This window comes from Streptomyces sp. NPDC012474 (assembly GCF_042955185.1).
Taxonomy (GTDB): Bacteria; Actinomycetota; Actinomycetes; order Streptomycetales; family Streptomycetaceae; genus Streptomyces; species Streptomyces cahuitamycinicus.
This window is the reverse complement of the sequence record NZ_JBIBEP010000016.1, coordinates 57,672-114,551: the sequence shown is the minus strand read 5'-3', so window position 1 is coordinate 114,551 and position 56,880 is coordinate 57,672. Positions and strand designations below refer to the sequence as shown.

Annotated in this window: 53 protein-coding genes and 1 riboswitch (2 of these 54 running past the window's edge); of the genes, 43 read left to right on the top strand and 10 right to left on the bottom strand. The window is 71.7% G+C overall.

The annotated features are described in order from the left end of the window. The 7 genes from aroC to nusB form a co-directional block, all read left to right on the top strand. On the top strand, window positions 1-1,120 hold the 3' portion of the coding sequence (gene aroC, locus ACFY9S_RS29685; RefSeq protein WP_391134135.1) for a chorismate synthase. It extends 65 nt beyond the left edge of the window; 1,120 of the gene's 1,185 nt are visible here — the last part of the coding sequence; its start codon lies beyond the left edge, outside the window; the stop codon is at window positions 1,118-1,120. Then, window positions 1,117-1,632 (top strand): shikimate kinase, encoded by a 516-nt coding sequence (locus ACFY9S_RS29680; protein ID WP_391134132.1) that lies wholly within the window; start codon window positions 1,117-1,119, stop codon window positions 1,630-1,632. The genes aroC and ACFY9S_RS29680 overlap by 4 nt, the downstream gene beginning before the upstream one ends. After that, a complete protein-coding gene (gene aroB / locus ACFY9S_RS29675) occupies window positions 1,629-2,720 on the top strand; it encodes a 3-dehydroquinate synthase (protein WP_391134129.1) in 1,092 nt (363 codons plus the stop codon). The genes ACFY9S_RS29680 and aroB overlap by 4 nt, the downstream gene beginning before the upstream one ends. A gap of 164 nt (window positions 2,721-2,884) precedes the next feature. Then, complete coding sequence (locus ACFY9S_RS29670; protein WP_391134126.1) at window positions 2,885-3,736, top strand: Pro-rich N-terminal domain-containing protein; 852 nt, start codon at window positions 2,885-2,887, stop codon at window positions 3,734-3,736. Between the two features lie 199 nt (window positions 3,737-3,935). Further along, complete coding sequence (locus ACFY9S_RS29665) at window positions 3,936-5,051, top strand: M24 family metallopeptidase (RefSeq protein WP_391134123.1); 1,116 nt, start codon at window positions 3,936-3,938, stop codon at window positions 5,049-5,051. Window positions 5,052-5,104: 53 nt separating this feature from the next. Next, window positions 5,105-5,671 (top strand): elongation factor P, encoded by a 567-nt coding sequence (gene efp, locus ACFY9S_RS29660; RefSeq protein ID WP_031138970.1) that lies wholly within the window; start codon window positions 5,105-5,107, stop codon window positions 5,669-5,671. 2 nt (window positions 5,672-5,673) lie between these two features. Further along, entirely contained in the window at window positions 5,674-6,108 is a 435-nt protein-coding gene (gene nusB, locus ACFY9S_RS29655) for a transcription antitermination factor NusB (protein ID WP_102910155.1), read from the top strand. A gap of 183 nt (window positions 6,109-6,291) precedes the next feature. On the opposite strand, the gene bldD is transcribed toward nusB, so the two are convergent. After that, entirely contained in the window at window positions 6,292-6,795 is a 504-nt protein-coding gene (bldD, locus tag ACFY9S_RS29650) for a transcriptional regulator BldD (RefSeq protein WP_018570201.1), read from the bottom strand. 266 nt (window positions 6,796-7,061) lie between these two features. On the opposite strand from bldD, the gene pyrR reads away from it, so the two are divergent. From pyrR to ACFY9S_RS29580, 14 genes are all read left to right on the top strand, one after another. Beyond that, on the top strand, window positions 7,062-7,628 hold the full coding sequence (pyrR, locus tag ACFY9S_RS29645) for a bifunctional pyr operon transcriptional regulator/uracil phosphoribosyltransferase PyrR (protein ID WP_391134119.1): 567 nt from the start codon (window positions 7,062-7,064) through the stop codon (window positions 7,626-7,628). Window positions 7,629-7,731: 103 nt separating this feature from the next. Next, on the top strand, window positions 7,732-8,709 hold the full coding sequence (locus ACFY9S_RS29640) for an aspartate carbamoyltransferase catalytic subunit (protein ID WP_391134112.1): 978 nt from the start codon (window positions 7,732-7,734) through the stop codon (window positions 8,707-8,709). Between the two features lie 5 nt (window positions 8,710-8,714). After that, a complete protein-coding gene (locus ACFY9S_RS29635; RefSeq protein WP_391134109.1) occupies window positions 8,715-10,028 on the top strand; it encodes a dihydroorotase in 1,314 nt (437 codons plus the stop codon). Continuing rightward, on the top strand, window positions 10,025-10,594 hold the full coding sequence (locus ACFY9S_RS29630) for a hypothetical protein (protein ID WP_391134106.1): 570 nt from the start codon (window positions 10,025-10,027) through the stop codon (window positions 10,592-10,594). The genes ACFY9S_RS29635 and ACFY9S_RS29630 overlap by 4 nt, the downstream gene beginning before the upstream one ends. Further along, on the top strand, window positions 10,591-11,748 hold the full coding sequence (gene carA / locus ACFY9S_RS29625) for a glutamine-hydrolyzing carbamoyl-phosphate synthase small subunit (RefSeq protein ID WP_391134103.1): 1,158 nt from the start codon (window positions 10,591-10,593) through the stop codon (window positions 11,746-11,748). The genes ACFY9S_RS29630 and carA overlap by 4 nt, the downstream gene beginning before the upstream one ends. Further along, window positions 11,741-15,049: a carbamoyl-phosphate synthase large subunit gene (gene carB / locus ACFY9S_RS29620; RefSeq protein ID WP_391134100.1), complete on the top strand. Its 3,309-nt coding sequence runs from the start codon at window positions 11,741-11,743 to the stop codon at window positions 15,047-15,049. Before carA ends, carB begins: the two co-directional genes overlap by 8 nt. A 71-nt stretch (window positions 15,050-15,120) precedes the next feature. Next, window positions 15,121-16,227, top strand: coding sequence for a quinone-dependent dihydroorotate dehydrogenase (locus ACFY9S_RS29615; protein ID WP_391134097.1), 1,107 nt, complete (start codon window positions 15,121-15,123; stop codon window positions 16,225-16,227). Beyond that, the gene (pyrF, locus tag ACFY9S_RS29610) at window positions 16,224-17,069 is read left to right on the top strand and encodes an orotidine-5'-phosphate decarboxylase (RefSeq protein ID WP_391134094.1); all 846 of its coding nucleotides are present in this window, start codon (window positions 16,224-16,226) and stop codon (window positions 17,067-17,069) included. Before ACFY9S_RS29615 ends, pyrF begins: the two co-directional genes overlap by 4 nt. Window positions 17,070-17,346: 277 nt before the next feature. After that, window positions 17,347-17,670, top strand: coding sequence for an integration host factor (locus ACFY9S_RS29605; protein ID WP_003977346.1), 324 nt, complete (start codon window positions 17,347-17,349; stop codon window positions 17,668-17,670). A gap of 58 nt (window positions 17,671-17,728) precedes the next feature. Then, window positions 17,729-18,322 (top strand): guanylate kinase, encoded by a 594-nt coding sequence (gene gmk / locus ACFY9S_RS29600; RefSeq protein ID WP_102910146.1) that lies wholly within the window; start codon window positions 17,729-17,731, stop codon window positions 18,320-18,322. A gap of 68 nt (window positions 18,323-18,390) precedes the next feature. After that, window positions 18,391-18,663 carry a DNA-directed RNA polymerase subunit omega gene (gene rpoZ, locus ACFY9S_RS29595; RefSeq protein ID WP_003988945.1) on the top strand — a complete coding sequence of 91 codons (273 nt, stop codon included), beginning with the start codon at window positions 18,391-18,393 and terminating at the stop codon, window positions 18,661-18,663. Between the two features lie 114 nt (window positions 18,664-18,777). After that, a complete protein-coding gene (coaBC, locus tag ACFY9S_RS29590) occupies window positions 18,778-19,980 on the top strand; it encodes a bifunctional phosphopantothenoylcysteine decarboxylase/phosphopantothenate--cysteine ligase CoaBC (protein WP_102910145.1) in 1,203 nt (400 codons plus the stop codon). 237 nt (window positions 19,981-20,217) lie between these two features. Then, complete coding sequence (gene metK, locus ACFY9S_RS29585; RefSeq protein ID WP_102910144.1) at window positions 20,218-21,426, top strand: methionine adenosyltransferase; 1,209 nt, start codon at window positions 20,218-20,220, stop codon at window positions 21,424-21,426. A 119-nt stretch (window positions 21,427-21,545) separates the two neighbouring features. Further along, window positions 21,546-23,699: a primosomal protein N' gene (locus tag ACFY9S_RS29580; RefSeq protein WP_391134089.1), complete on the top strand. Its 2,154-nt coding sequence runs from the start codon at window positions 21,546-21,548 to the stop codon at window positions 23,697-23,699. A 364-nt stretch (window positions 23,700-24,063) separates the two neighbouring features. Here ACFY9S_RS29580 and ACFY9S_RS29575 read toward each other — a convergent pair whose 3' ends face one another. Next, the gene (locus ACFY9S_RS29575; protein ID WP_102914250.1) at window positions 24,064-24,615 is read right to left on the bottom strand and encodes a hypothetical protein; all 552 of its coding nucleotides are present in this window, start codon (window positions 24,613-24,615) and stop codon (window positions 24,064-24,066) included. Window positions 24,616-24,943: 328 nt separating this feature from the next. Here ACFY9S_RS29575 and fmt point away from each other — a divergent pair, with 328 nt between their 5' ends. Next, window positions 24,944-25,876, top strand: coding sequence for a methionyl-tRNA formyltransferase (gene fmt, locus ACFY9S_RS29570; protein WP_102913405.1), 933 nt, complete (start codon window positions 24,944-24,946; stop codon window positions 25,874-25,876). Between the two features lie 259 nt (window positions 25,877-26,135). Next, complete coding sequence (locus ACFY9S_RS29565) at window positions 26,136-27,563, top strand: transcription antitermination factor NusB (RefSeq protein WP_391134084.1); 1,428 nt, start codon at window positions 26,136-26,138, stop codon at window positions 27,561-27,563. Here ACFY9S_RS29565 and ACFY9S_RS29560 read toward each other — a convergent pair. Continuing rightward, window positions 27,544-29,685 (bottom strand): MMPL family transporter, encoded by a 2,142-nt coding sequence (locus tag ACFY9S_RS29560; RefSeq protein WP_391134081.1) that lies wholly within the window; start codon window positions 29,683-29,685, stop codon window positions 27,544-27,546. The two genes, ACFY9S_RS29565 and ACFY9S_RS29560, sit on opposite strands and share 20 nt — an antisense overlap. Window positions 29,686-29,825: 140 nt before the next feature. Between ACFY9S_RS29560 and rpe the strand changes: the two genes are divergently transcribed. The 7 genes from rpe to ACFY9S_RS29525 all read left to right on the top strand — a co-directional run bounded on the left by rpe (window position 29,826) and on the right by ACFY9S_RS29525 (window position 37,149). After that, window positions 29,826-30,512, top strand: coding sequence for a ribulose-phosphate 3-epimerase (gene rpe / locus ACFY9S_RS29555; RefSeq protein ID WP_391134079.1), 687 nt, complete (start codon window positions 29,826-29,828; stop codon window positions 30,510-30,512). A gap of 78 nt (window positions 30,513-30,590) precedes the next feature. After that, on the top strand, window positions 30,591-31,634 hold the full coding sequence (locus ACFY9S_RS29550) for a sugar-binding domain-containing protein (RefSeq protein WP_391134076.1): 1,044 nt from the start codon (window positions 30,591-30,593) through the stop codon (window positions 31,632-31,634). Between the two features lie 24 nt (window positions 31,635-31,658). After that, entirely contained in the window at window positions 31,659-32,012 is a 354-nt protein-coding gene (locus tag ACFY9S_RS29545; RefSeq protein ID WP_391134377.1) for a barstar family protein, read from the top strand. Between the two features lie 108 nt (window positions 32,013-32,120). Continuing rightward, entirely contained in the window at window positions 32,121-33,563 is a 1,443-nt protein-coding gene (locus tag ACFY9S_RS29540; RefSeq protein ID WP_391134073.1) for a GuaB1 family IMP dehydrogenase-related protein, read from the top strand. Between the two features lie 320 nt (window positions 33,564-33,883). Then, window positions 33,884-35,353 (top strand): amino acid transporter, encoded by a 1,470-nt coding sequence (locus ACFY9S_RS29535; RefSeq protein ID WP_391134070.1) that lies wholly within the window; start codon window positions 33,884-33,886, stop codon window positions 35,351-35,353. A 10-nt stretch (window positions 35,354-35,363) separates the two neighbouring features. Continuing rightward, window positions 35,364-35,816 (top strand): Lrp/AsnC family transcriptional regulator, encoded by a 453-nt coding sequence (locus tag ACFY9S_RS29530; protein WP_062925738.1) that lies wholly within the window; start codon window positions 35,364-35,366, stop codon window positions 35,814-35,816. Window positions 35,817-35,952: 136 nt separating this feature from the next. After that, window positions 35,953-37,149, top strand: a complete 1,197-nt coding sequence (locus ACFY9S_RS29525) for an MFS transporter (RefSeq protein WP_391134067.1) — start codon at window positions 35,953-35,955, stop codon at window positions 37,147-37,149. On the opposite strand, the gene ACFY9S_RS29520 is transcribed toward ACFY9S_RS29525, so the two are convergent. Then, window positions 37,118-37,654 (bottom strand): Repetin, encoded by a 537-nt coding sequence (locus ACFY9S_RS29520; protein ID WP_391134064.1) that lies wholly within the window; start codon window positions 37,652-37,654, stop codon window positions 37,118-37,120. The genes ACFY9S_RS29525 and ACFY9S_RS29520 overlap by 32 nt on opposite strands. Window positions 37,655-37,953: 299 nt before the next feature. Between ACFY9S_RS29520 and ACFY9S_RS29515 the strand changes: the two genes are divergently transcribed. Further along, window positions 37,954-38,742 carry a nitrilase-related carbon-nitrogen hydrolase gene (locus tag ACFY9S_RS29515; protein ID WP_391134061.1) on the top strand — a complete coding sequence of 263 codons (789 nt, stop codon included), beginning with the start codon at window positions 37,954-37,956 and terminating at the stop codon, window positions 38,740-38,742. 50 nt (window positions 38,743-38,792) lie between these two features. Beyond that, on the top strand, window positions 38,793-40,490 hold the full coding sequence (locus ACFY9S_RS29510; protein ID WP_391134059.1) for an FAD-dependent oxidoreductase: 1,698 nt from the start codon (window positions 38,793-38,795) through the stop codon (window positions 40,488-40,490). A gap of 42 nt (window positions 40,491-40,532) precedes the next feature. Here ACFY9S_RS29510 and ACFY9S_RS29505 read toward each other — a convergent pair whose 3' ends face one another. After that, the gene (locus ACFY9S_RS29505; protein WP_391134056.1) at window positions 40,533-41,246 is read right to left on the bottom strand and encodes a DUF5995 family protein; all 714 of its coding nucleotides are present in this window, start codon (window positions 41,244-41,246) and stop codon (window positions 40,533-40,535) included. Window positions 41,247-41,421: 175 nt separating this feature from the next. Here ACFY9S_RS29505 and ACFY9S_RS29500 point away from each other — a divergent pair, with 175 nt between their 5' ends. Then, window positions 41,422-42,561: a glycoside hydrolase family 6 protein gene (locus ACFY9S_RS29500; protein ID WP_391134375.1), complete on the top strand. Its 1,140-nt coding sequence runs from the start codon at window positions 41,422-41,424 to the stop codon at window positions 42,559-42,561. A gap of 3 nt (window positions 42,562-42,564) precedes the next feature. Here the strand turns inward: ACFY9S_RS29500 and ACFY9S_RS29495 are convergent, their stop codons facing one another. Both ACFY9S_RS29495 and ACFY9S_RS29490 read right to left on the bottom strand, forming a co-directional pair. Continuing rightward, entirely contained in the window at window positions 42,565-43,944 is a 1,380-nt protein-coding gene (locus tag ACFY9S_RS29495) for a solute carrier family 23 protein (RefSeq protein WP_391134053.1), read from the bottom strand. A 135-nt stretch (window positions 43,945-44,079) separates the two neighbouring features. Next, window positions 44,080-45,285 carry an MFS transporter gene (locus tag ACFY9S_RS29490; protein ID WP_391134050.1) on the bottom strand — a complete coding sequence of 402 codons (1,206 nt, stop codon included), beginning with the start codon at window positions 45,283-45,285 and terminating at the stop codon, window positions 44,080-44,082. A gap of 135 nt (window positions 45,286-45,420) precedes the next feature. Here ACFY9S_RS29490 and ACFY9S_RS29485 point away from each other — a divergent pair, with 135 nt between their 5' ends. Next, window positions 45,421-46,713, top strand: coding sequence for an ROK family protein (locus ACFY9S_RS29485; RefSeq protein WP_391134047.1), 1,293 nt, complete (start codon window positions 45,421-45,423; stop codon window positions 46,711-46,713). Window positions 46,714-46,824: 111 nt separating this feature from the next. Here ACFY9S_RS29485 and ACFY9S_RS29480 read toward each other — a convergent pair whose 3' ends face one another. Both ACFY9S_RS29480 and ACFY9S_RS29475 read right to left on the bottom strand, forming a co-directional pair. Beyond that, window positions 46,825-47,619, bottom strand: a complete 795-nt coding sequence (locus tag ACFY9S_RS29480) for an NAD(P)H-binding protein (RefSeq protein WP_391134044.1) — start codon at window positions 47,617-47,619, stop codon at window positions 46,825-46,827. 102 nt (window positions 47,620-47,721) lie between these two features. Beyond that, window positions 47,722-48,609, bottom strand: a complete 888-nt coding sequence (locus ACFY9S_RS29475; protein ID WP_391134042.1) for an RNA polymerase sigma-70 factor — start codon at window positions 48,607-48,609, stop codon at window positions 47,722-47,724. Between the two features lie 302 nt (window positions 48,610-48,911). Beyond that, a riboswitch (FMN riboswitch) is annotated at window positions 48,912-49,042 on the top strand. 144 nt (window positions 49,043-49,186) lie between these two features. On the opposite strand from ACFY9S_RS29475, the gene ACFY9S_RS29470 reads away from it, so the two are divergent. From ACFY9S_RS29470 to ACFY9S_RS29430, 9 genes are all read left to right on the top strand, one after another. Beyond that, window positions 49,187-49,795 (top strand): riboflavin synthase, encoded by a 609-nt coding sequence (locus ACFY9S_RS29470; RefSeq protein WP_391134039.1) that lies wholly within the window; start codon window positions 49,187-49,189, stop codon window positions 49,793-49,795. Beyond that, window positions 49,792-50,433, top strand: coding sequence for a nicotinamide mononucleotide transporter (locus ACFY9S_RS29465; RefSeq protein WP_391134036.1), 642 nt, complete (start codon window positions 49,792-49,794; stop codon window positions 50,431-50,433). The genes ACFY9S_RS29470 and ACFY9S_RS29465 overlap by 4 nt, the downstream gene beginning before the upstream one ends. Beyond that, window positions 50,430-51,719: a bifunctional 3,4-dihydroxy-2-butanone-4-phosphate synthase/GTP cyclohydrolase II gene (locus ACFY9S_RS29460; protein WP_391134033.1), complete on the top strand. Its 1,290-nt coding sequence runs from the start codon at window positions 50,430-50,432 to the stop codon at window positions 51,717-51,719. Before ACFY9S_RS29465 ends, ACFY9S_RS29460 begins: the two co-directional genes overlap by 4 nt. Window positions 51,720-51,739: 20 nt before the next feature. After that, window positions 51,740-52,225: a 6,7-dimethyl-8-ribityllumazine synthase gene (gene ribH / locus ACFY9S_RS29455; RefSeq protein ID WP_391134030.1), complete on the top strand. Its 486-nt coding sequence runs from the start codon at window positions 51,740-51,742 to the stop codon at window positions 52,223-52,225. Window positions 52,226-52,259: 34 nt separating this feature from the next. Further along, window positions 52,260-52,532, top strand: a complete 273-nt coding sequence (locus ACFY9S_RS29450; protein ID WP_003988914.1) for a phosphoribosyl-ATP diphosphatase — start codon at window positions 52,260-52,262, stop codon at window positions 52,530-52,532. Between the two features lie 50 nt (window positions 52,533-52,582). Further along, entirely contained in the window at window positions 52,583-53,431 is an 849-nt protein-coding gene (hisG, locus tag ACFY9S_RS29445) for an ATP phosphoribosyltransferase (RefSeq protein WP_391134026.1), read from the top strand. 14 nt (window positions 53,432-53,445) lie between these two features. Continuing rightward, the gene (locus tag ACFY9S_RS29440) at window positions 53,446-53,901 is read left to right on the top strand and encodes a PH domain-containing protein (RefSeq protein WP_391134023.1); all 456 of its coding nucleotides are present in this window, start codon (window positions 53,446-53,448) and stop codon (window positions 53,899-53,901) included. A 245-nt stretch (window positions 53,902-54,146) separates the two neighbouring features. Beyond that, a complete protein-coding gene (locus ACFY9S_RS29435) occupies window positions 54,147-55,481 on the top strand; it encodes a CNNM domain-containing protein (RefSeq protein WP_391134020.1) in 1,335 nt (444 codons plus the stop codon). Then, a complete protein-coding gene (locus tag ACFY9S_RS29430; RefSeq protein ID WP_391134017.1) occupies window positions 55,478-56,563 on the top strand; it encodes a CNNM domain-containing protein in 1,086 nt (361 codons plus the stop codon). Before ACFY9S_RS29435 ends, ACFY9S_RS29430 begins: the two co-directional genes overlap by 4 nt. Window positions 56,564-56,588: 25 nt before the next feature. On the opposite strand, the gene ACFY9S_RS29425 is transcribed toward ACFY9S_RS29430, so the two are convergent. Then, window positions 56,589-56,880, bottom strand: the end of a protein-coding gene (locus ACFY9S_RS29425; protein WP_391134014.1) for an AAA family ATPase. Its footprint extends 1,568 nt past the window's final position; 292 of the gene's 1,860 nt are visible here — the last part of the coding sequence; its start codon lies beyond the right edge, outside the window; the stop codon is at window positions 56,589-56,591.

Sequence of the window (56,880 nt, the reverse complement as noted above, 5' to 3'; positions counted from 1 at the left end):
GGGCCTTCCCGCCGGCGTGCCGATCACCACGGACCTGGTGGCGGACCATCTCGCGAGGCGGCGCCTGGGCTATGGACGCGGTGCCCGGATGAAGTTCGAGCGGGACGAGATCACCTTCCTCGGCGGCGTCCGGCACGGCCTCAGTCTCGGCTCCCCGGTCGCGATCATGGTGGGCAACACCGAGTGGCCGAAGTGGGAACAGGTCATGGCGGCCGACCCGGTCGACCCGGAGATCCTCGCCGGGCTGGCCCGCAACGCCCCGCTGACCCGGCCGCGCCCCGGCCACGCCGACCTCGCGGGCATGCAGAAGTACGGCTTCGACGAGGCCCGGCCGATCCTGGAGCGCGCCTCCGCGCGTGAGACCGCGGCTCGCGTGGCACTGGGCGCGGTGGCCCGGTCGTACCTCAAGGAGACGACCGGCGTCGAGATCGTCAGCCACGTCGTGGAGCTGGCCGCCGCCAAGGCGCCGCGCGGCGTCTACCCGACCCCGGCCGACGTCGAGAAGCTGGACGCCGACCCCGTGCGCTGCCTGGACGCCGACGCGTCGAAGGCGATGGTCGCCGAGATCGACCAGGCCCACAAGGACGGCGACACCCTCGGCGGCGTGGTCGAGATCCTGGCCTACGGCGTGCCCGTCGGCCTCGGTTCGCACGTGCACTGGGACCGCAAGCTGGACGCCCGGCTCGCCGGTGCGCTCATGGGCATCCAGGCGATCAAGGGCGTCGAGATCGGCGACGGCTTCGAGCTCGCGCGGGTGCCCGGCTCCAAGGCGCACGACGAGATCGTGAAGACCGACGAGGGCATCCGGCGCACCTCCGGCCGCTCCGGCGGCACCGAGGGCGGTCTGACCACTGGTGAGCTGCTGCGCGTCCGCGCCGCGATGAAGCCGATCGCGACCGTGCCGCGCGCCCTGCAGACCGTGGACGTCACCACCGGCGAGGCCACGCAGGCCCACCACCAGCGCTCCGACGTGTCCGCGGTCCCGGCCGCCGGCATCGTCGCCGAGGCCATGGTGGCCCTGGTGCTCGCGGACGCGGTGGCGGAGAAGTTCGGCGGCGACTCGGTGCCCGAGACCCGCCGCAACGTGACGTCGTACCTCGACAACCTCACCATCCGATGAGCGGCCCACTGGTCGTCCTGGTCGGCCCGATGGGCGTGGGCAAGTCCACCGTCGGGCAGCTGCTGGCCGCGCGGCTCGGCGTCTCCTACCGGGACACCGACGACGACATCGTCGCCGGGCAGGGCAGGTCCATCGCCGAGATCTTCGTCGACGAGGGCGAGTCCGCCTTCCGCGCGATCGAGAAGACGGCCGTGAGCCGGGCGCTCGCCGAGCACGACGGCGTCCTGGCCCTGGGCGGCGGCGCCATCCTCGACGCCGGCACGCGCGCGCTGCTCGCCGGACAGCGGGTGGCGTACCTGTCGATGGACGTCGAGGAGGCGGTCAAGCGCACCGGCCTCAACGCGGCCCGTCCGCTGCTCGCGGTCAACCCGCGCAAGCAGTGGCGCGAGCTGATGGAGGCACGCCGCCACCTGTACGAGGAGGTCGCCACGGCCGTCGTCGCCACCGACGGCCGTACGCCCGAAGAGGTCACCGAAGCAGCCCTGGACGCACTGGAGTTGAAGGAAGCATGAGCGAGGCAGTGACGCGGATCCAGGTCGGCGGCACCGCGGGGACCGACCCGTACGAGGTCCTGGTGGGCCGGCAGCTGCTGGGTGAACTCGGCGGGCTGATCGGCGACAAGGCCCAGCGGGTCGCGATCGTCCACCCCGAGGCGCTGGCCGAGACCGGTGACGCGCTGCGCGCCGACCTGGCCGGGCAGGGCTACGAAGCGGTCGCCGTCCAGGTGCCCAACGCGGAGGAGGCCAAGACCGCCGAGGTCGCCGCCTACTGCTGGAAGGCGCTGGGCCAGTCCGGCTTCACGCGCACGGACGTCATCGTCGGGGTCGGCGGCGGCGCGACCACGGACCTCGCCGGGTTCGTGGCCGCCACCTGGCTGCGCGGGGTGCGCTGGATCGCCGTCCCGACCACCGTCCTCGCCATGGTGGACGCGGCCGTCGGCGGCAAGACCGGCATCAACACCGCCGAGGGCAAGAACCTCGTCGGCGCCTTCCACCCGCCCGCCGGTGTGCTCTGCGACCTGGCCGCGCTGGACTCCCTGCCGGTCAACGACTACGTCTCCGGACTCGCGGAGGTCATCAAGGCCGGCTTCATCGCCGACCCGGTCATCCTGGACCTCATCGAGTCCGACCCCGAGTCCGCCCGCACCCCGGCCGGCCCGCACACCGCCGAGCTCATCGAGCGCTCCATCCGCGTCAAAGCTGACGTCGTCTCGTCGGACCTGAAGGAGTCGGGCCTGCGCGAGATCCTCAACTACGGTCACACGCTCGGCCACGCCATCGAGAAGAACGAGCGCTACAAGTGGCGTCACGGCGCCGCGGTCTCGGTCGGCATGCACTTCGCCGCCGAACTGGGCCGCCTGGCAGGCCGGCTGGACGACGCGACGGCCGACCGCCACCGCACGATCCTCGAAGCGGTCGGACTGCCCCTGCACTACCGGCACGACCAGTGGCCCAAGCTGCTGGAGACCATGAAGGTCGACAAGAAGTCCCGCGGCAACCTGCTGCGCTTCATCGTCCTCGACGGCCTGGCCAAGCCCACCGTCCTGGAGGGACCCGACCCGGCCGTGCTGCTCGCCGCGTACGGCGAAGTGGGGCAGTAAGTCCCCCGTCGCTCCTTCCGCCCGGAATCACCTTACGGAGCCGGGCACTTCGGGTCGCCCCCGGCCGTTCACACATCGACGACCGGGGGCGGTACCGTTCGGTAGCAAGCGGGTTCCGCCCCGCTGTCAGCGCCCATCGCCTGTACGAGACGGAGTGGCACCGGATGCAGCACGCAGTGGGTTCTCCGCTGCCGCCGCCCCATCAGCCGGGGCACGGACCGGCCACCGGCTGGTCGCCGGCCGCACAACACCCCGTTCCGCCGAACGCGGGCGCGCACCAGGGCCCCGTGCCCGCGCCCCCGCCGCCCCCGGCACCGGGATACCCGGCTCCCCCGCCCGGACCGGCCCCGGCCAGCGCCCCGCCGGCGCCGGAGACCACCGGCCATGTGCCGCTGCCGCCCGGCGGCCCGGTCGCCATGCCGACGGCCCCGCACGCCGCGTCGGCTCCCGACCCCGCCGGTACGACGCTCGCCGTGCTGCTCATCGGCCCCGCGGGCGCGGGCAAGACCAGCGTCGCCAAGTACTGGGCGGACCACCGCCGGGTCCCCACGGCCCACATCAGCCTCGACGACGTACGCGAGTGGGTCCGCTCCGGCTTCGCCGACCCCCAGTCCGGGTGGAACGACAACTCCGAGGCCCAGTACCGCCTGGCCCGCCGCACCTGTGGCTTCGCCGCCCGGAACTTCCTGGCCAACGGCATCTCGTGCATCCTCGACGACGCGGTCTTCCCCGACCGCCCGGTCGTCGGCCTCGGCGGCTGGAAGCGCCACGTCGGGCCGGGCCTGCTGCCCGTCGTCCTCCTGCCGGGCCTGGAGATCGTCCTGGAGCGCAACGCCGAGCGCTCCGGCAATCGCCGCCTCACCGACGACGAGGTCGCCCGCATCCACGGCCGCATGGCGGGCTGGTACGGCTCGGGCCTGCCGATCATCGACAACTCCCAGCTCGACATTCCGCAGACGGCCCAGGTCCTCAACGACGTCCTGTCCCGCTCCATCGCCAGCCCACCCCAGTGGTGAGCGCCCCACAGGGGCGCGGGGCCGTATCGATGTGCGGCTCCGCCGCGTGGGCGCGACAAGCCCACACATACGGACGGCGCACAACCCCGCGCGGCACGCCCTCTCCCGAACGGCACCCCGCCCACCCGGACACATCCGGCACCGCCCACTCAGACGCCCTCAACCGGCGCCAACCCGGCGGAGCTCATACGCTCGGGTCATGTCAGAGGTGTACGCGGCCCGCCGGACGCGTCTGAGGGAATACTGCAACGCGGGCGGCAGCGCGGCGGCGCTGGTCTCCCGCCCCGCCAATGTGCGCTATCTCGCGGGCGCCGCCCCGCACGGCGCCGTTCTGCTCCTGGGCAGGACCGAGGAGCAGGACCTCCTGGTCCGTGCCGGGCCCACGGCCGACCGCCCCACGCAGGAGCGCCCCGACGAAGCCCTGCGCGTAGAGACCCTGCCCGGAGCCGGGGGCGGTGACCCGGCCGTCGCGGCCGCCGGTCTCGCCGCGCGCCAGGGCGCGGACTCCCTGGCGGTGGAGGAGCACCACCTCACGGTGGCCCGGCACAGAGCCCTCGGCTCGGTCGCCCCCCTGCTGCGTCTCACCGGCCTCGGCAGCGCCGTCGAGCAGCTCAGGGTCGTCAAGGACGAGGAGGAGATCTCCTGTCTGCGCATCGGCGCCGAGATCGCCGACCAGGCCCTCGGTGAACTCCTGGAGTCGATCCTCGTGGGCCGCACCGAGCGCCACCTCGCCCTGGAACTGGAGCGGCGACTCGTGGATCACGGCGCGGACGGGCCGGCCTTCCCGACGTCGGTGGCCACCGGGCCGAACTCCGGCCGCCCCGGCCACCGGCCCACCGACCGCCGGGTCGAGGAGGGCGACTTCCTCTCCGTCTGCCTGGGCGCGACGTACCGCGGCTACCGCTGCGAGATCGGCCGCACGTTCGTCATCGGCACCGCTCCCGCGGACTGGCAGATCGAGCTGTACGACCTGGTCTTCGCGGCCCAGCGGGCCGGGCGTGAGAGCCTGGTACCCGGCGCCGCCTGCCGGGACGTCGACCGCGCGGCCCGCCAGGTCCTGGACTCCGCGGGGTACACGGAGGGCCTCACGGTCCAGACCGGACACGGTGTAGGGCTCGAAATCGACGAGGACCCTCAATTGAGTCCCGCGGCCATGGGTAAACTGGACGCTTGCGTGCCAGTCACCGTCGAACCGGGGGTCCACCTCCCGGGCCGGGGCGGTGTCCGGATCGATGACACGCTCGTCGTCCGCCCCGAGGCGGACGGCGGACCCGAGCTACTCACCATCACGACCAAGGAGCTGCTCGCCCTGTAGCCAGGCAGGTGCGTGCCCCGGGGTCGTACGTCAGTCCAGGAGATTCCGCAACCGTGGCTTCCACGAACGACCTCAAGAACGGCATGGTGCTCAAGCTCGAAGGCGGCCAGCTCTGGTCCGTCGTCGAGTTCCAGCACGTCAAGCCCGGCAAGGGCCCGGCCTTCGTGCGCACCAAGCTCAAGAACGTGCTCTCCGGCAAGGTCGTCGACAAGACCTTCAACGCCGGCGTCAAGGTCGAAACGGCCACCGTCGACAAGCGCGACATGCAGTTCTCCTACATGGACGGCGAGTACTTCGTCTTCATGGACATGGAGACCTACGACCAGCTGCACGTCGACCGCAAGGCCGTCGGTGACGCCGCCAACTTCCTGATCGAGGGCTTCACCGCCACCGTCGCGCAGCACGAGGGCGAGGTGCTCTTCGTCGAGCTGCCCGCCGCCGTCGAGCTCGTCATCCAGGAGACCGAGCCGGGCGTCCAGGGCGACCGCTCCACCGGCGGCACCAAGCCCGCCATCCTGGAGACCGGCCACCAGATCAACGTGCCCCTCTTCATCACCACCGGTGAGAAGATCAAGGTCGACACCCGCACCAGCGACTACCTCGGCCGGGTGAACAGCTAACCGTGGCTGCCCGCAACACGGCCCGTAAGCGCGCCTTCCAGATCCTCTTCGAGGGGGACCAGCGCGACGCCGAAGTGCTGACCGTCCTCGCGGACTGGGTCCGGCTCTCCCGGGCGGACACCCGGCAGCCCCCGGTCGGCGAGTACACGATGGAGCTGGTCGAGGGCTACGCGAAGCACGCGAAGCGCATCGACGAGCTGATCGCGCAGTACTCCGTCGGCTGGACGCTGGACCGGATGCCCGTTGTCGACCGCAACATCCTGCGGCTCGGCGCCTATGAGCTGATCTGGGTCGATGCGACGCCGGACGCCGTCGTCCTCGACGAGATGGTGCAGCTGGCGAAGGAGTTCTCCACGGACGAGTCGCCCTCGTTCGTGAACGGCCTGCTCGGCCGCCTGAAGGAACTCAAGCCCTCGCTCCGCCGCGACGAGGTCTGAGACAGACCACATGCCGGAGGGCCCGCAGCGTGACTGCTGCGGGCCCTCCGGCGTTCCCGTACCTCCAGAGGCCTCCAGGTACGGCCGTGCGCGGTGAGGCCCTGAGAACGCCGCCGGGGTGGCCGAGAACCATACGGTTTCGGCCACCCCGGCGGCACGTTTCTGCTGGGCCCGCAGGGCGGGTCAGGCCTCCTCGTGGGACGCCACCGCGCGGCGCGCGTCAGCGTCCAGGACGCCCCAGCTGATCAGCTGCTCCGTGAGGACGGACGGCGACTGGTCGTAGATGACGGCGAGTGTGCGCAGGTCGTCCTGGCGGATCGACAGCACCTTGCCGTTGTAGTCACCGCGCTGCGACTGGATCGTGGCCGCGTAGCGCTGCAGAGGGCCCGCCTTCTCGGCCGGCACCGTGGCCAGCCGCTCCAGGTCCAGGACCAGCTTCGGCGGCGGCTCGGCGGCCCCGCCCGGGGTCGTGCCCGGAAGCAGCTCCTGCACCGGAACGCCGTAGAAATCCGCCAGCTCGGCAAGGCGCTGTACGGTCACGGCACGGTCGCCGCGCTCGTACGAACCGACCACGACCGCCTTCCAGCGTCCCTGGGACTTCTCCTCGACACCGTGGAGGGAAAGGCCCTGCTGGGTGCGGATCGCCCGGAGCTTGGCCCCGAGCTGTTTGGCGTATTCGCTGGACATATAGCTCCCCGGCACTGTGTCGACGCGTCTGACGTGGGTGCCAGTCCGCGCGGCTGGTAACTCACTGTGAGGTTACGCAGCGTTACTCTGCCGCGTCAAGCCGAATGGTCCGTGCCGACTCTTCCGTGGTATCGGCGTTGCGTTAGGCCGAATGGGTGATCCGAGGGGGCCATCGGAGCGACAACGGGGACCTGCTACCGTGTATGGCGCAATCCCGACGTCCTTTAACGTCCGTCCCGTGAGGCGGAGAAGGAGGTCCGTTTCATATGGACACGCACGACACGCAGTCCGATGCCCGGCCCGTTCTCGAAGGGCCCGACATCGCGCGGGTACTGACCCGCATCGCCCACGAGATCGTCGAACGCGCCAAGGGCGCCGACGACGTGGTGCTCCTCGGCATTCCGACCCGGGGCGTCTTCCTCGCCCGGCGCATCGCGGACAAGCTGGAGCAGATCACCGAGCGCAAGGTCCCGTGCGGCTCGCTCGACATCACCATGTACCGCGACGACCTGCGCATGCACCCGCCGCGCGCACTCGCCCGCACCGAGATCCCCGGTGACGGCCTCGACGGCAAACTCGTCGTCCTCGTCGACGACGTGCTCTTCTCCGGCCGCACCATCCGCGCCGCCCTCGACGCGCTGAACGACCTCGGGCGCCCGCGCGCGGTGCAGCTCGCCGTCCTCGTCGACCGCGGTCACCGCGAACTGCCCATCCGCGCCGACTACGTCGGCAAGAACCTCCCCACGTCGTTGCGGGAGACGGTCAAGGTCCAGCTCGCCGAGGAGGACGGTCGCGACACCGTGCTGCTCGGCGCCAAGCCGGCCCCCCGGTAGCGCTCCAGGCCGTACGCCGCTGTCGTACGCCCGCTCAGTGCGCGCCCCGGCGCGCCCGCCTGCCCCGAATCTCCCGAATGAACTGCCTTACGGAGCCTGACAGATGCAGCGTCATCTCATCTCGGCCGCCGACCTCACCCGCGACGACGCAGTCCTGATCCTCGACACCGCCGAGGAGATGGCCCGGGTCGCCGACCGGCCGATCAAGAAGCTGCCGACCCTGCGCGGCCGCACGATCGTGAACCTCTTCTTCGAGGACTCCACCCGGACCCGGATCTCCTTCGAAGCCGCCGAGAAGCGGCTGTCCGCGGACGTCATCAACTTCTCCGCCAAGGGCTCCAGCGTCTCCAAGGGCGAGTCCCTGAAGGACACCGCCCAGACCCTGGAGGCCATGGGCGTCGACGCCGTCGTCATCCGGCACGGCGCCTCCGGGGCCCCGTACCGCCTGGCGAACTCGGGCTGGATCGACGCGGCCGTCGTGAACGCCGGCGACGGCACCCACCAGCACCCCACGCAGGCGCTGCTCGACGCCTTCACCATGCGCCGCCGCCTGATCGGCCCGGACGCCGGACTCGGCCAGGACCTCGAAGGCAAGCGCATCACGCTCGTCGGCGACGTCCTGCACAGCCGGGTCGCCCGCTCCAACGTCGACCTGCTGCACACCCTCGGCGCCGAGGTCACCCTCGTCGCGCCGCCCACGCTCGTGCCGGTCGGCATCGAGACCTGGCCCTGCGAGGTTTCCTACGACCTCGACAGCACGCTGCCCAAGTCCGACGCGGTGATGATGCTGCGCGTCCAGCGCGAGCGCATGAACGCCGCGTTCTTCCCGACCGAGCGCGAGTACTCCCGCCGCTACGGCCTCGACGGCGACCGCATGGCGCGGATGCCCGAGCACGCCATCGTGATGCACCCCGGCCCGATGGTCCGCGGCATGGAGATCACCGCCGAGGTCGCCGACTCCGACCGCTGCACCGTCGTCGAGCAGGTCGCAAACGGAGTGTCCATCCGGATGGCCGTCCTGTACCTGCTGCTCGGGGGCAACGAGCCCGCCGTCACCCACCCCCGTACCGAGGAGAAGTAAGACAGATGAGCAAGATCCTGATCCGTGGTGCGAAGGTGCTCGGCGGCGAGCCGCAGGACGTGCTGATCGACGGCGGGACGATCGCCGCCACCGCCCATCAGGGCGAAATCGACTGGAGTGGCAGCGGGCTGTCCGCCGAAGGGGCCGAGATCGTCGAGGCCGACGGCAAGGTGCTGCTGCCGGGCCTGGTCGACCTGCACACCCATCTGCGCGAGCCCGGCCGTGAGGACTCCGAGACCGTCCTCACCGGCACCCGGGCCGCCGCCTCCGGCGGCTACACCACCGTGTTCGCCATGGCCAACACCTTCCCGGTCGCCGACACCGCCGGTGTCGTCGAGCAGGTCTGGCGGCTCGGCAAGGAGCACGGCTACTGCGACGTCCAGCCCATCGGCGCCGTCACCGTCGGCCTGGACGGCAGGAAACTCGCCGAGCTGGGGGCCATGCACGAGTCGGCCGCCGGCGTCACCGTCTTCTCCGACGACGGCAAGTGCGTCCACGACGCCGTGATCATGCGCCGCGCCCTGGAGTACGTGAAGGCCTTCGGCGGCGTCGTCGCGCAGCACGCGCAGGAGCCGCGGCTGACCGAGGGCGCCGAGATGAACGAGGGCATCGTCTCCGCCCAGCTGGGGCTCGGTGGCTGGCCCGCGGTGGCCGAGGAATCGATCATCGCCCGGGATGTCCTGCTCGCCGACCACGTCGGCTCCCGTGTCCACATCTGCCACCTGTCGACCGCCGGGTCCGTCGAGATCGTCCGCTGGGCCAAGTCCCGCGGCATCCAGGTCACCGCCGAGGTCACCCCGCACCACCTGCTCCTCACCGACGAGCTGGTCCGCACGTACAACCCCGTCTACAAGGTGAACCCGCCGCTGCGCACCGAGCGGGACGTGATGGCCCTGCGCGAGGCGCTCGCCGACGGCACGATCGACATCGTCGCCACCGACCACGCCCCGCACCCCCACGAGGACAAGGACTGCGAGTGGGCCGCGGCCGCCATGGGCATGGTCGGCCTGGAGACCGCGCTGTCAGTGGTGCAGGAGACCATGGTCGACACGGGGCTGCTGGACTGGGCCGGCGTCGCCGACCGGATGTCCGTCAAGCCCGCGCAGATCGGACAGACCTCGGGCCAGGGGCGTCCCGTCTCGGCTGGTGAGCCCGCCAACCTCACCCTGGTCGACACGGCATACCGTGGGCTCGTGGAACCCGCGGGCTTCGCCTCGCGCAGCCGCAACACCCCCTACGAGGGCCGTGAGCTGCCGGGCCGTGTGACGCACACGTGGCTGCGGGGCAAGGCCACGCTCGTCGACGGGAAGCTCACGTGACACCTGTACTCCTGCTGGCCGCCGAGAAGGAATCGGCGCAAGTGACCGACTGGGCCGCCCGCATCGGCTGGGTCGTCGGCCTCGCCCTGTTCGTCGCGCTCGTCTACTGGCTGATGCGCGAGGGCTGGAAGTGGCGCGGCACCCTCCAGGGCGACCTGCCCGAGCTGCCCGTCACGCCGGACGACCCGGGACCCGCGAAGCTCACCCTGAGCGGCCGCTACCACGGCTCCACCACGGCCGGGCAGTGGCTCGACCGCATCGTCGCGCACGGCCTGGGCACCCGCAGCCGCGCCGAGCTCACCCTCACGGACGCCGGCCTCGACGTCGTACGCCCCGGTGCGAGCGACTTCTTCGTCCCGGCCGCACAGCTGCGCGAGGCCCGGCTCGACAAGGGCATCGCCGGCAAGGTCCTCACCGAGGGCGGCCTGCTCGTCGTCACCTGGTCGCACGGCGACCGGCTGATCGACTCCGGGTTCCGCTCCGACCACGCGGCCGAGCACAACGACTGGGTCGAAGCCCTCAACTCCATGATCGAAACGAACACCAGGGAAGGCGCCGAACGATGACCACCTCCACCAGGGGAGCCGCCAAAACTCCCGCCGTACTCGTCCTGGAGGACGGCCGGATCTTCCGCGGCCGTGCCTACGGGGCCGTGGGGGAGACCTTCGGCGAAGCGGTGTTCTCCACCGGCATGACCGGCTACCAGGAGACCCTCACCGACCCCTCGTACCACCGCCAGGTCGTGGTGATGACCGCGCCGCACGTCGGCAACACCGGCGTCAACGACGAGGACATGGAGTCCAAGCGCATCTGGGTCTCCGGCTACGTCGTGCGCGACCCCGCGCGCGTGCCGTCCAGCTGGCGCTCCCGGCGCACGCTGGACGAGGAGCTGGACGCGCAGGGCGTCGTCGGCATCAGCGGCATCGACACCCGCGCCCTCACACGCCACCTGCGCGAGCGCGGCGCCATGCGCGTCGGCATCTTCAGCGGCGGCGCGGTCCAGGACGATGCCGCGCTGCTGGCCCGCGTCCAGGAAGCCCCGCAGATGAAGGGCGCGAACCTCTCCGCGGAGGTCGCCACCACCGAGCCCTACGTCGTCCCGGCCATCGGCGAGAAGAAGTTCACCGTCGCCGCCGTCGACCTCGGCATCAAGGGCATGACCCCGCAGCGCATGGCCGAGCGCGGCATCGAGGTGCACGTGCTCCCGGCGACCGCGACCGTCGAGGACGTGTACGCGGTGAACCCGGACGGCGTGTTCTTCTCCAACGGACCGGGCGACCCGGCCACCGCCGACCACCCCGTCTCCGTGATGCGGGGCGTCCTGGAGCGCGGCACCCCCCTCTTCGGCATCTGCTTCGGCAACCAGATCCTGGGCCGCGCGCTCGGCTTCGGCACCTTCAAGCTGAAGTACGGCCACCGCGGCATCAACCAGCCGGTGCAGGACCGCACGACCGGCAAGGTCGAGGTCACCGCCCACAACCACGGCTTCGCCGTCGACGCCCCGCTCGACCGTGTCTCCGAGACCCCGTTCGGTCGCGCCGAGGTGTCCCACGTCTGCCTGAACGACAACGTGGTGGAGGGGCTCCAGCTCCTCGACCGCCCCGCCTTCAGCGTCCAGTACCACCCCGAAGCGGCAGCAGGCCCGCACGACGCCGCCTACCTGTTCGACCGCTTCACGTCTTTGATGAGCACAGTCCAGATGGAGGGCCAGCGTGCCTAAGCGCACCGATATCCAGTCCGTCCTGGTCATCGGCTCCGGCCCGATCGTCATCGGCCAGGCCGCCGAGTTCGACTACTCCGGCACCCAGGCGTGCCGCATCCTGCGCGCCGAGGGCCTGCGGGTCGTCCTGGTGAACTCCAACCCGGCGACGATCATGACCGACCCGGAGATCGCCGACGCCACCTACGTCGAGCCGATCACCCCCGAGTTCGTCGAGAAGATCATCGCCAAGGAGCGCCCCGACGCGCTGCTGCCCACCCTGGGCGGCCAGACGGCCCTCAACACCGCCATCTCCCTGCACGAGGCCGGCACGCTCGACAAGTACGGCGTCGAGCTCATCGGCGCCAACGTCGAGGCGATCAACAAGGGCGAGGACCGCGACCTCTTCAAGAACGTCGTCGAGGCCGTCCGTACGAAGATCGGGCACGGCGAGTCCGCCCGGTCCTACATCTGCCACTCCATGGACGACGTCCTCCAGGGTGTCGAGGAACTCGGCGGTTACCCGGTCGTCGTCCGTCCCTCCTTCACCATGGGCGGCGCCGGCTCCGGCTTCGCGCACGACGAGGAGGAGCTGCGCCGCATCGCCGGCCAGGGCCTGACGCTCTCCCCGACCACCGAGGTGCTCCTGGAGGAGTCCATCCTCGGCTGGAAGGAGTACGAGCTGGAGCTGATGCGCGACAAGCACGACAACGTCGTGGTCGTCTGCTCCATCGAGAACTTCGACCCCATGGGCGTGCACACCGGCGACTCGATCACGGTCGCGCCCGCGATGACCCTCACCGACCGCGAGTACCAGACCCTGCGCGACATCGGCATCGCCGTGATCCGCGAGGTCGGCGTCGACACCGGCGGCTGCAACATCCAGTTCGCGGTGAACCCCGAGGACGGCCGGGTCATCGTCATCGAGATGAACCCGCGCGTGTCCCGGTCCTCGGCGCTCGCCTCCAAGGCGACCGGCTTCCCGATCGCCAAGATCGCCGCCAAGCTCGCCGTCGGCTACACGCTGGACGAGATCCCGAACGACATCACCCAGGAGACCCCGGCCTCCTTCGAGCCGACGCTCGACTACGTCGTCGTGAAGGCCCCGCGTTTCGCCTTCGAGAAGTTCCCGAGCGCGGACTCCACCCTCACCACCACCATGAAGTCCGTCGGCGAGGCCATGGCCATCGGCCGCAACTTCACCGAGGCATTCCAGAAGGCGCTGCGCTCGCTGGAGAAGAAGGGCAGCCAGTTCACCTTCGTCGGCGATCCCGGCGACAAGCACGAGTTGCTGCGCGAGGCGGTGCGCCCCACCGACGGCCGGATCAACACCGTCATGCAGGCCATCCGCGCCGGCGCCACGCCCGAGGAGGTCTTCGAGTACACGAAGATCGACCCCTGGTTCGTCGACCAGCTCTTCCTGATCAAGGAGATCGCCGACGAGCTGGCCGAGGCCCCCGAGCTGACCACCGGCCTGCTCGCCGAGGCCAAGCGGCACGGCTTCTCCGACCAGCAGATCGGCGAGATCCGCGGCCTGCGCGAGGACGTCGTCCGCGAGGTCCGGCACGCGCTCGGCATCCGCCCGGTCTACAAGACGGTCGACACCTGCGCCGCCGAGTTCGCCGCGAAGACGCCGTACTTCTACTCGTCCTACGACGAGGAGACCGAGGTCGCGCCCCGCGAGAAGCCGGCCGTCATCATCCTGGGCTCCGGCCCGAACCGCATCGGCCAGGGCATCGAGTTCGACTACTCCTGCGTCCACGCCTCCTTCGCGCTGAGCGACGCGGGCTACGAGACGGTGATGGTCAACTGCAACCCGGAGACCGTCTCCACGGACTACGACACCTCCGACCGCCTGTACTTCGAGCCGCTGACGCTGGAAGACGTGCTGGAGATCGTCCACGCCGAGCAGCAGGCCGGCCCGGTCGCGGGCGTCATCGTCCAGCTCGGCGGCCAGACCCCGCTGGGCCTGTCGCAGGCGCTCAAGGACAACGGCGTGCCGATCGTCGGCACCTCCCCGGAGGCCATCCACGCCGCCGAGGACCGGGGCGCCTTCGGCCGGGTCCTCAAGGAGGCGGGCCTCCCGGCCCCCAAGCACGGCACCGCCACCACCTTCGCCGAGGCCAAGGCGATCGCCGACGAGATCGGCTACCCGGTCCTGGTGCGCCCCTCGTACGTCCTCGGCGGGCGTGGCATGGAGATCGTCTACGACGAGACCCGGCTGGATTCCTACATCGCCGAGTCGACCGAGATCAGCCCCTCCCGGCCGGTCCTGGTCGACCGGTTCCTCGACGACGCGATCGAGATCGACGTCGACGCCCTCTACGACGGCGAGGAGCTCTACCTCGGCGGCGTCATGGAGCACATCGAGGAGGCCGGCATCCACTCCGGCGACTCGGCGTGCGCCCTGCCCCCGATCACGCTCGGCGGCTTCGACATCAAGCGCCTGCGCGCCTCCACGGAGGGCATCGCCAAGGGCGTCGGGGTGCGCGGCCTGATCAACATCCAGTTCGCGCTCGCGGGCGACATCCTCTACGTCCTGGAGGCCAACCCGCGCGCGTCCCGGACCGTCCCCTTCACCTCGAAGGCGACGGCGGTGCCGCTCGCCAAGGCCGCCGCCCGGATCTCACTGGGCGCCACGATCGCCGAGCTGCGCGCCGAGGGTCTCCTCCCGGCGAACGGCGACGGCGGCGAGCTGCCGTTCGACGCGCCGATCTCCGTGAAGGAGGCCGTCATGCCGTGGTCGCGCTTCCGCGACATCCACGGCCGCGGCGTCGACACGGTCCTCGGCCCGGAGATGCGCTCCACCGGCGAGGTCATGGGCATCGACTCCGTATTCGGCACGGCGTACGCCAAGTCGCAGGCGGGCGCCTACGGCCCGCTGCCCACCAAGGGCCGCGCGTTCATCTCGGTCGCCAACCGCGACAAGCGCTCGATGATCTTCCCGGCCCGCGAGCTGGTCGCCCACGGCTTCGAGCTGCTCGCCACGTCCGGCACGGCCGAGGTCCTCAAGCGCAACGGCATCAACGCCACCATCGTGCGCAAGCAGTCCGAGGGCACCGGCCCGAACGGCGAGAAGACCATCGTCCAGCTCATCCACGACGGCGAGGTAGACCTCATCGTCAACACCCCGTACGGCACGGGCGGCCGCCTCGACGGCTACGACATCCGTACGGCGGCCGTGGCACGCTCCGTGCCCTGCCTGACGACGGTCCAGGCGCTCGCGGCGGCGGTCCAGGGCATCGACGCCCTCAACCGCGGCGACGTGAGCGTCCGATCGCTCCAGGAACACGCGGAACACCTGACCGCGGCCCGCGACTAGCAGCCGAAGAGGGGGACACCGGAAACGGTGTCCCCCTCTTCGTGAGGACGCCATGTCTTCGTGAGGACATCATGTACAAGAAATTCTTCCGACTCGTCTTCAAGAGGTTGGACCCGGAGCAGGCCCACCACCTGGCCTTCCGCTGGATCCGCCTGGCCGCCCGCGTGCCCGTGCTGCGCACCTTCCTCGCGGCCGCCCTCGCGCCCCGCCACAAGGAGCTGCGCACCGAGGCCCTCGGGCTGCGCATGCACGGCCCCTTCGGGCTCGCCGCCGGCTTCGACAAGAACGCCGTCGGCATCGACGGCATGGCCATGCTGGGCTTCGACCACGTCGAGATCGGCACGGTGACCGGCGAACCGCAGCCCGGCAACCCCAAACAGCGGCTGTTCCGTCTTGTCGAGGACCGCGCGCTGATCAACCGCATGGGCTTCAACAACGACGGCTCGCTCCGTGTCGCCGCCCGCCTGGCCTCCCGCACGCCCGTCTTCAAGCCGGTCGTCGGCGTCAACATCGGCAAGACCAAGGCCGTACCGGAGGAGGAGGCCGTCGCGGACTACGTGAAGTCCGCCGAGCGGCTCGCCCCGTACGCCGACTACCTGGTCGTCAACGTCTCCTCGCCGAACACGCCGGGTCTGCGCAACCTCCAGGCGACGGAGGCACTCCGCCCCCTGCTGAGCGCCGTCCGCGAGGCCGCCGACCGCGCCGTGTCCGCGCGACACGTCCCGCTCCTCGTCAAGATCGCGCCGGACCTCGCGGACGAGGACGTCGACGCCGTCGCCGACCTCGCCGTGGAGCTCGGCCTGGACGGGATCATCGCCACGAACACCACCATCGCGCGCGAGGGGCTCGGCCTGAAGTCCGACCCCACCCTGGTCAAGGAGACCGGCGGCCTGTCCGGGGCACCCCTGAAGGACCGCTCCCTGGAGGTCCTGCGCCGCCTCTACGCGCGCGTGGGCGACCGGATCACCCTGGTGGGCGTCGGCGGCATCGAGAACGCCGAGGACGCCTGGCAGCGCATCCTGGCCGGCGCCACCCTGATCCAGGGCTACAGCGCCTTCATCTACGAGGGGCCGTTCTACGCTCGCGACCTCCACAAGGGGCTCGCCGCGCGCCTGCGCACCAGCCCGTACGCCACGCTCGCCGACGCGGTGGGCGCCGACGTGAGGAAGACGGCATGAGTGGTCTCGAACCCTTCGGCGCGCGCCTGCGCCGGGCCATGGACGAACGCGGTCCGCTGTGCGTCGGCATCGACCCGCACGCCTCCCTGCTCGCCGAGTGGGGCCTGAACGACGACGTGGCCGGCCTGGAGCGGTTCAGCCGCACGGTCGTCGAGGCGGTGGCCGACCGGGTCGCCGTGCTCAAGCCGCAGAGCGCGTTCTTCGAGCGCTTCGGCTCGCGCGGCGTCGCCGTCCTGGAGAAGTCGGTGGCCGAGGCCCGGGCGGCGGGCGCGCTGGTCGTCATGGACGCCAAGCGTGGCGACATCGGCTCGACCATGGCCGCCTACGCCGAGTCCTTCCTGCACAAGGACGCTCCGCTGTTCTCCGACGCCCTGACGGTCTCGCCGTACCTCGGTTACGGATCGCTCGGCCCGGCCGTGGCGCTGGCCCGGGAGAACGGCGCGGGTCTGTTCGTGCTGGCGCTGACGTCCAATCCGGAGGGCGGCGAGGTCCAGCACGCCGTGCGCTCCGACGGCCGGAGCGTCGGAGCGACGATGCTCGCCCACCTGGCCGCCGAGAACACGGAGGAGGAGCCCCTGGGGTCGTTCGGCGCGGTCGTCGGCGCCACCCTCGGTGACCTGTCGACGTACGACCTGGACATCAACGGTCCGCTCCTGGCACCGGGCATCGGCGCCCAGGGCGCCACGCCGGCCGATCTTCCCGGCGTCTTCGGTGCGGCGGTGCGCAACGTCGTGCCGAACGTCAGCCGGGGGGTGCTACGCCACGGTCCCGGCGCGGTCGCTCTGCGTGACGCCGCGGAGCGCTTCGCGGAGGAGATCCGGCACGCCGTGACGCCGACGTGAGGCGGTCCAGACCTTACCGCGAGACCTCCGATGAGTGGTCAGCGGCCCGCTTGAGTCTGAATACATCCTCAAATCCGGGGCAGTATGTCCTAAATGTCCGTTCAGATGAAGGCTGACCAGGACTTTTCCGCTGTTCTCGCTGACTCTGGCGGACTTGCCCGCTAGTCTCCGACGAGAGAACGGGCAAGCGTGTGTTGCTCGTGGCTCCCCAGGTGTGGGGCGACTAGGTTCCTCACCGGTCCGTATCCGACAGTTCGACATCCGAGGTGACGTAGGCGTGGCTCTTCCGCCCCTTACCCCTGAACAGCGCGCAGCCGCGCTCGAAAAGGCCGCCGCGGCTCGCCGGGAGCGGGCCGAGGTCAAGAATCGACTCAAGCACTCCGGCGCCTCCCTTCACGAGGTCATCAAGCAGGGCCAGGAGAACGACGTCATCGGCAAGATGAAGGTCTCCGCCCTTCTGGAGTCGCTGCCCGGCGTGGGCAAGGTCCGCGCCAAGCAGATCATGGAGCGACTCGGCATCTCCGAGAGCCGCCGCGTGCGGGGTCTCGGTTCCAACCAGATCGCCTCCCTGGAGCGCGAGTTCGGCAGCACCGGCTCCTGAGCCGGGCGTTCCGGGGAAGCGAGTCCCGGGCACTCCGCGATTGCTGGATAATCGCTGCATGGCTGCAACACCCCGGGGGACGACCCCCGTACCCCCGGACGTACGTCCGCGGCTGACCGTGCTCTCCGGCCCTTCCGGGGTCGGCAAGAGCACGGTCGTCGCTCATATGCGCAAGGAACACCCCGAGGTCTGGCTCTCGGTGTCGGCGACGACCCGCAAGCCCCGCCCCGGCGAGCAGCACGGAGTCCACTATTTCTTCGTCTCCGACGATGAGATGGACAAGCTGATCGCCAACGGGGAACTGCTGGAGTGGGCCGAGTTCGCCGGCAATCGCTACGGCACGCCGCGTGCGGCCGTGCAGGAGCGCCTGGAGAACGGCGAGCCCGTCCTCCTGGAGATCGATCTGCAGGGCGCCCGCCTGGTCCGCCAGTCGATGCCCGAGGCCCAGCTAGTGTTCCTGGCTCCTCCCTCCTGGGAGGAGCTCGTGCGCAGACTGACCGGGCGGGGCACCGAACCACCCGAGGTGATCGAGCGCCGGCTCGCGGCGGCGAAGATCGAACTCGCGGCCGAGCCGGAGTTCGACACCACCCTGGTCAACACCTCCGTCGAGGACGTGGCGCGCGAGCTGCTAGCCTTGGTGGACGTCGTGTGACCATCGCTGATCGTTCCGGTCGGCTGATCAACCCGACAAATTCTTTCCCATCCATCGGAAGGTAGAGCGTGTCCTCTTCCATCTCCGCGCCCGAGGGCATCATCAACCCGCCGATCGACGAGCTCCTCGAGGCCACCGACTCGAAGTACAGCCTCGTGATCTACGCGGCCAAGCGTGCCCGCCAGATCAACGCGTACTACTCGCAGCTCGGCGAGGGTCTCCTCGAGTACGTGGGTCCTCTCGTCGACACCCACGTCCACGAGAAGCCGCTCTCGATCGCCCTCCGCGAGATCAACGCGGGGCTCCTGACGTCCGAGGCCGTCGAGGGCCCGGCGCAGTAAGTAGGATCTACAGCTCGACGCTGACTTGTCCACAGGCCCGGCAGGCCGACTGCCGGGCCTGTGGTGTGTCATGGAGTCGTACGGTGTGCCGGTTGCCGAGGTCCGGGGAGAGACGTGGACAAGCCGAAGGTCGTTCTGGGGGTCAGTGGCGGCATCGCCGCGTACAAGGCCTGTGAGCTGCTGCGGCGGCTGACGGAGTCGGGTCACGAGGTGCGTGTGGTGCCCACCGCCTCCGCGCTGCACTTCGTGGGTGCCGCCACGTGGTCCGCGCTCTCCGGCAACCCGGTCTCCACCGAGGTGTGGGACGACGTGCACGAGGTCCCGCACGTCCGCATCGGGCAGCACGCCGACCTGGTCGTCGTCGCCCCCGCCACCGCCGACACACTCGCCAGGGCGGCCCACGGCCTCGCCGACGACCTCCTCACCAACACGCTGCTCACCGCCCGCTGCCCGGTCGTCTTCGCCCCCGCCATGCACACGGAGATGTGGGAGCACCCGGCCACCCAGGAGAACGTGGCGACGCTGCGCCGCCGTGGCGCCCTCGTCATCGAGCCCGCCGTGGGCCGTCTGACGGGCGTCGACACCGGCAAGGGCCGGCTGCCCGACCCGGGCGAGATCTTCGAGGTCTGCCGTCGCGTCCTGGCCCGGGGCGTCACCGAGCCCGACCTCGTGGGCCGGCACGTCGTCGTCAGCGCCGGCGGCACCCGCGAGCCCCTGGACCCCGTCCGCTTCCTCGGCAACCGCTCCTCAGGCAAGCAGGGCTACGCCCTCGCCCGCACCGCCGCCGCCCGCGGCGCCCGTGTCACCCTGATCGCGGCCAACAGCACCCTGCCGGCCCCGGCGGGCGTGGACGTCGTCCCGGTCGGCACCGCCGTGCAGCTGCGCGAGGCGGTGCTGCGGGCCGCCCCGGAGGCCGACGCCGTGGTGATGGCGGCCGCGGTGGCGGACTTCCGCCCGGCGGCCTACGCGGCAGGGAAGATCAAGAAGAAGGACGGTCAGGAGCCGGAGCCGGTCACCCTGGTGCGGAATCCGGACATTCTCGCGGAGATCTCGGCCGACCGGGCCCGTCCCGGACAGGTGGTCGTCGGCTTCGCCGCGGAGACGGACGACGTGCTGGCCAACGGCCGCGCCAAACTCAAGCGCAAGGGCTGCGATCTCCTGGTCGTGAACGAGGTGGGGGAGCTCAAGACCTTCGGTTCCGAGGAGAACGAGGCGGTCGTGCTCGGCGCCGACGGCAGCGAGACCGCGGTGGCGCACGGGCCCAAGGAAGCCCTGGCCGAAACCGTGTGGGACCTCGTGGCCGAGCGCCTGAACTGATGGCTCAGTCGGCGCCTACCCCCGCGAAAGCGGGTGGATCGGGGCGTGGCGCCTCTGGCCAATGCCGCTCGGCATTGGGCAGAATGCCCGTGCCGCAGGTCACAGCACTCCCGAGTGGCGAGACAGGGGGACCGTGGCCGAAGCGTGACCCGTAAACTGTTCCACGGACGGCGCCGGGTGCAGCCCCCGCCGTCCGCCAACGATCAGCCAGCAGCCGCTGCAACCTCAGGGAGCGTTGTGTCCCGTCGTCTGTTCACCTCGGAGTCTGTGACCGAGGGTCACCCCGACAAGATCGCTGACCAGATCAGCGACACCATTCTCGACGCGCTTCTGCGCGAGGACCCGTCATCCCGGGTCGCCGTCGAGACCCTGATCACGACCGGCCTGGTGCACGTGGCCGGCGAGGTCACGACCAAGACGTACGCGGACATCGCGACGCTGGTCCGGAGCAAGATCCTCGAAATCGGCTACGACTCCTCCAAGAAGGGCTTCGACGGCGCCTCCTGCGGCGTGTCGGTGTCGATCGGCGCGCAGTCCCCGGACATCGCCCAGGGCGTGGACACGGCGTACGAGAACCGTGTCGAGGGTGACGACGACGAGCTCGACAAGCAGGGCGCGGGCGACCAGGGCCTGATGTTCGGCTACGCGACGGACGAGACGCCGACGCTGATGCCGCTGCCGATCTTCCTGGCGCACCGTCTGTCGAAGCGTCTGTCCGACGTGCGCAAGAACGGCACGATCCCCTACCTGCGCCCGGACGGCAAGACGCAGGTCACCATCGAGTACGACGGTGACAAGGCGGTCCGCCTGGACACCGTGGTGGTCTCCTCCCAGCACGCCTCCGACATCGACCTGGACTCGCTCCTGGCTCCGGACATCAAGGAGTTCGTCGTCGAGCCGGAGCTCAAGGCGCTGCTGGACGAGGGCATCAAGCTCGACACGGAGAACTACCGCCTCCTGGTCAACCCGACCGGCCGTTTCGAGATCGGCGGCCCGATGGGTGACGCCGGCCTGACCGGCCGCAAGATCATCATCGACACCTACGGCGGCATGGCCCGGCACGGCGGTGGCGCGTTCTCCGGCAAGGACCCGTCCAAGGTCGACCGTTCCGCGGCGTACGCGATGCGCTGGGTCGCGAAGAACGTCGTGGCCGCGGGCCTCGCCACCCGGTGCGAGGTCCAGGTCGCGTACGCGATCGGCAAGGCCGAGCCGGTCGGCCTGTTCGTCGAGACCTTCGGCACCGCCAAGATCGACACGGAGAAGATCGAGAAGGCGATCGACGAGGTCTTCGACCTCCGTCCGGCCGCCATCATCCGCGACCTCGACCTGCTCCGCCCGATCTACTCCCAGACCGCGGCGTACGGCCACTTCGGCCGCGAGCTGCCCGATTTCACCTGGGAGCGGACGGACCGCGTGGACGCGCTGCGCAAGGCCGCGGGGCTGTAGGTCCCGCCCCCCAGGGCACTGCGTGAGGCCCGGCCCCCCTCGGGGAGCCGGGCCTTGCCGTGTCCCCGGGGCCTCCCGCGGGGCGCCGGTTGTCAGTGGCGTTTGGTAAGAATGCAAGCGTGAGCAGCGAGAACGAACAGGCGGGCGGCGGGGCCGAGGGTGCGCCGCCCGAGCAGCTCGCGCTCATCCGGGACAGTGTGCGCAAGGCCAAGACGCCCCGGGCCAAGCCGCGGACCTGGCGGGGGGCGGCGCTCGCCAAGGAGCTCCCCGTCGCACGCGTCCTCGTCGACAAGGGCGTCCTCCATCTCGACCGGTACTTCGACTACGCCGTGCCCGAGGAGCTGGACGCGGACGCCCAGCCGGGCGTGCGGGTGCGGGTGCGGTTCGGGGCCGGACGCCATCGCGTGCGGGACGGTCGGCGCGAGGGCGGCGGGCTGATCGACGGGTTCCTCGTCGAGCGGCTGGCCGCGTCCGACTACGCCGGGCCGCTGGCAGCCCTCGCCCAGGTCGTGTCGCCCGAGCAGGTGCTGAGCGGGGAACTGCTGGGACTGGCCCGGGCGGTCGCCGACCGGTACGCGGGCAGCCTCGCCGACGTCCTGCAGCTCGCCGTGCCACCGCGCAACGCACGAGCCGAGCAGCGGCCCTCCCCCGAGCCGCTGCCACCACCCCCGGCGCCCGGGGCGGAATCCTGGCAGCGCTACGAGCGGGGAGCGGCCTTCCTGGGGGCGCTGGCCTCCGGCGGAGCGCCCCGGGCCGTGTGGAACGCGCTGCCCGGGCCGCAGTGGAGCGATGAGCTGGCCCGCGCCGTCGCCGCGACGCTGGCCTCCGGGCGCGGGGCGCTCGCCGTCCTGCCCGACGGACGCGCGGTCGCGCGGGTCGACGCAGCCCTGACCGCCCTGCTGGGGGAGGGGCGGCACGCGGTGCTCACCGCCGACGCCGGCCCCGAGAAGCGGTACGCGCAGTGGCTCGCCGTGCGGCGCGGTTCCGTACGGGCCGTGATCGGGACCCGGGCCGCGATGTTCGCGCCGGTCCAGGACCTCGGTCTGGTCGCCCTCTGGGACGACGGCGACGACAGCCACAGCGAGCAGCACGCCCCGCAGCCCCACGCCCGGGAAGTGCTCCTGTTGCGGGCCGCGCAGGACAAGTGCGCTTTCCTGCTGGGGAGCTGGGGCTGCACGGTGGAGGCCGCGCAACTCGTCGAGACCGGCTGGGCGCGGCCGCTCGTCGCCGGCAGGGACCAGGTGCGGGCGGCCGCCCCGCTCGTCCGGACCGTCGGGGACCAGGACCTCGCCCGCGACGAGGCCGCCCGGGCCGCCCGGCTGCCGACCCTCGCCTGGCAGGCCGTCAGGGAGGGCCTGCGGCACGGCCCGGTGCTGGTGCAGGTGCCCCGCAGGGGGTACGTGCCGCGCATGGCGTGTGCCGGCTGCCGGGCGCCCGCGCGGTGCCGGCACTGCTCCGGGCCGCTGGAGGCACCGGACGGCAGTGCGCTGAACTGCGGGTGGTGCGGACGTGGGGAAACCGGCTGGCACTGCCCAAACTGCGGTTCCTTCCGCCTGCGCGCCTCGGTCGTCGGGGCCCGGCGGACCGCCGAGGAACTCGGCCGGGCCTTCCCCGCCGTGCCGGTCCGCACCTCGGGGCGGGAACACGTACTCGACACGGTGGCGGGGGCGCCCGCGCTGGTCGTGAGCACGCCGGGGGCCGAGCCCGTCGCCGAGGGCGGGTACGCGGCGGCGCTGCTGCTGGACGGGTGGGCCATGCTCGGGCGGCCCGATCTGCGGGCCGGGGAGGACGCGTTGCGGCGGTGGATCGCGGCCTCGTCCCTCGTCCGGCCCCAGTCGGACGGCGGCACGGTGGTGGTCGTGGCCGAGCCGACGCTGCGGCCCGTGCAGGCACTCGTCCGGTGGGACCCCGTCGGTCACGCGGTGCGGGAGCTCGCCGAGCGCGCCGAGCTGGGTTTTCCGCCGGTGTCGCGGATGGCGGCCGTGTCGGGGCCTGCGGAGGCGGTGGCCGACTTCCTCCGCACGGCCGAACTGCCGCCCGAGGCAGAGGTGCTGGGGCCGGTTCCGCTGCCCGTCCCCGCCGCCGGGCGACCGCGGCGGACGGGGGCGCCACCGCCCGGTGAGCAGTGGGAGCGGGCGTTGCTGCGGGTGCCGCCGGGGAAGGGCGCCGCGCTGGCCTCCGCGCTCAAGACCGCGCAGGCCGCCCGGATGGCCCGGGGGAACGGAAGCGGGGTGGGTGTGTGGGTGCGGGTCGATCCGGCCGACATCGGGTGATGCGCGGGATGGGTGGTGGCGGGAGCGTCGGGGGACGCGAGGGGCGGCAGCGGGGGCGTTGGTGATGAGGGGCGGGCGGTGGCGGGCGCGTCGGGTGGTGTGGGGCCGGTGACGGGGGCGTTGGTGACCCGTTGCGGCGGTGGCGGTGGCGGGGGCGTTGGTGTTCCGCGTTGCGCACGCGTCGGCGGGTCGGGTGATGCGTGGCGGGCGGTATGGGGGCGCTGGTGATCCGCGGCGCCCGGCGGCGGGCGGCTCCGGCGATGCGGGGGCCGCGGTGGCGGGCGCGTCGGGGTTGCATCCGGTCATCGGCGGATACGCGACTGCCCTCCCGGGGCACTCCGGGAGGGCAGGACAGAGGGGTACGTCAGCCGTTGCGCGGGCCCGGGAAGGCCGTGGGCCTCGCCTCGTCGCGGAGAGCGGGGCTGCCGGCTGTCGGCTGGGTGGGCATGGAGCGGGCCGCGGGGACCGTCGGGACCGTGGGCAGGCCGGTCGTCACATTGACCGCTCGGCCGCCCGCCGGCGTCGGCTCCGGCGTGCGCTCCGGCTCGGGCGTGGCCGCGGGGGCCGTGGCACGGCGGGAGCCGTAACGACGGTGCACCGCCTGCTTGGTGACTCCGAGTGCGGAACCGACCGCGTCCCACGAGAAGCCGAGCGAGCGGTCGAAGTCCACGGCCGCTGTGACCAGGGTCTCGACACTGTCCCGCAGCTCCTGGGCGAGACGTACCGTCGGGGCGGGGGCGCGTCCGTAGACGACGAAGCCCGTGGAGGGGCCGGAGCGGCGCGGGCGGTAGACGTTGCCCAACTGGGCGGTGAGTGTGCGCAGTGCGTCCACCTGCCGGCGGACCCGCTCGATGTCCCGCACCAGCAAGTGCAGGCTGGCCCGAGCCTGGGCGTCGTGGGTTGCGTGGTCGGCCATGAACAAGCCTCTCGAACCGGCGTTGAAAGGAATGGGCCGCGATCGCGGCCCGTTGTGGTCAACTCTGTCTTGACCAACGCGGATCCGCTCCGCGGGTCACGGTGTGGGGGCGTGGGGGCAAATGCGTGCGCCCGTTTGCGCGGGGTGTGCGCCTCGGCCTTCGGCCGTCGGCTGTTGTCTCCTGCCCGTGCATCACCCGCAACTCCCCGTCGAGTGGCCCGGCTCTCCCCATGGGTGGCCAGGCGCCGTCGGCGGCTTTCCACGGCAGGGCTCATAGACTTGTGTGCTGCCCGCCGTCCACCCCTCTTCGAGAGGCCCCCACCACCCCATGAAGCTCGTCTTCGCCGGTACACCCGAGGTCGCCGTTCCCGCCCTGGACGCTCTGCTCGCCTCCGGACGGCACGAGGTGGCCGCCGTCGTCACGCGGCCCGACGCGCCGGCCGGGCGCGGACGCAGGCTCGTCGCCTCGCCCGTCGCCGAGCGGGCGGAGGAGGCCGGGATCGAGGTGCTGAAGCCCGCGAAGCCGAAGGACCCCGAGTTCCTGGAGCGGCTGCGGGAGATCGGACCGGACTGCTGCCCCGTCGTCGCCTACGGAGCGCTGCTGCCCCGGGTCGCGCTCGACATCCCCGCGCACGGCTGGGTCAATCTGCACTTCTCCCTGCTCCCGGCCTGGCGCGGTGCCGCGCCCGTGCAGCACGCCATCATGGCAGGGGACGAGATCACCGGGGCTTCGACGTTCCTGATCGAGGAGGGGCTGGACTCCGGGCCGGTGTACGGCACGGTGACCGAGGAGATCCGGGCCACCGACACCAGCGGGGACCTGCTGACGCGACTGGCGTTCGCGGGTGCCGGGCTGCTCGCGGCGACCATGGACGGCATCGAGGACGGCACGCTGAAGGCCGTACCGCAGCCGGCCGACGGGATCAGTCTCGCCCCGAAGGTCAACGTCGAGGACGCGCACCTCGACTGGAGCGCACCCGCGCTGCGCGTCGACCGGATGGTGCGGGGCTGCACCCCGGCCCCCGGCGCCTGGACCACCTTCCGCGGCGAGCGCCTCAAGCTCATCCAGGTCACGCCCGTGCCCGACCGGACGGACCTCGCCCCCGGGCAGATCGCGGCCGGGAAGAACAACGTCCACGTCGGAACCGGCTCGTACGGCGTCGAGCTGCTGTGGGTGCAGGCTCAGGGCAAGAAGCCGATGCGGGCGGCGGACTGGGCCCGCGGGGTGCGCATCGGCGAGGGCGAGCGGCTCGGGGGCTGAAGCCGCAAGCGGACCGGCGATGCGCCGCTGCGCGCGGCTGCCGGTCATGCCCCGCTTCCGGTGCCTCGGAGGCCGAAGCCGGAGCGGCGCTGACGACACGGGCGGCGCCTTGCTGTCGGTGGCGTCGCGTGTTCGGCGGCTTCGGGGCCGGCGGCAGCGCGTCCGTGACGTGGCCCGGCGCCCTGCTGCCGGTCACGCCCCGGTCCCGGCGGCGTAGGCTGGACGGCGCACTTCCTCTCACCCCCGGAGCACCTTTTTCGTGAGCGAACAGCCCCGCCGAGCCCGCACGTCGGGCAAGCCCTACCGCCGGCCCAAGAAGGACCCCGTCCGCATCCTCGCCTTCGAGGCCCTGAGGGCCGTGGACGAGCGGGACGCCTACGCCAACCTCGTTCTCCCGCCCCTGCTGCGCAAGGCGCGGGAGAAGGAAGGGCCCGAGACGTTCGACACCCGGGACGCGGCGCTCGCCACCGAGCTGGTGTACGGGACGCTGCGGCGGCAGGGGACGTACGACGCGGTCCTCACGGCCTGCGTGGACCGGCCGCTGCGGGAGGTCGACCCGCCGGTGCTGGACGTGCTGAGCCTGGGCGCGCATCAGCTGCTCGGGACGCGGATCCCGACGCACGCGGCCGTGTCCGCCACCGTGGAGCTCGCGCGGGTCGTGCTCGGCGACGGGCGGGCCAAGTTCGTCAACGCCGTTCTGCGCAAGGTCGCGCAGCACGATCTGGACGGCTGGCTGGACAAGGTCGCACCCCCTTACGACGAGGATCCCGAGGACCATCTCGCCGTCGTCCACTCGCACCCCAGGTGGGTCGTGTCCGCGCTGTGGGACTCCCTCGGCGGCGGGCGCGACGGCGTCGAGGAGCTGCTGCGCGCCGACAACGAGCGGCCCGAGGTGACGCTGGTGGCGCGGCCCGGACGGGCCACCACCGAGGAGCTGCTCCACGAGGACGCCGCCGTGCCGGGGCTCTGGTCGCCCTACGCCGTGCGGCTGGCCGAGGGCGGGGAACCGGGCGCCATCGCGGCCGTGCGGGACGGGCGAGCGGGAGTGCAGGACGAGGGCAGCCAGCTCGTGGCGATCGCCCTCGCGGGCGCGCCCCTGGACGGCCCCGACCGGCGCTGGCTGGACGGCTGCGCGGGGCCCGGCGGCAAGGCGGCGCTGCTCGGGGCGCTGGCCGCCGAGCGGGGCGCGCTGCTCGTCGCCTCCGAGAAGCAGACCCATCGCGCCGGGCTGGTGGCCAAGGCTCTGGACGGGAACCCCGGCCCGTATCAGGTGATCGCCGCCGACGGGACCCGTCCGGCGTGGCGGCCCGGCAGTTTCGACCGTGTGCTGGTCGACGTGCCGTGCACGGGCCTCGGTGCCCTGCGCCGCCGCCCGGAGGCACGCTGGCGGCGCCGCCCGGAGGACCTGGAGGGCTTCGCGCCGCTGCAGCGCGGGCTGCTGCGCACCGCCCTGGAGTCCGTGCGGGTCGGCGGAGTCGTGGGCTACGCGACCTGCTCGCCGCACCTCGCCGAGACCCGGGCCGTCGTCGCCGACGTGCTCAAGCAGCACCCGGACACCGACCTCATCGACGCCCGGCCGCTGCTGCCCGGCGTACCCGACCTCGGCGACGGGCCCGACGTACAGTTGTGGCCGCATGTGCACGGCACCGACGCGATGTACCTGGCGCTCATCCGCCGGACCGGCTGACCCCCGCCCCGGCGCTCTCCCGTGCCGCCGCACCGCCGTCCTCCCGGGCCAGCCGGTGCGGCCACCACACCTTCGGGCCGACGTCCAGGAACAGGGACGTCACGAGCACCGAGCGCACGATGAAGGTGTCGATGAGGACGCCGAGGGCGACCGCGAACCCGATCTCGGCGAAGGCGACCATCGGGAGGGTGCCGAGGGCGGCGAACGTGCCGGCCAGGACCAGGCCCGCCGAGGTGATGACCGCCCCGGTGGCGGCCAGGCCGGTGACCACGCCCGCTCTGGTGCCCTGGCGGGCCGCCTCCTCGCGGATGCGGGTGGTCAGGAAGATGTTGTAGTCGATGCCCAGGGCGACCAGGAACACGAACACGAACAGCGGGAAGTCGGTCGCCTCGCCCGCGTAGTCGAAGACGTACCGGAACGCGAGCGCGCTGATGCCGAGTGCCGCCGTGAACGACAGGATCACCGTGCCGATCAGCAGCAGCGGCGCGATCAGGGCGCGCAGCAGCACGCACAGGATCAGCAGGACGACCACCAGCACCAGCGGGATGATCAGCATGTTGTCGTGCGTGGTCGCCTTGTCCATGTCGAGCAGGGCCGCCGTACCGCCGCCCACCTGGGCGTCGGCGTCCGGCACCGCGTGCACGGCGTCCCGCACCCGCTCCACCGTCTGCTTGGCGGCCTCGCTGTCCGCCGGGGCGGTCATGGTGGCCTCGAAGAGGACCTTGCCCTCGAAGGCCGGTTTCGTGCCGGGCGGCAGACCGAGGGACTGGGGGACCACGCCCTCGGTCCCGGCGACCGCGCGGCCCACCTGCTGGGCCTGCGCCTGGTTGCTGACGACCACCAGCGGATCACCGCTGCCCGCCGGGAAGTAGCGTGCCGACACCTCCTGGCCGGTGATCGAGTCCGGCTTCCCGGTGAAGGCGTCCGCGTTGCCGATGCCCTCCGCGCGCAGCTGGATCAGGCCCAGGGAGCAGACCGCCAGGGCGAGTGCCGTGACGGCCCAGGTCATGCGCGGGCGGCGGGCGATACGGCGGCCCGCGCGTGCCCAGATGCCGCGCTCGGTCGGTTCGGGGGAGCCCAGGTGCGGGATCACCGGCCAGAAGATCCACCGGCCGAAGATCACCAGCAGCGCCGGGAACAGGCTCATCATCGCCAGCAGGGCGACGGCGACACCGATCGCGGCGACCGGGCCCAGGCCGCTGGTCGAGTTCATCTCGGCGGTCAGCAGCACCAGCATGCTCAGGACGACCGTCGCGCCCGAGGCGAGCACGGCCGGACCGGCGCGGTGCAGGGCAAGGGCCATCGCCTCGTGCCGGTCCTCGTGGCGGCGCAGCTCCTCCCGGTAGCGGGCGACCAGCAGCAGGGCGTAGTCCGTCCCGGCGCCGAAGACGAGCACCGTGAGGATGCCGGCGCTCTGGCCGTTGACCGTCAGGCCCGCGTGCTCGGCGAGCACGTAGATCAGCGCCTGGGAGGTGAACAGCGCGCAGACCACCGCGATCAGGGGGACCAGCAGCAGGGTCAGGCTGCGGTAGGTGATGAGCAGCATGACGATGACCACGGTCATCGCCGCGAACAGCAGCGTGGAGTCGATGCCCTCGAAGGCCTCCGAGAAGTCCGCCGAGGTGCCGCCCGGGCCGGTGATGTGCACGCTCAGCCCGTCCCCGCCGGTACCGACCTCGTCCCGGACGGACTCCACGGCGGGTGAGATCCGCTCCCAGCCCTCCTCGTCCATCATGATCGGCACGAAGACCTGCGCCGCCCGCGGATCGGTCTGCCGGTCGAACACCGGCCCCCGCGTCTGCTCACCGAGAATGCCGTGGTCCCGCAGCTGCTTCAGCTGCGCCACGTCCTCGGTGATCTCCGCACGGTCCTGCGCCGTCAGGCCGCTCTCCCGTGCGTAGACCACCACCGCCGGGATCTGCTCCGGCCGGAAGTCCTCGGAGATCTCCAGCACCTGCGTCGACTCCGCCGACCCCGGCAGCCACGACGCGGCGTCGTTGTCCTGCGCGTCGGTGAGCTTCATGGCGAACGGCGCGGCGATGAACAGCACGACCACCCACAGGCCCAGGACCAGCCACTTGGCCCGCCGCCCGCAGACGAGATGCGCGACCCCTTGCTTCATGCCGACCCCCTCCGCGGGAGCGCCCCCGAAGGGGCGCGGGGAACTGCGCGACCAGCCACAGACGGTCCGCACCCGACGAACCACCCTGGCCATCCGGGACCGATGCCCACAACCCCCGGAGGGCATGGCAGTCTTAGGACATGGCCGCGCAGATCAACCCCAGCATCCTTTCCGCAGATTTCGCCCGCCTCGCGGACGAGGCGAAGGCCGTGGAAGGAGCCGACTGGCTCCACGTCGACGTCATGGACAACCATTTCGTCCCGAACCTCACGCTCGGCGTGCCGGTCGTAGAGTCGCTCGCCCGTGCGACGGACACCCCGCTGGACTGTCATCTGATGATCGAGGCCCCCGATCGCTGGGCGCCTCAGTACGTGGAGGCGGGGGCGGGTTCCGTCACCTTCCACGTCGAGGCCGCCGCCGCCCCGGTCCGGCTCGCCCGCGAGATCCGGGCCAAGGGCGCGCGCGCCTCCATGGCGCTGAAGCCCGCGACCCCCATCGAGCCGTACGAGGACCTGCTCCCCGAGCTCGACATGCTGCTGATCATGACGGTCGAACCGGGCTTCGGGGGACAGGCCTTCCTCGACATCATGCTTCCGAAGATTCGCCGCACCCGCGAGTTGATCAGCAAGCACGGACTGGAGCTCTGGCTCCAGGTCGACGGGGGAGTTTCCGCTTCCACCATCGAGCGCTGCGCCGACGCCGGAGCCGATGTCTTCGTGGCCGGATCGGCGGTCTACGGGGCAAATGACCCGGCCGAGGCGGTACGTGCACTACGCAACCAGGCCGGTGCGGCCACGGCGAAGGCCTCCTGGGCCTGCGACCACTGAGCCACAGCGAAGTGAACGGCTCTCGTCAGGGCTGATCGACCGCGCCGGATCTGCAAGGATGAACGGCGAATCCAGAGTGTGAACAGCAGTGAGGAGAACGCCGTGTCGGGTATGTCGGCGGGCCGGTCAGCCATGCGGATGGGACCCGCTGAGCTGGTGCAGGCGGCGGCCATGGCCCGCCGCTTCTACCTCGAGGGGAAGTCCAAGATCCAGATCGCCGAGGAGTTCGGCGTCAGCCGCTTCAAGGTGGCCCGGGTCCTGGAGACCGCCCTCGAACGGGATCTCGTACGGATCGAGATCCGTGTGCCCGCCGAACTGGACGCCGATCGCTCGGACGCGCTCCGCGCCCGCTACGGCCTCAGGCACGCAGTCGTGGTGGAGTCCCCGGCCGAGGCCGAGGAGTCACCCGATCCCGAGAACCTGGGAGAGGTGGCCGCCGATCTGCTCGGCGAACTGGTCGACGAAGGTGATGTGCTGGGCCTGGCCTGGGGCCGCTCCACCATCCACATGGCGGCGGCGCTCGACCGGCTGCCGCCGTGCACGGTGGTGCAGCTGACGGGCGTGTACGACGCCGGGACCGCCGAGCGCGGCTCGGTGGAGGCGGTGCGCCGCGCCGCCCAGGTGTCCGGCGGCGACGCCCACCCCATCTACGCCCCGATGCTGTTGCCCGACGCGGCGACGGCCACGGCGCTGCGCAACCAGACGGGGATCGCCCGGGCCTTCGAGCACTTCGACAAGGTCACCGTCGCCTGTGTCTCCATCGGTTCCTGGGAGCGGGGCATCTCCACGGTGCACGACATGCTCAGTGACGAGGAGCGGGCGCACTACGCGTCCCTCGGCGTCGCCGCCGAGATGTCCGCGCACCTCTTCGACGCCGAGGGCCGCCGGGTCGGCCGGGACCTGGGCGAGCGGTGCATCACGGTGAAGGCCGACCAGCTCCGCCGGATCCCCGAGGTCGTCGCGATCGCGGGCGGGCAGCGCAAGGGGCCCGCGATCGACGCGGTGCTGCGCTCCGGGCTCGTCACCAGCCTGGTGACGGACACCTCGGCCGCGGACTACCTGCTGACGGCCGTTCCGCCGCCGCTTTCCGCGCTCAACAGGTCCGACCCGGACGGAGTCTGACACGTGGTCGGCGAGCCGCAGGGGCTGCCGGACGACCCGGCGGGCCGGATCGTGGTCGTCCTGGATCTCGGCGGGGTCACGGACGAGGCGGCCTTCATGGACCGCTGCGCCCGTGACCTGGCCCTGCCCGACTGGTTCGGCCGCAACTGGGACGCCCTCGCCGACGCCATGGCCGACCCCGCCCTCTGGCCCGCGGGAGCCGGCGAACGGGGCCTGCTGGTCGTCGTCCAGGGCTGGCGGAAGTACGCCGGGACGCGGCCCGAGGAGTGGCAGGTCGCCGAGGAGATCTTCGCCGAGGCGACGGACCGGGGCCCTGGACTGTTCGTGACCCTCGGCCTTGGAGAATCCTCCGAGAGCCCCCCTGACCAGCCTGGATGATCCGCTGGGGGTGATTCGGGCGTACGGCATGGGAGAATGAAGTACGTGCTCTTTCCCCCTGGCCGGCCGGTCCGGGGGTCACCTCTGATCGACTGGGATGTGCAGCACGTGCGTTTCCTCAATGACATCCAGCCCGGGTACGACCTGACGTACGACGACGTCTTCATGGTGCCGAGCCGCTCCTCGGTGGGCTCGCGGCAGGCCGTCGACCTCAGCTCCCCGGACGGCACCGGCACCACCATCCCGCTCGTCGTCGCCAACATGACCGCCATCGCCGGCCGCCGGATGGCCGAGACCGTGGCCCGCCGCGGCGGCCTCGTGGTGATACCGCAGGACATCCCGAACGACGTGGTCACCGACGTCGTCTCCTGGGTGAAGAGCCGGCATCTGGTGCTGGACACCCCGATCGTCCTGTCCCCGCACCAGACCGTCGCCGACGCGCTGGCCCTGCTGCCCAAGCGCGCGCACGACGCCGGCGTCGTCGTCGACGGGGACCACAAGCCGGTCGGCGTGGTCACCGACGCCGACCTGTCCGGCGTGGACCGCTTCACGCAGCTCGCCGAGGTCATGTCCCGGGACCTGCTGCTCATCGACGCGGACATGGACCCGGGCGAGGCCTTCACCACCCTCGACCACGCCAACCGCCGCTACGCCCCGGCCGTGAACAAGGACGGCACGCTCGCCGGCATCCTGACCCGCAAGGGCGCGTTGCGCGCCACCCTCTACACTCCGGCGACCGACGCTCAGGGGCGGCTGCGCATCGCGGCCGCCGTCGGCATCAACGGGGACGTCGCGGGCAAGGCGCAGGAACTGCTGGACGCGGGCGTCGACGCCCTCGTCATCGACACGGCGCACGGGCACCAGGAGTCGATGATCAGCGCCCTGAAGCTGGTGCGCGACCTCGACCCGCGGGTGCCGATCGTCGCGGGCAACGTGGTCGCCGCCGCGGGCGTGCGCGACCTGATCGAGGCCGGCGCGGACATCGTCAAGGTCGGTGTCGGCCCCGGCGCCATGTGCACCACGCGCATGATGACCGGCGTCGGCCGGCCGCAGTTCTCCGCCGTCCTGGAATGCGCCGCCGAGGCGAAGAAGTACGGCAAGCACGTCTGGGCCGACGGCGGTGTCCGCCACCCGCGTGACGTCGCCATGGCCCTCGCGGCCGGCGCGTCCAACGTGATGGTCGGCTCCTGGTTCGCGAGCACCTACGAGTCCCCGGGCGACCTGCAGCACGACGCCCAGGGCCGTGCCTACAAGGAGTCCTTCGGCATGGCCTCCGCCCGGGCCGTGCGCAACCGCACCTCGGAGGAGTCGGCGTACGACCGCGCCCGCAAGGCGCTGTTCGAGGAGGGCATCTCCACCTCCCGCATGTTCCTCGACCCGGCCCGCCCGGGCGTCGAGGACCTGATCGACTCGATCATCGCGGGCGTCCGCTCCTCCTGCACCTACGCCGGAGCGGGATCCCTGGAGGAGTTCGCCGACAAGGCCATCGTCGGCATCCAGAGCGCCGCCGGCTACGCGGAGGGCAAGCCCCTGCACGCCAGCTGGAGCTGACGGCCCCGACGCCCCTGCCACGGCCCTCGTCGACCCGCTCCGCGGGACGTTCGGGGGCCGTCTCCGCACGTGCCTGATCAGCGCCTCCGACGCTTGCGGTGCAACACTCGTCAGCCGCCCCGCAACGAACACTCATCCAGCCCACGGGAACGCAATGATCTTGCACGAATGCGCAAGGTTGCTGCATTTCGACAGCAACGTCGTTGCTCATAGGCTGTCGCCTCGTACGTGGCGTGGCGGGGACTCCGCTCGGTGGGTCCCTGCTCGAGGGCGCCCGTGGTCCCCGCCGCCCTGACCGGCAGCGAAAAGGAGCCAAGCGCGTGCTCGACCAAGGCGCACCCCCGCAGAATCCAGGCCAGACAGCCGCTCCGGCGCACCCAGGCATCGGTGCGCGCCTCATGCGCCGCAAGCCGGTGGAACGCCTGGTCGCGGAAGGGGGCCAGGGGGAGGGAGGGTCGCTGCGCCGCACCCTCGGCCTCTGGCAGCTCACCATGATCAGCATCGGTGCCACCCTCGGCACCGGCATCTTCGTCGTGCTCGGTGAGGCCGTCCCCAAGGCGGGCCCGGCCGTGACGCTCTCCTTCGTCATCGCCGGTCTCACGGCCCTCTTCTCGGCCCTGTCCTACGCCGAACTGGCCGGCTCCATCCCGGTCTCCGGCTCCTCGTACTCGTATGCATACGCAACGATGGGCGAGCTGATCGCCTGGATATGCGGCTGGTGCCTGGTTCTGGAGTACGGCGTGTCGGTCGCCGCCGTCGCGGTCGGCTGGGGCGAGTACCTCAACGAAATGCTCGATGGGACCGTCGGCGTCACCATCCCGGCCGCCCTGTCCGCCCCGCCCGGCGACGGAGGCGTGTTCAACCTGCCGGCACTGATCGTCGTGCTCCTGGCCATGGCGTTCCTGCTGGGCGGCGCCCGCGAGTCCGCCCGAGCGAACACCGTCATGGTCATCGTGAAGATCGCCGCGCTGGTGATGTTCTGCGCCATCGGCGTCCAGGGCTTCCGCTCCGGCAACTACGAGAACTTCATGCCGCTCGGCATGGCCGGGGTCAGCGCCGCGGGCGCCACCCTGTTCTTCTCCTACATCGGCTTCGACGCCGCCTCCACCGCCGGTGAGGAGGCCAAGAACGCCCAGCGCGACCTGCCCCGAGCGATCATGCTGTCGCTGGTCATCGTCACCGCGCTGTACGTCCTCGTCGCGGCCGTCGCGGTCGGGGCCAAGCCCTGGAAGGGATTCACCGACTCCGAGGCCGCGCTCGCCCAGATCATGCGCGAGGTCACCGGGCAGACCTTCTGGGGCACCCTGCTCGCGTTCTGCGCCGTCATCGCCATCGCGAGCGTGGTGCTGACCGTGCTGTACGGCCAGACCCGCATCCTGTTCGCCATGTCCCGCGACGGGCTCGTGCCGAAGGTGTTCGCCAAGGTCCACCCGAAGACGGGCGCCCCTCGCGCCAACACCCTGATCGTGTCGCTGTTCTGCGGTGTCCTGGCCGCCGCGGTTCCGCTCGGGCAGCTGGCCGACGCCACCAGCATCGGCACCCTGTTCGCCTTCGCGCTCGTCAACGTGGCCGTCGTGGTGCTGCGCCGGACCAAGCCGGACCTGCCCCGCACCTTCCGGGTGCCGCTCTCGCCGGTCCTGCCCGCGCTGGGCTTCGCCTTCTGCGTCTGGATGATGGGCAGCCTGTCGACCGTGACCTGGGTGGTCTTCGGTGTCTGGATGGCCGCCGGGCTCGTGTTCTACTTCGTGTACGGCTTCCGCCGTTCCCGACTCGCGCCATCCGAGAAGTGACCGACCCACTGTGCTGAACGATCTCGACGAACGCATCGTGCACGCCCTCGCCGAGGACGCCCGCCGCTCCTACGCCGACATCGGCGGGCTCGTCGGCCTGTCCGCGCCCGCTGTGAAACGGCGTGTGGACCGGCTGCGGGCCACCGGAGCCATCACCGGCTTCACCGTACGGGTGGACCCGGGTGCCCTCGGCTGGGAGACCGAGGGGTTCGTCGAGATCTACTGTCGCGGGAACACCTCCCCGGAGACCATCCAGCGGGGCCTGGAGCGCTACCAGGAGGTCGTGGCCGCGTCCACCGTCACCGGGGACGCGGACGCGATCGTCCAGGTCTTCGCCTCCGACATGCGCCACTTCGAACGGGTCCTGGAGCGGATCGCCGGGGAGCCGTTCGTCGAGCGGACCAAGTCCGTGCTCGTGCTCTCGCCGCTGCTGCGGCGCTTCTCGTCGGGTTCCCCCACGTAACCTTGTGGCCCGTTCCCCGCGACACCTCTAGCCTGAGTGTCATGACCTGGCGACATTGATCCACCAGCCGTGCCTCCCGAGGACCGCCTCGGACGCCGTACCTCCGGCATCCGATCCGTCCTTCCGGGAAGGCCTCATGACACTCTCACCCGCACGCGTGCCCGCCACCGGCGTCCGCCGTCTGACGACCACGCTGTACGGCTACGCGTTCCTCGATGACTTCGTCCTGCTCTACCCGGTGTACGCGCTGCTGTTCGCCGACACCGGCATGTCGCTCTGGCAGATCTCCTCACTGTTCGCCCTGTGGTCGATCACTTCCGTGGTGCTGGAGGTGCCCTCCGGTGCCTGGGCCGACGCCGTCTCGCGCCGGAGGCTGCTCTGGATCGGCCCGCTGCTCACCGCCGCGGGCTTCGCGCTGTGGGTGGCCGTCCCGTCGTACGGGGCCTTCGCGGCCGGTTTCGTCCTGTGGGGCGCCGGCGGCGCCCTCGGCTCCGGCGCGCTGGAAGCGCTGGTCTACGACGAACTGGACCGGCTCGGCGCCGTAGGCCGGTACGCGCGGGTCATGGGCCGGGCCCGGGCCGCGCGGCTGCTGGGCACCGTGGCTTCCATCGGCCTGGCGGGGCCCGTCTTCGCCCAGGGCGGCTACGCGGCCGTCGGGGCCGCGAGCTTCCTGGCCTGTGTGCTGACCGCCGTCACTGCGACCCGGTTCCCCGAGCACCGGGTGCCGGCGGACAACGCGGGCGACCCCTGGGCGACGACCCTGCGGACCGGACTCGCCGAGGTCCGCGGGAACCGTTCGGTGCGCGGTGCCCTGCTGCTGGTCCCGGCCGTGGGCGCGGTGTGGGGCGCGCTCGACGAGTACACCCCACTGCTGGTCCGCGACCTCGGCGTCGCCGAGGCGACGGTGCCCTACCTGATCATGCTGATCTGGGCCGGCGTCACCCTCGGCAGCCTCCTGGCCGGACCGGCCGAACGCCTCGGACCGAGCGGGCTCGCGGTGCTGCTCGCGGGGGCCGCCCTCGCCCTGGCCGTGGGAGCCGCGTCCCGCTCCCTGGCCGGTATCGCCCTCGTGAGCCTCGCCTTCGCCGGGTTCCAGCTGGCCGAGGTGCTCGCCGACGTCCGTCTCCAGCACCGCATCGACGAGTCCCGCCGGGCCACGCTGACCTCCGTGGCGAGCCTGGGCACCGAGCTGGCCACGGTCGCCACGTTCGGCGTGTACGCGGTGCTCGGCACGGACCTGTCGCACGGCACGGTCTTCGCGGTGCTGGCGGTTCCCTATCTGGTGACGGCCCTGGCGCTGGCTAGAGCTCGGGCTGCCACGGGACGACCGTGAAGTCACCCGTCCCCTTCTCGACCTTCTCGAAGGGGGCGGAGCTGACGCACCTGGGCAGCTCCTTCGTCTCGGCGGGGCTGCCCGTGGCGGCCCAGCTGTAGCCGAGCCGGTCGTGACGGCCGGAGTCGTGGACGGTGACGCCGACCCGCTTGCCCTTGGCGCCCGGCAGGTCGGACTCGGTGATGACGCCGGAGACGACGGCGACCTTGCCGCCGGTCAGCAAGCAGTCGACCTTGGCCTTCGCCCGGGCGCCCTTGCCGTTCAGATAGTGGCTGAACTCGAAGGTGCCGGTGGCCTTCGCCGGGTCGGCCTTGTCCTTCGCGGCCAGATGCGCGTCGAACGAGAACGTGATGTCGTCCCCGGCCGAGCGGTACAGCATGGCGGTGCCGGTGAGCGCTGCGGCCTCCCGCTTCCGGGGGGCGTCCGACGCGGTCGCGGCCGAGGCCACCCCGGCCGTGAGCAGCAGAGCGGAGGCGAGCACGACGATCTTCGTACGGCGCTTCATTTTGTTCCTTTCCGCAGGTCGTGTGGACAGCCCTTACTCTTCCGGCTCCGCGGGTGAAGAACATCGCGCTCGGGGCGGGACCCCACCTCCGCCGCACGGCGGGCAAGACCGTACGCGGCTGCGCTCCGGGGAGGAGCCGGCGTCCGACCCGAGGTGCGCAACGAATCGCCGCCCAGCCCCGGACGCACGCAACGAACCGTTCACCGGCGCGCAACGGCTCCTTCTTGTCCGCCCTGGTCAGCCGCCCGTACCGTCTACGTGGCCCCTCCAACCACCCTTTCGCCCGGTGAGGAACACCCATGCGCACCGCCCTGCTCCAGAGCTCCGGCCGGCCCGGCTCCACCGTCGAGAACCTCAAGGTGCTCGACGAGGCCGCGGGCCGGGCCGCCGCCGCGGGCGCGGGGCTGCTCGTGACGCCGGAGATGTTCCTGACCGGGTACGCGATCGGCGACGGCATCGGCCGCCTCGCCGAGCCCGCGGACGGCGAGTGCGCGGACGCGATCGCCGAGATCGCGACGGGACACGGCCTGGCGATCGCCTACGCGTACCCCGAGCGCGACGGCGACGCCGTGTTCAACTCCGCCCAGCTGATCTCCGCCGACGGCACCCGGCTCGCGAACTACCGCAAGACCCACCTCTTCGGCTGCTTCGAGCGCGACCACTTCACGCCCGGGAACCAGCCGGTCGTCCAGGCCGAGATCGACGGCCTCCGGGTCGGCATCCTGATCTGCTACGACGTGGAGTTCCCGGAGAACGTCCGCGCGCACGCCCTCGCCGGCACCGACCTGCTCGTCGTCCCCACCGCGCAGATGCACCCGTTCCAGTTCGTCGCCGAGTCGATGATCCCGGTGCGGGCCTTCGAGAACCAGATGTACGTCGCGTACGTCAACCGGGCCGGCCGGGAGGGCGAGTTCGAGTTCGTGGGGCTGTCCACGCTCGCCGGGCCCGACGGGATCGCCCGGACCCGGGCCGGACGCGGTGAGGACCTCGTCCTCGCCGACGTCGATCCCGCCTTCCTCGCCGCCTCGCGCGAGGCCAACCCGTATCTGCTCGACCGGCGGCCCGGCCTCTACGGGCCGCTCGTCTGACCATCCCCGCTGAACCGCCCGCTCGTACCCGTGCAAGGAGTCCGCACCCCATGACGTCCACCGTGCCCAACGCCGTCGAGCACGCAGACGCGCAAGCGCCGCCGATCACCATGTTCGGCCCGGACTTCCCGTACGCGTACGACGACTTCCTCGCCCACCCCGCGGGCCTCGGGCAGATACCCGCCACGGAGCACGGCACGGAGGTCGCGGTCATCGGCGGCGGCCTGTCCGGCATCGTCGCCGCGTACGAGCTGATGAAGATGGGCCTCAAGCCGGTCGTGTACGAGGCCGACCGGATCGGCGGCCGGCTGCGCACGGTGGGCTTCGACGGCTGCGACGAGTCCCTCACCGCCGAGATGGGCGCGATGCGCTTCCCGCCGTCCTCCACGGCCCTCCAGCACTACATCGACCTCGTCGGCCTTCAGACCCGGCCCTTCCCCAACCCCCTCGCCGAGGCGACCCCGTCGACCGTCGTCGACCTCAAGGGCGAGTCGCACTACGCCGAGACGATCGCCGACCTGCCCCAGGTCTACCGGGACGTCGCCGAGGCCTGGGGCCGGTGCCTGGAGGAGGGCGCCGACTTCTCCGACATGAACCGCGCCCTGCGCGAGCGGGACGTCCCGCGCATCCGCGAGATCTGGTCCAAGCTCGTCGAGAAGCTCGACAACCAGACCTTCTACGGCTTCCTCTGCGACTCCGAGGCGTTCAAGTCCTTCCGGCACCGCGAGATCTTCGGCCAGGTCGGCTTCGGCACGGGTGGCTGGGACACCGACTTCCCCAACTCCATCCTGGAGATCCTGCGCGTCGTCTACACCGAGGCCGACGACCACCACCGCGGCATCGTCGGCGGCTCCCAGCAACTGCCGCTGCGCCTGTGGGAGCGCGAGCCGCAGAAGATCGTCCACTGGGCCCAGGGCACCTCGCTCGCGAGCCTGCACGAGGGCGGCGAGCCCCGCCCGGCCGTGACCCGGCTGCACCGCACCGCCGGCAACCGCATCACGGTGACCGACGCACACGGCGACATCCGCACCTTCCAGGCGGCCGTCTTCACCGCCCAGTCCTGGATGCTGCTGTCGAAGATCGCCTGCGACGACTCGCTCTTCCCGATCGACCACTGGACGGCGATCGAGCGCACGCACTACATGGAGAGTTCCAAGCTCTTCGTCCCCGTGGACCGGCCGTTCTGGCTCGACAAGGACGAGGAGACGGGACGTGACGTCATGTCGATGACGCTCACCGACCGTATGACGCGCGGCACTTACCTGCTCGACGACGGCCCGGACAAGCCCGCCGTCATCTGCCTCTCCTACACCTGGTGCGACGACAGCCTGAAGTGGCTGCCGCTGTCCGCGAACGAGCGGATGGAGGTCATGCTGAAGTCGCTCGGCGAGATCTATCCCAAGGTCGACATTCGCAAGCACATCATCGGCAACCCGGTGACGGTCTCCTGGGAGAACGAGCCCTACTTCATGGGCGCGTTCAAGGCCAACCTCCCCGGCCACTACCGCTACCAGCGGCGCCTGTTCACGCACTTCATGCAGGACCGGCTGCCCGAGGACAAGCGTGGCATCTTCCTCGCCGGCGACGACATCTCCTGGACGGCCGGCTGGGCCGAGGGCGCCATCCAGACCGCCCTCAACGCGGTCTGGGGCGTCATGCACCACCTCGGCGGCACGACCGACCCGACCAACCCGGGCCCCGGCGACGTCTACGACGAGATCGCTCCCGTCGAACTGCCCGAGGACTGAGCCGGCCACGGACCAGCACCGCAGCGGCGGCCCGGCCACGGACTAGCCCCGCAGCGGCGGCCCGGTCAGGGGTGTGAGCAGCATGCGCCCGGCGAAACCCACCGCCGTGTCCAGGCGCTCCGTGAACTCGTCGGCGACGTCGGGGAGTTCACGCAGGACCCACAGGGCCCGGGCCGCCGTCCAGGCGGCGTCCCGGGCGCGGTCCAGGCTCCAGGAGCCGAGCAGGTGGGCCAGCGGGTCGGCGATCCGGAACAGGTCGGGGCCCGGCATCAGATCGTCGCGGATGCGCTCCTCCAGCGAGACGAGGAGATCGCCCACCATGTCGAACTCGTCCTCCAGGTCGACGGGTGCGCAGCCGAGCGTACGGCAGGTGTCCACGACGGCCAGCGCGAGATCGTGCCCGATGTGCGCGTTGATGCCCGCCAGCGCGAACTGCAACGGACGTACCCCGGGATGGCGGCGCAACTGGAACAGCGGCCGCCAACAGGCGGGCGGGCGCCGCTCGCCCGCCACCGCCTCGACCGCCGTGAGATACCGCTGTGCGAACCGTACGTCCAGCGTGATCGCCGCGTGGGCGTCCGTGAACCGCCCGGTGTCGACGTACCGGTCCACCGCCTCCGTCACGGCGAGGTAGACGCGGTTGAAGACAGCCACCCCGTCCCGCGGGTGCAGGGCCGCGTCGAGCGCGCGCATACGGGAGATGACGGAGTCGACCGGAGTGTCCACGGCTGGGGGGACTTGTTCGCATCGCGGCATGCGGGCAGAGTCGCAGCTCTAGGCTGGCGGGAGCACCGGCGGGCCCGGCGCTTCCCCGAAACGGGGGAACAGTGCCCGCCGCAGGGGGAGGGGGAACAGCAGCGTGTCAGGCTCGCGTGCCCAGCGCCTGGCCGCCCGCAGGGCTGGGCGCAGGCGTGCCGCCCGGCGCGGCGCGATGGTCGTGGCGGCCTCGGTCGTCGTCGTGGCCGGCGCGGTCGCAGGGGTCGTCGCGGCGTTCGATGACGGCGGACGGGCCTCCGACGAGGCCGGGCCCCCCGAGGTGTCGGCCTCGCCCCGGCTCGCGCCGCTGCCGGCGGTGCCGTCGTCGTCCGCACCGGCCACCACCGCGTCCGCCTCACCCCCACCCTCGCCGTCCCCGTCCGCGCGCCGGACGAAGACCCCGAGACCCTCGAAGCCCGCGAAGCAGCAGGAGCGCACCACCACCGTGGCCGGACGGCTCTACCGCCACCCCGGCTCCCAGGTCCTCGCGTGGGTCCGCTCCCACTCCGGGGACCCCCGGCACGGGGTCATCGCGTCCCGTATCGCCGAGCAGCCCGCGGCCGTCTGGTTCGCCGACTACTCCCCGCAGACCATCACCGCCCGGGTCGCCGCGGTGACCTCGGGCGGTGCCGCGCTGGGCCGGGTGCCCGTCGTCGTGCCGTACGCGATCCCCGGCCGGGACTGCGGCGGCCACTCCCAGGGCGGGGCGCCCGGCCTGGACGCCTACGACGCCTGGATCGACCGGTTCGCGGCCGGGCTGGGCTCGGGCGAGGTCATCGTCGTCCTGGAGCCCGACTCGGTCGCCCAGGCCGAGTGCCTCTCCGCCGGCCAACGCGCGGACCGCTTCGCCTCGCTGGCCCGGGCCGGCCGCGTCCTGAAGGCCGCCGACCCCCGGGCCCGGGTCTACTTCGACGCGGGACACTCGGGCTGGAACGCGCCCGGCAAGCAGGCGGCCTGGCTCAGGCAGGCCGGTGCCGCCTCGCCGGAGTCCTCCGACGGCATCTTCAGCAACGTCTCCAACTTCCACACCACCGCAGCAGAGGTCGCCCACGACCGGCGGGTCCTCGACGCGCTCGGCGGCCCGGCGAGCCTCGGCGCGGTCATCGACACCAGCCGCAACGGCAACGGCGCCCCGGCCGACGGCGAGTGGTGCGACCCGGCGGGCCGCAAGCTCGGCCGGACCCCGACCCTGAGCACCGGCGAGGCCCGGATCGACGCCTACCTGTGGGTGAAGCTGCCGGGGGAGTCGGACGGCTGCAAGGGCAGGCCGGGGACGTTCACGGCCTCGTACGCCTACGACCTGGCTTCGCCGTAGCGGCTAGGACTTGGCGTCGTCGTAGGAGGAGGTGCCCTCGTCCAGCAGCGGCGCCTGCGACTTCAAGTGGGCCGGGGCGAAGGCCCGCAGGGCGTGGTAGCCGGTGATGACGACCACCGTGCCGAGTGCGATGCCGCTCAGCGAGAACGTGTCCGTGAACTTCATGGATACGTTGCCGACGCCGATGATGATGCCCGCCGCCGCCGGCACCAGGTTCAGCGGATTGCGCAGATCCACCCCGGCGTTGAGCCAGATCTGGGCGCCGAGCAGCCCGATCATGCCGTACAGGATGACGGTGATGCCGCCGAGCACCCCGCCCGGGATCGCCGCCACGACCGCGCCGAACTTCGGGCATACGCCGAACAGCAGGGCGAAACCCGCGGCGGCCCAGTACGCGGCCGTCGAGTACACGCGGGTCGCGGCCATCACGCCGATGTTCTCGGAGTACGTGGTGTTCGGCGGGCCACCCACAGCGGTGGACAGCATCGAGCCGACGCCGTCGGCCGCGATCGCCGTGCCGAGTTTGTCGTCCAGGGAGTCGCCGGTCATCTCGCCGACCGCCTTCACGTGCCCGGCGTTCTCCGCGACCAGCGCGATGACGACCGGCAGGGCGACCAGGATCGCCGACCACTCGAAGGACGGGGCGTGCAGGGTGGGCAGCCCGATCCAGTCGGCCTGGCCCACGCCGGAGAGGTCCAGCCGCCAGTGGTCGGTGACCTTGCCGCTCGCGTCCACCGAGTGGATCCTGCCGAAGACCAGGTCGGACACCCAGGAGATGCCGTACCCGAAGACCAGCCCCAGGAAGATCGCGATCCGGGACCAGAAGCCGCGCAGGCAGACGACCGCCAGACCGGTGAACAGCATCACCGACAGGGCGGTCCACTGGTCCTGCGGCCAGTACGTCGAGGCCGTCACCGGCGCCAGGTTGAAGCCGATCAGCATCACCACCGCGCCCGTCACGATCGGCGGCATGGTGGCGTGGATGATCCGCGCCCCGAAGCGCCGCACGGCCAGCCCCACCAGGAACAGCGCGCCCCCGACGACGAACACCGCTCCGGTGACGGTCGCGCTGCTGCCGCCCTGGGCCCGGATGACCGCCGCCACGCCGACGAAGGAGAGTGAGCAGCCCAGGTAGCTGGGCACCCTGCCGCGGGTCGCGAGCAGGAACACGACGGTCGCGACGCCCGACATCATGATCGCGAGGTTCGGGTCCAGGCCCATCAGGACCGGGGCCACGAAGGACGCCCCGAACATCGCCACCACGTGCTGTGCGCCCAGTCCGGCCGTGCGGGGCCAGGAGAGCCGCTCGTCGGGGCGGACCACCGCGTCGGGCGCCGGGGTGCGTCCGTCGCCGTGCAGTTTCCAGCGGACGCCGAGATCCATGGTGCGGTTTCGCTTTCGTCGTGCGTGCGAGGGTCCGGACCATTGTCGGGGCGAGCCCACCGTGCTGATGACCGGGGCGGGTGTCGGCCCTGGACCAGGCCGCCGCGACCGCGCACCGCCGCCGTCGAGGTGCGTTCAGGGCCGCGGGTCGGGGACCGCCGCGGCCGGCCGGCCGGTCTTCGTCCGCTCGCCGGGGCGGAGCACGCCCGCGAACGCCACCAGGCCGCACGACAGCGCCGTCACCAGGCAGAACGACACCATCAGGCTGGTCGCCTGAGCCAGCATGCCGATCGCGCTCGGCGCGACCAGCCCCGAGGTGTAGGTGATGGTCGCGACGCCCGCGATGGCCAGGCTCGGGTTGGATCCGCTGCGGCCGGCCGCGGCGAAGCACAGCGGCACGACGACGGCGATGCCCAGGCCCATCAGCGCGAACCCGCTCATGGCCACCGCCGGATGGTCCGCCACGACGATCAGCAGCCCGCCCAGGACGGCGAACACGCCGCTCGTCCGCACGGTCCGCACGGCACCGAAGCGGTCCACGACCTTGTCGCCGGCCAGCCGTGCGACGGCCATGGTGAGCGTGAAGCCCGTCGTGCACGCCGCGGCGAGCCCGGCCGAGGTCTCCAGCTGCTCGCGCAGGTAGACCGCCGACCAGTCCAGGCTCGCGCCCTCCGCGAACACCGCGCAGAACCCGATCGCGCCGATGAGCAGCGCCGAGCGGGGCGGCAGCGCGAACCGCGGCGGCGCCTCCTCGTCCTCGGCGGGCTGCAGGTCGAGCACCCACTGGCAGGACAGCACTCCGACGACGGTGAGGACCGCGGCGGCCAGGACGTGGTGCAGCCGGGCGTCCGATCCGAGGTGCGCGGCGAGTGTGCCGGCCGCCGAGCCGACCAGGGCGCCCGCGCTCCACATGCCGTGCAGCCCGGACATGATCGACCGGCCGAGACGGTTCTCGACCTCGACCCCCAGCGCGTTCATCGCCACGTCCGCCATGCCCGCCGTCGCGCCGTACGTGAACAGGGCCAGACAGAGCGTCAGGAGGTTCGGGGCGAGGGACGGCAGGACCAGCGACAGCGTCCACAGGGCGATCAGCCCGCGCAGCGCGTTGCGGGCGCCGAAGCGGTGGCTGATGCTGCCGGCGAGGGGCATCGCCACGGAGGCGCCGAGCGCTGGGAAGGCGAGAGCGATTCCCAACTGGCCCGCGCTCACGCCCGCGTGGTCCTGGATCCACGGCACGCGGGTCGCGAACGAGCCGGTCACGGCGCCGTGCACGGCGAAGACGGCGGCCACGGCGTACCGGGACCGCTTCACCTCGCGCTGTTCGTCGACCACGTTGCCCATTCTGCGGTTCCCCTCCAGGTCTGCGCCGTGCTCGTGTCCGGTGCGGGCGTAAACTATCAGGAACCCTGCCTGATAATAAGAGGGTGTCCCTGCGGGCCACGGTCGACGGCTCCGCCCGTCTGGAAGGATCCCGGCATGCCCGCATCCCCGAGCACCGCCCGGGCCATCAACGACCGGCTCGCCCTGCGTCTGCTCCAGCAGGAAGGCCCGTTGACGGCAGGGCGGTTGAAGCAGCTGACCGGTCTGTCCCGGCCGACCGTCGCCGACCTCGTCGAACGCCTCACCGCCGCCGGTCTGATCGCGGTGGTCGGCGAGGCGGGGGAGCAGCGGCGCGGTCCCAACGCGAAGGTCTACGGCATCGTCGCCGACCGGGCGCACCTGGCCGCTCTCGACGTCCGCACCGAAGGCGTCGCCGTGGCCGTCGCGGACCTCGTGGGGCGGGTGCTGGCCGAGGCTTCGGTGCCGATCGGTGGGGACATCGGAACGGGCCCCGCCGTGGAGCAGGCGGTCACGCTGGTCGAGCGCGTGGCGAAGGAGGCCGGTGCCGACCGACTGCACACCGTGGGAATCGGGGCGCCCGGTCTGGTCGACCCGTCCAGCGGCGAACTCCGCGACTCCACCGGGCTGCCGCAGTGGCACCGACGGCTCGTCTCCACCCTCCAGGAGCGGCTGCCCGAGGCCCGTGTCAGCGTCGAGAACGAGACCAACCTCGCGGCGCTGGCCGAGCAGCGGGACGGGGTGGCCCGGGACCGGGACACGTTCGTCCTGCTGTGGCTGGGCCAGGGAACGGGGGCGGCCGTGGTCCTCGACGGCGCCCTCCGGCGCGGCGCCTCCGGCGGCACGGGAGAGATCGGCTTCCTCCCGGTCCCGGGCACGACCGCACTGCCGACCTCGACGGACTGCGAGGGCGGCTTCCATTCGCTGGCCTCCTCGGCGGCGGTCGTGGAACTCGCCGCCGAGTGCGGGGTGCCGGTGGAGCCGGGGCAGGAGGTGTCGCAGGCGGGGGTCGTGCGGGCGGCGGTCGGTGTGGTGCGGGGGGCGGTGGCCCAGGTGGGGGAGGAGGGAGCCGCGGCCGGTAAGGCGCTCGGATCCCCCGAGGAGCACCCGCCCGCCGCCCCTGTTCCCGCCGCCCGTTTCCTCGACGCCCTCGCCGATCGCCTGGCCGTCGGAGTCGCATCGGTGGTCGCGATCCTGGACCCCGGGTGCGTGGTGCTCGGGGGTGAGGTCGGTGAGGCCGGCGGCGAGGAACTCGCCGCACGCGTGCAGCACCGCATCGCCCGGATGACACCGCTGCCGACGGAGGTACGCACGACCGCCCTGGGCGGCGGCGCGGTCCTGCGCGGCGCGCTGCTGACGGCTCGGGACCGCGCCCAGGAGGAACTGTTCACGCCGGGGGAGCGGTTGCCGCAGCCGCCCCCGGGCTGGTAGGACGCGACGCCCCGGCTGTCACGCCCGCTGCCCGGGCCCATGGTCGCTGCTTCCCGCTCAGCCCGGCTGCCTGTGCCCCCTGGCCGCCGGCCCCCCGATCCGCCCCCGTGCCTACAGCCGGCCCTTCCCGCCCTCCCTGCCCCGCCCGCTGGCCGCCCGTGCCTGGCCGCTCCTGAACCGCCTCGCCACGTACTCCTCGAACGACCCGGTGCCCACGGCCTGCTCCGGTGTCAGATGCCCCCCGCTCCGGAAGCCCCGGTACGCCGCCCCCCACAGCGGCACGTTCACCACCGCCCGCCGTCGCCCGGACGCCTTCAAGTACGCGCGGGCCAGCGACTCGAACGTCCGCACCTCGGGCCCGCCCATGTCCTCGACCCGCCCCGCAGGCGCACCCGCCGCCAGCTCGGCCAGCCGGTCCGCGACCTCGGCGACCTCGACCGGCTGGTCCCGAAGGCCGGCCGGCAGGAACAGCACCGGCAGCTTCGACAGCCCCTGGAGCATCATGACCAGCAGGTCGTGGAACTGGGTCGCCCGCAGCACGGTCCAGCCGAGCCCCGACTCCTCGACGAGCCTCTCCACCGCGAGCTTGCTCTTGTAATAGCGGAACGGCACCCGGTCGACGCCGACGATGGAGACGTACACGAAGTGGGGTACACGCGCCCCGCGTGCCGCCCTGATCAGGTTCGCCGCCGCCTCCTCATCGCCCTTCTGCGACGACGCGCAGTGCACGATCGTGTCCACACCGGCGACCGCCGCGTCCAGCCCGGCACCGCCCTTCCGCAGGTCGACCGCGTACGGCTCACTGTGCCGGCTGAGTACCCGCACCTCGTGCCCGTCTGCGCGCAGCCGCTCGACGACGAGCCGGCCGAGCGTTCCGGTACCGCCGGTCACCAGGATCGTGGTCATGCTGTTCAGTCCCTTCGGACGCCCGGCGCTCCCGGACGGAGCGCCCCACGCCAGCTAGGACCGAACACCCCCCGCGGAATGTGACAGACGCGCCCGGCGGTCCTACGCCCGGGTGAGCTGCCGCCGTGCGAACGCCAGCTTCTCCGGGTTGACCACGGCCCGCACTCCCGTGACCAGCCCGTCGCGCACCTCGATCGCCGCCAGCCCCACCAGGGTGTCGCCGGCCCAGCTGGCCAGCCCGGTCGCTCCGTTGACCTCCACCGGCGTGAAGTCCAGGCCCGCCGCGAACTTCGGGCCCCCGCCCGCCAGGAAGTGGGCGATCCTCTGCCCGCCCTCGATCGGCCACCGGGCGGCGGTGACCTTGCCGCCGCCGTCGCTCCACCAGGTCGCCTCCGTCGCGAGCAGCTTCTCCAGCCCGGCCAGATCACCCTCGCGGGCTGCGGTGATGAACGACGTGACCAGCTCCTCCTGCTGCTCGGACGCGGGCTCGAACCGGGCCTGCGGCTCACCCACCCGCTGCGCGGCCCGCCGGTACAGCTGGCGGCAGTTCGCCTCGCTCAGATCCAGCACCCCCGCGATCTCCCGGTGCCCGTACCCGAACGCCTCCCGCAGCACGTACACCGCTCGCTCGGTCGGTGTCAGCCGCTCCAGCAGCACCAGCATCGCCATCGACACGGCGTCCCGCTGCTCGGCCGACTCCAGGGGCCCGAGCGTGCCGTCCCCGGTGACCACCGGCTCGGGCAGCCAGGTCCCGACGTACTGCTCGCGGCGGGCCCGCGCGGAGGTGAGCCGGTTCAGGCAGAGGTTCGTGACGACCTTGGCGAGCCAGGCCGCCGGCTGCTCGATCCCGGCCCGGTCGGCTCCGCTGAAGCGCAGATAGGCGTCCTGGACCGCGTCCTCGGCCTCGTCGGCGGAGCCCAGCAGCCGGTAAGCGAGCGAGAACATCCGGCGCCGGTGGATCTGGAACTCGTCGGCGGTCGTCGTGGTCATACGACTCACCCTGCCAGAACGCCGTGCGCACAGCGTGGCAAGGCCCGACGGCGGGCAAGGGCCGTCGTCACCGCCGCCGGGCCGGTCAGTGAGGAGGAGCCGACCTGGCGATGAGCCTAGAAAGGACTAGACCACACCGTCAATGGGTGTGTACCAATGCGGCACCTCAAGAGAGCAGCCCGGCGGGGGAGTTGGGGCGCGGTCGCGCTCGGGAAGGGGTGCGACACGGTCTGTGAGGCAGCCCACACATCTCGCCCCACTGAACCGCGATCAGGCATGGCACACTGGCCCTGTATCAGTAGCAGCGCACTCCGGGGTCGGTGAAAGTCCGAACCGGCGGTTACAGTCCGCGACCCGGTCGCCTCCAGCGGCCGGTTGACCAGGTGAAATTCCTGGACCGACGGTTAAAGTCCGGATGGGAGGCAGTGCGCGGCGAGCGGGCATTCGTGCGCGCCGCCGGGAAGTCCGTCCCCCGTGGCGGACTCCGTCCGGCGTCGTCCTCGGTGTCCCTGCTCGTACTTCTGTCGTCATCGACAGCCCCGGAGTCCGTGCCCGAAGAGGCAGGAGGACCCGGGAAGTGTTCACCGGAATCGTCGAAGAGCTGGGCGAGGTCACCGCCGTCGAGACCCTCGACGACGCCTGTCGCTTCCGCCTGCGGGGGCCGGTCGTCACCGAAGGCGCCAAGCACGGCGATTCGATCGCCGTGAACGGCGTCTGCCTCACGGTCGTCGACCACGAGGGCGACGAATTCACCGCCGACGTCATGGCCGAGACCCTGAACCGCTCCAGCCTCGGCGTCCTCGAAGCCGGCTCCCGGGTCAACCTCGAACGCCCCATGGCCGTAGGTGACCGCCTCGGCGGGCACATCGTGCAGGGGCATGTGGACGGCACCGGCGAGATCCTGGAGCGCAAGCCCTCGGAGCACTGGGAGATCGTGAAGATCTCCCTCCCCGCGGACCTCACCCGGTACGTGGTCGAGAAGGGCTCCATCACCGTCGACGGCATCAGCCTCACGGTCGTCGACGCCGGCCCCGACCACTTCACCGTCAGCCTCATCCCCACCACCCTCGACCTGACCACGCTCGGCCACAAGCAGCCCGGCGACCCGGTCAACCTCGAGGTGGACGTCATCGCCAAGTACGTCGAGCGGATGATGGGTGACCGCGCGCAGGGAGCGAGCCGGTGAACTCGCTGAACTCCGAGGCCTTCACCCTCTTCGGCCAGCACATCCTCTGGTCCGACATGGTCGGCAACCTCTTCGGCCTGGCCGCCCTCGCCCTCGGCTGGCGGCGCTCCATCTGGACCTGGCCCGTGCAGTTCCTGGCCGGACTGATCCTCTTCGGCGCCTTCTTCGGGCATCTGACCGGCAGCGCGGGCAAGCAGGCGGTCGTCGTGCTCGTCGCCGTCTACGGCTGGTGGCAGTGGCAGCGCGGCAAGGGGCAGGGGGACGACGGCCACATCGCCGTACGGTTCGCCACCTGGCGTGAGCGCGCGGTGATGGCCGCGGTGGCCGCCGCCGGCACGGTCGCGGTGGCGCTGCTCTTCACGGCGTACCCCAAGCTGTCCTGGGACCCCTGGCCGGACGCCTACATCTTCGTCGGTACCATCGTCGCCATGTACGCCCAGGCCCGCGGCATGGTCGAGTTCTGGTTCGCCTGGCTGCTCGTCGACGTCGTCGGCGTTCCCCTCAACTTCGCCAACGGCTACGCCTTCTCCGGCTTCGTCTACGTCATCTACGGCGCGCTCGTCCTGTGGGGCCTGCGCGACTGGTGGCTGCGCTCGCGTCAGGCCGCGCGGCCCACCCTGGAAGGAGCGCCGGCATGAACGCCGCAACCGCCCTGTACAGCACCGGCGACGTCGAGAACTTCGCACTCGACCCCGTCGAGCAGGCCATCGCCGACATCGCGGCCGGCCGCCCCGTCGTGGTCGTCGACGACGAGGACCGGGAGAACGAGGGCGACCTCGTCATCGCCGCCGAGAAGGCGACCCCCGAGATCGTCGCCTTCATGATGAGCGAGTGCCGCGGCCTGATCTGCGCCCCCATGGAGGGCGACGAACTGGACCGGCTGAGGCTCCCGCAGATGGTCGAGGACAACACCGAGTCGATGAAGACCGCGTTCACGGTCTCCGTCGACGCCTCGGCCGCGCACGGCGTGAGCACCGGCATCTCCGCCTCCGACCGGGCCACCACCCTCCGGCTGCTCGCCGACGGCGTGTCCGGACCCGGCGACTTCGTCCGCCCCGGCCACATCTTCCCGCTGCGTGCCCGGCCCGGCGGGGTCCTCGCCCGCAACGGCCACACCGAGGCCGCTGTCGACCTCGCCCGTCTCGCGGGCCTGCGCCCGGCCGGTGCGATCGTCGAGATCGCCGGCGAGGACGGCACCATGCTGCGCCTGCCCGAGCTGATCCCCTTCGCCCGCAAGCACGGCCTGACGATCATCTCCATCGAGGACCTGATCGCCTACCGCCGCAGCAGCGAACCCACCGTCCGCCGCGAGGCCAGGACCCAACTGCCCACCGCCCACGGCACCTTCACCGCCCACGGCTACCGCTCCACCGTCGACGGCGTCGAGCACGTCGCCCTGGTGCACGGCGAGATCGGCGACGGCCAGGACGTCCTCGTCCGCGTCCACTCCGAATGCCTCACCGGCGACGTCTTCGGATCGGCCCGCTGCGACTGCGGCCCCCAGCTCGACGCCTCCCTCGCCCGCATCCAGGAAGAGGGCCGGGGCGTCGTGGTCTACCTGCGCGGACACGAGGGCCGCGGCATCGGCCTGATGTCCAAGCTGCGCGCCTACGAACTCCAGGAGCGCGGCCGCGACACCCTGGACGCCAACCTCGAACTCGGCCTGCCCGCCGACGCCCGCGACTACGCGGCGGGGGCGCAGATCCTCGCCGACCTCGGCGTGCGCGGCGTCCGGCTGCTGACCAACAATCCCGACAAGACCGACGCGCTGGTCCGTCACGGCATCGTGGTCAAGGCCCGTGTGCCGATGCCCGTGAACGCCGGCGAGCACAACCTCCGCTACCTGCGCACCAAGCGGGACCGGATGGGCCACGACCTGCCCTGGCTGGACACGACCACCGTGCCGGCCTGCGGCAACCAGTAACAGAGCACAAGAGGAGCAACGTGAGCGGCAAGGGTGCACCGGAGCTGTCCGTACGCAATGTGGGTGACCTCCGGGTCGCCGTCGTCGCGGCACAGTGGCACGAGAAGGTGATGGACGGACTGGTGGACGGCGCCCTGCGCGCCCTGCACGACCTGGGCATCGACGAGCCGACCCTGCTCAGGGTCCCCGGCAGCTGGGAGCTCCCGGTCGTCGCCAAGGTCCTCGCGGGCCGCGGTTACGACGCGATCGTCGCCCTCGGCGTCGTCATCCGCGGTGGCACCCCCCACTTCGAGTACGTGTGCCAGGGCGTGGCCCAGGGCCTCACCCAGGTCTCCGTCGACACCGGCGTCCCCGTCGGCTTCGGAGTGCTCACCTGCGACACCGAGGAGCAGGCCCTGGACCGCGCCGGCATCGAGGGCTCGAACGAGGACAAGGGACACGAGGCGGTGACGGCGGCGGTGGCGACCGCGGCCACCCTCCGCTCAGTATCCGAACCCTGGCGCTGACGGAGGCCACCTGTGGCATAGGCTGAGCGTCACCATGTCCAAGAAGACGTTCGAGGAGCTCTTCACCGAGCTCCAGCACAAGGCCGCCCAGGGCGATCCCGCCACTTCCCGCACCGCAGAACTGGTCGAGAAGGGCGTCCACGCCATCGGCAAGAAGGTCGTCGAAGAGGCCGCCGAGGTGTGGATGGCCGCCGAGTACGAGGGCAAGGAAGCCGCCGCCGAGGAGATCTCGCAGCTGCTGTACCACGTCCAGGTGATGATGGTCGCCCGCGGCATCTCCCTCGACGACGTCTACGCCCACCTGTAAGCCACACCCGTTCCCGCACGACACCACACCACGCAAAGGAAGCCGACCTCATGCTGCGCATCGCCGTCCCCAACAAGGGTTCCCTGTCCGGCCCTGCGGCGGAGATGCTGCATGAGGCCGGCTACCAGCAGCGCCGGGAGTCCAAGGAACTGCGGATCGTCGACCCGGTGAACGAGGTCGAGTTCTTCTACCTCCGCCCCCGCGACATCGCGATCTACGTCGCCTCCGGACAGCTGGACATCGGCCTCACGGGCCGGGACCTGCTCATCGACTCCGGCGCCGAGGCCGAGGAGATCCTCCCCCTGGGCTTCGCCCGCTCCACCTTCCACTACGCCGCCAAGCCCGGCACCGTCAGCGGCCTGGCGGACCTGTCGGGCAAGACCGTCGCCACCTCCTACGAGGGCATCGTCGCGGCACACCTCGCCGAGCACGCCATCGACGCCTCCGTCGTCCACCTCGACGGCGCCGTCGAGACCGCCATCCAGCTCGGCGTCGCACAGGTCATCGCCGACGTCGTCGAGACCGGCACCTCGCTGCGCAACGCGGGCCTGGAGGTCGCCGGCGAGCCGATCATGAAGTCCGAGGCCGTGGTGATCCGCCGCACCGGCGCGGACGCCGACGACGTCAAGGTGCAGCAGTTCCTGCGCCGCCTCCAGGGCGTCCTGGTCGCCCGGACGTACGTGATGATGGACTACGACTGCCGCGTCGAGCAGCTGGAGAAGGCCGTCGCCCTCACGCCCGGCCTGGAGTCCCCGACCGTCTCCCCGCTGCACAACGAGGGCTGGGTCGCCGTCCGCGCCATGGTCCCGGCCAAGGAAGCCCAGCGGATCATGGACGACCTGTACGACATCGGCGCCCGGGCCATCCTGACCACGGCCATCCACGCCTGCCGTCTCTGAGGGGCGTGCGCGAGATGTCCGACCTGCCCACGCTGCCCGTCACCTTCCGGCCGGGCAGCACCCGAGTGGTGCTGCTCACCGCCGCCGTCGCCATCTTCGTGGTGATCACGGCGGTCGCGATGCTGCTGAAACAGCTCAGCCCCGGCGAACGCGTCAGCTTCGTCTTCACGGCCCTCCTGCTGGACGCCGTACTGCTGCTCCTGGCGCGTCCCAAGGTCGCCGTCGACGAGGACGGCGTCACTGTCGTCAATCTCACGAACAAGCGCCGGCTGGCATGGGCGGAGATCCTCCAGGTCACCCTCCGGCCGGGCGATCCCTGGGTGTTCCTCAACCTCAGCGACGGCACCAGCCTGCCTGCTCTGGGCATCCAGCCGGGCCTGGCCAGGCAGCGTGCCATCGCCGACGCCCGGGCGCTGCGGGCACTCGTCGAGGCCCGTTCCGCAGCGGGCCCCGAACGGCGTCAGGGCTGACTCGCGGCATCCTCCGGGCGGCGGCCACTGCCGCACCGGGCCGTGTCTTGATTAATCTGTTGGCGGAGGCGTGATGGATGCGCCTCCGCCTCTGTTGCCCGGACCGGTGCACAGAGGCCCCTGCTGACCAAGGAGTGACCCCCTCCGGCGATGGACGGATCGTCCTGCAGTACCTGCGCCGCCCCCTGCCGACATAGCGCGGACCTCGTCGCCGAGGTGCGCGACCGTGCGGTGGCGGCGGCACCATGACCACCCCCCTGCTGCTCCTGGCAGCCGCGTTCCTGCTGATTCTCGCCAACGGATTCTTCGTGGCGGCCGAGTTCGGACTCGTGACGGTCGAGCGGGCGGAGGCCGAGAAGGCCGCCGCCGATGGCGACCGGCGCGCCCACCGGGTCGTCGAATCGCTCAGGGAACTGTCCTTCCAGCTCTCCGGCACCCAGCTCGGCATCACCATCACCTCGCTCGTCGTCGGCATGCTCGCCGAACCGGCGCTCGCCGAGCTGCTGCACGGCCCGTTCACCTCGATCGGCATCCCCGACGGAGCCGTCTCCGGGGTCACGGTCGTCGTCGGCATGCTGCTGGCCTCCGCCGTGCAGATGGTGATCGGCGAGCTGCTGCCCAAGAACTGGGCGGTGTCCCGCCCGCTGCAGGTCGCGCGCTTCGTCGCAGGCCCGCAGCACGTCTTCGCCCGGCTGTTCCGCCCGGTCATCGCCGGTCTCAACGCCGTCGCCAACCGGCTCGTGCGCGCCATGGGCATCGAACCCACCGCGGAGCTGGCCTCCGCCCGCACCCCGGGCGAACTCGTCTCCCTGGCCCGCCACTCGGCCCTGGCCGGCGCCCTGGAGCAGGACACCGCCGACCTGTTCGTCAGGACCCTGTCACTGGGCGAGCTGACCGCGCAGCACGTGATGACGCCGCGCGTGAAGGTCAGCGCCCTGCAGGCCTCGGCCACCGCCGAGGACGTCGTCAACCTGACCCGGGCCACGGGCCTGTCCCGCTTCCCGGTCTACCGGGAGAAGATCGACGAGGTCGTCGGCATGGCCCACCTCAAGGACGCGCTCGCCGTGCCCGTCCAGGACCGGCTGCGCACCCCCGTCGGACACATCGCCCGCCCGGCGCTGCTCGTCCCCGAGACGCTGCCCGTACGGCCGCTCCTCGCCCGCCTGCGCAGCGAGCAGCCCATCGCGGTCGTCGTCGACGAGTACGGCGGCACCGCCGGTGTCGTCACGCTGGAGGACATCGTCGAGGAGATCGTCGGCGAGGTCCGCGACGAGCACGACGGGCACGACCTGCCCGAGCTGGCCGCGGCGCCGCCGGAGGACGGCAGGCCCGCCTGGGACGTCGACGGCAGCTGCCGGGTCGACGTCCTGCAGCGGATAGGCCTCGACGTGCCCGAAGGACCGTACGAGACCGTCGCCGGCCTCATCGCCGACCTGCTGGGCCGTATCCCGGCCGTCGGCGACAAGGCTGAGCTGCCCGGCTGGCGGCTGTCGGTGCGCCAGGTCGGCCACTACCGTGCGGAGCGGGTCCGGCTGGTGCGGACCGCCCCGGTGGTCTCCATGGCGGAGGCCGTCCGATGAGCGTGCTCCAGCTTCTCTTCGCCGCGCTGCTCGTGCTCGCCAACGGATTCTTCGTCGGCGCCGAGTTCGCGCTGGTCTCGGTACGCCGCAGCCAGATCGAACCGCTCGGCACCGCCCGCGCCCGGCAGGTCCTCTACGGTCTCGAGCGGTTGCCGCAGATGATGGCAGCGGCCCAGTTCGGCATCACGATCTGCTCGCTGACCCTCGGTGCGGTCGCCGAACCGACGGTCGCCCGCCTGCTGGAGCCGGTCTTCGAGTGGATCCACCTGCCGCACGGCATGATCCACCCGCTCACCTACGTCATCGCCCTCGCAGCGGTGGTCTTCTTCCACCTCGTCATCGGCGAGATGGTCCCGAAGAACCTGGCCATGGCGGCGCCGGAGAAGGCCGCGCTGTGGCTCAGCCCCGGCCTCGTCTGGTTCGCGCGCTTCTGCAAGCCGATCACCGCCGCCCTCGGCGCGGTCTCGCAGGGCATCCTGAGGCTCTTCCACGTCGAGCCCAGGGACGAGGTCGAGGCCGTCTTCACCAGCGAGCAGCTGAACCGGCTGGTGGAGGACGCCGGCCAGGCGGGCCTGCTCGATCCGGAGGAGGCCGAGAGCCTGGAGGACGCCCTGGAGCTGGGCTCCCGCCCGGTGACGGACGTCCTGCTCAAGCGGGAGTCCCTGGTCACGGTCAGCCCGTCGGTCACCCCCGGGCGCATCGTCGGGCTCACGGCCCGCACGGGATACTCCCGGTTCCCGGTCGCCGCGGACAACGGCGCGTTCATGGGCTACCTGCACGTCAAGGACGTCCTCGACCTGGAGAACTCGGACCGGGCCGTCCCGCAGCACCTGTGGCGTCCCATGACCACCCTGCGGTCCGAGCTGCCGCTCGACGACGCGCTGACGGTGATGCGGCGGGCGGCGACGCACCTGGCCCAGGTGGCCGACGGGTCCGGGAAGGTGCTCGGGCTGGTCGCCCTGGAGGACGTGCTGGAGCTGCTGGTGGGGGAGGTGCGGGACCCCGCGCATCGTCAGGTGCGCGAGGTGAGGCTGACCGAGCCCAGGAGCAGCGGGGCTTCGGAGGAGGTACTGGCCACCTAGAGGTACCGGCCCCGGGGCCGGTACCTCACAGTCCGGGCGGGTCCTGTGGCCCCCGCCCGGACAGCACCTCCCCGTAGGCCTGCATCAGATCCGGCAGCCGCAGCGTCGCCAGATCCTCCCGCCCCAGCACCCCGGGATACACCGACAGCCGCAGATCCCGGTAGGCGCAGCTCTTCTCGTACAACGTCCGCAGGAACCGCCCGTTCCCCAGCTCGTCGATCCACCCCTGGTCCACCACGTGCCCCGCGATGGACCGCAGCTCGTCGAGGGACTCGTCGTCCCACAGGTCGCCGTTCTCCGCGGCGAGCACCTTGCCG

Coding starts and splice junctions, on each gene's coding strand:
- ACFY9S_RS29680 (WP_391134132.1), top strand. CDS start 1,117: ATGAGCGGCCCACTGGTCGTCCTGGTCGGCCCGATGGGCGTGGGCAAG.
- aroB (WP_391134129.1), top strand. CDS start 1,629: ATGAGCGAGGCAGTGACGCGGATCCAGGTCGGCGGCACCGCGGGGACC.
- ACFY9S_RS29670 (WP_391134126.1), top strand. CDS start 2,885: ATGCAGCACGCAGTGGGTTCTCCGCTGCCGCCGCCCCATCAGCCGGGG.
- ACFY9S_RS29665 (WP_391134123.1), top strand. CDS start 3,936: ATGTCAGAGGTGTACGCGGCCCGCCGGACGCGTCTGAGGGAATACTGC.
- bldD (WP_018570201.1), bottom strand. CDS start 6,795: ATGTCCAGCGAATACGCCAAACAGCTCGGGGCCAAGCTCCGGGCGATC.
- pyrR (WP_391134119.1), top strand. CDS start 7,062: ATGGACACGCACGACACGCAGTCCGATGCCCGGCCCGTTCTCGAAGGG.
- ACFY9S_RS29640 (WP_391134112.1), top strand. CDS start 7,732: ATGCAGCGTCATCTCATCTCGGCCGCCGACCTCACCCGCGACGACGCA.
- ACFY9S_RS29635 (WP_391134109.1), top strand. CDS start 8,715: ATGAGCAAGATCCTGATCCGTGGTGCGAAGGTGCTCGGCGGCGAGCCG.
- carA (WP_391134103.1), top strand. CDS start 10,591: ATGACCACCTCCACCAGGGGAGCCGCCAAAACTCCCGCCGTACTCGTC.
- ACFY9S_RS29615 (WP_391134097.1), top strand. CDS start 15,121: ATGTACAAGAAATTCTTCCGACTCGTCTTCAAGAGGTTGGACCCGGAG.
- pyrF (WP_391134094.1), top strand. CDS start 16,224: ATGAGTGGTCTCGAACCCTTCGGCGCGCGCCTGCGCCGGGCCATGGAC.
- gmk (WP_102910146.1), top strand. CDS start 17,729: ATGGCTGCAACACCCCGGGGGACGACCCCCGTACCCCCGGACGTACGT.
- ACFY9S_RS29575 (WP_102914250.1), bottom strand. CDS start 24,615: ATGGCCGACCACGCAACCCACGACGCCCAGGCTCGGGCCAGCCTGCAC.
- fmt (WP_102913405.1), top strand. CDS start 24,944: ATGAAGCTCGTCTTCGCCGGTACACCCGAGGTCGCCGTTCCCGCCCTG.
- ACFY9S_RS29560 (WP_391134081.1), bottom strand. CDS start 29,685: ATGAAGCAAGGGGTCGCGCATCTCGTCTGCGGGCGGCGGGCCAAGTGG.
- rpe (WP_391134079.1), top strand. CDS start 29,826: ATGGCCGCGCAGATCAACCCCAGCATCCTTTCCGCAGATTTCGCCCGC.
- ACFY9S_RS29525 (WP_391134067.1), top strand. CDS start 35,953: ATGACACTCTCACCCGCACGCGTGCCCGCCACCGGCGTCCGCCGTCTG.
- ACFY9S_RS29520 (WP_391134064.1), bottom strand. CDS start 37,654: ATGAAGCGCCGTACGAAGATCGTCGTGCTCGCCTCCGCTCTGCTGCTC.
- ACFY9S_RS29515 (WP_391134061.1), top strand. CDS start 37,954: ATGCGCACCGCCCTGCTCCAGAGCTCCGGCCGGCCCGGCTCCACCGTC.
- ACFY9S_RS29510 (WP_391134059.1), top strand. CDS start 38,793: ATGACGTCCACCGTGCCCAACGCCGTCGAGCACGCAGACGCGCAAGCG.
- ACFY9S_RS29505 (WP_391134056.1), bottom strand. CDS start 41,246: ATGCCGCGATGCGAACAAGTCCCCCCAGCCGTGGACACTCCGGTCGAC.
- ACFY9S_RS29500 (WP_391134375.1), top strand. CDS start 41,422: ATGGTCGTGGCGGCCTCGGTCGTCGTCGTGGCCGGCGCGGTCGCAGGG.
- ACFY9S_RS29495 (WP_391134053.1), bottom strand. CDS start 43,944: ATGGATCTCGGCGTCCGCTGGAAACTGCACGGCGACGGACGCACCCCG.
- ACFY9S_RS29490 (WP_391134050.1), bottom strand. CDS start 45,285: ATGGGCAACGTGGTCGACGAACAGCGCGAGGTGAAGCGGTCCCGGTAC.
- ACFY9S_RS29485 (WP_391134047.1), top strand. CDS start 45,421: ATGCCCGCATCCCCGAGCACCGCCCGGGCCATCAACGACCGGCTCGCC.
- ACFY9S_RS29480 (WP_391134044.1), bottom strand. CDS start 47,619: ATGACCACGATCCTGGTGACCGGCGGTACCGGAACGCTCGGCCGGCTC.
- ACFY9S_RS29475 (WP_391134042.1), bottom strand. CDS start 48,609: ATGACCACGACGACCGCCGACGAGTTCCAGATCCACCGGCGCCGGATG.
- ACFY9S_RS29460 (WP_391134033.1), top strand. CDS start 50,430: ATGAACGCCGCAACCGCCCTGTACAGCACCGGCGACGTCGAGAACTTC.
- ACFY9S_RS29450 (WP_003988914.1), top strand. CDS start 52,260: ATGTCCAAGAAGACGTTCGAGGAGCTCTTCACCGAGCTCCAGCACAAG.
- hisG (WP_391134026.1), top strand. CDS start 52,583: ATGCTGCGCATCGCCGTCCCCAACAAGGGTTCCCTGTCCGGCCCTGCG.
- ACFY9S_RS29440 (WP_391134023.1), top strand. CDS start 53,446: ATGTCCGACCTGCCCACGCTGCCCGTCACCTTCCGGCCGGGCAGCACC.
- ACFY9S_RS29435 (WP_391134020.1), top strand. CDS start 54,147: ATGACCACCCCCCTGCTGCTCCTGGCAGCCGCGTTCCTGCTGATTCTC.
- ACFY9S_RS29430 (WP_391134017.1), top strand. CDS start 55,478: ATGAGCGTGCTCCAGCTTCTCTTCGCCGCGCTGCTCGTGCTCGCCAAC.